Genomic DNA, 54,323 nt, shown 5'->3' with positions numbered 1-54,323 from the left:
CGGGTTCATTGTTGAAGGCCAGACCGTTGAAGTCATCGGGCTGTGCTCGGGTTGCCAGGGGGCTTGATGAGCAACGCGCTGATCCGTCTGGAGCAGGTTACCGTCACGTTTGCCGGGCAAAACGTGCTAGATAACATTGAGCTCAGCGTTGAACCGGGGCAGATCGTGACGTTGATCGGCCCTAACGGTGCCGGTAAAACCACGCTGGTGCGGGCAGTGCTTGGCCTTTTGAAGCCCGACAGCGGCAGCGTTTGGCGCAAGCCCAAACTGCGCGTGGGTTACATGCCGCAAAAACTCCATGTTGATCCGACGCTGCCGCTTTCGGTGCTGCGTTTTTTGCGCCTGGTGCCCGGTGTGGATCGCGCTCGCGCGCTGGCAGCGCTCAAGGAAGTCGGTGCCGAACAGGTGATCGACAGCCCAGTGCAGAGTGTTTCCGGTGGCGAAATGCAGCGCGTGCTGCTGGCCCGGGCGCTGCTGCGCGAGCCGCAATTGCTGGTGCTCGATGAGCCAGTGCAAGGCGTCGATGTCGCCGGGCAAGCCGAGCTCTACAGTTTGATCACCCGATTACGCGACCGTCACGGCTGCGGCGTTTTGATGGTGTCTCACGATTTACACCTGGTAATGAGCACCACCGACCAAGTGGTTTGCCTCAACCGCCACGTCTGCTGCTCCGGGCATCCCGAGCAGGTCAGCGGCGATCCGGCTTTCGTCGAGCTGTTCGGCAAGAACGCACAAAGCCTGGCGATTTATCACCACCATCACGACCACGCCCATGATTTGCATGGCTCGGTGGTCAGCGCGGCTTCGCCCGCCCAACCTCACGTTCACGGAGATAGCTGCAAGCATGGCTGATTTTCTGCTTTACGCCCTGCTGGCAGGCCTGGCTCTGGCGCTGGTCGCGGGCCCATTGGGTTCGTTCGTGGTGTGGCGGCGCATGGCTTACTTCGGTGACACGTTGTCTCACGCAGCCCTGCTCGGCGTGGCGTTGGGCTTCTTGCTCGATGTCAGCCCCACGGTGGCCGTCACCGTTGGCTGCTTGCTGTTGGCGGTGCTGCTGGTGACCTTGCAGCAGCGTCAACCGCTGGCGTCTGACACGTTGTTGGGGATTCTCGCGCCCAGCACGCTCTCGCTTGGCTTAGTGGTACTAAGCTTCATGCATGAAGTGCGGATCGACCTGATGGCGTATCTGTTCGGCGATTTGCTGGCGATCAGTCCGACCGATCTGGTGTGGATCCTGGGTGGTAGCGCAGCGGTCCTGGCGTTGCTGATCGCTTTGTGGCGGCCCTTGCTGGCAATCACCGTGCATGAAGAGCTGGCGACGGTCGAAGGTCTTCCGGTAGCGGCATTGCGCCTGACCTTGATGTTGTTGATTGCCGTAGTCATTGCGGTGGCCATGAAAATCGTCGGTGTGTTGTTGATCACATCGTTACTGATTATTCCGGCAGCTGCGGCACAGCGTCACGCCCGGTCACCCGAGCAAATGGCACTGGGTGCGAGCCTGCTGGGCATGATTGCGGTGTGTGGCGGGCTGGCCTTGTCTTGGTACAAGGACACCCCGGCGGGCCCGTCGATTGTCGTCACGGCGGCCGCGCTGTTTCTGCTGAGTTTTGTCCTGCCCCGTCGAGGGGTGTAGACTTGCTCGTTTTTTGCGCAAATAGAGAGTCGCAGGAATGAAGCTGTTAGCCTCCCGTTATCTGCTCCTTGCCGCGTTTTCGCTGCTGCTGGGCGCATGCCAAAGCACGCCACCGGCGGCCACCGAGCCCGCTGATGCACGCGCCGTGGCCATCGCGCAGCTGGAACAAAACCTGGCCAGCAGCGAGCTGGCCACGGCTGAAGACCAGCTCGCAGCCTTGCAGGCCGAGTCACCTAACGATCAGTCACTTGAGCAATATCAGCGACAACTGGCCGAGGCCTACTTGCGCCGCAGTCAAATCGTGCTGCAAAAAGGTGATGTAAATGCCGCCGCCACTGCTCTCAGCCGTGCCCGGGCCTTGATGCCCAAAGCACCGGCGCTGACGGGCGGGGTGAATAACGCCATCGTCAATGCCCGTAAGGCAGAGCTGGATAGAGCTGAAGCTGCGCTTATGGCCGCCGAAGCCCGGCCGAAGGCAAGGGTCATCGACCCCACGGCTGAAAGCACGACCGTTGCGTTGAATCTCAACGATATGGGCAAATTACGCCATCAGTTGGACGCCATCGCCGCCGATGTCGTGAATTACCAATGTGACGTCAGTATTCAGGCACCGCGTACTCAGGATTACCCTTGGCTCGCTACATTGCTGACCAAGCGTGTGAAGAAACTGGACGCGGATTTCGACCTGAACATCGAGAAGCAAATCCTGCGCAATATACCCGCGCAAATAGTCTTGAGCCCGCGCAAACCTTAAAGGCTTCGCGGTCAAACCTCGCTCCTACAGGACTTGAGTTGTTCACATACCAGCGACCAACATAAAGTCCGTAGGAGCGAGGCTTGCCCGCGAAGGCGTCCTTCCTAGCAATACGTTTCCAACTAAGCCGGAATCGCCTTGGCCTTCGGTTCGCGATCCCAAACCCGATGTTGCCCAATCGCGGCAAAGAAGGGTTTGATCAGCTTCGCATCAGCACCGACGATTAATCCCGCATCAACTTCCAGCTTCAACACGTCCAGCAATTGCTTGGCTTCGCCATGCAGGGCAATCGCCTTCAGGTGCTTATACGCTTCCAACACGTAGTGAAGCGCCACACCATCACCGCTCAACGCCTTGATCGACGCCGCGCCGCCGGGCACAAATACCGCGTCGAATGCCACCGAAGGCAAGCCTTCCATCGATGCATCGACCGGCAACGACTTGCCATCGGCCGTGGTGACCGGTGCCGAGGTTGGCCCCAGCAATTTGGCGTGTGCACCTTCGGCCATCAGTGCTTTTTTCATCGCATCGATCGCTGTGCCGTCCACGCCGTTGGCCGCCAGAATAGCCACTTTGCGGGTTTTGATATCCGCGGGTAGCAAGTTCGCCTGGCTGAGTGCGGGCGAGCGCTCTGGAGAGGTTTTGGGCACCTTGACGGTTCCGGTTTTTGGCGCCGGCAAGCCCAGGTTCTGGGCCACACGCTTGGCCAGTTCCAGGTCGATGTTGGCCAAAATCTCATTCACCTGGCGTGCACGAATGAACTCACGCTCAACCTTGCCCAGCTCGAAGCTGTACGCCGCGATGATGTGCTCCTGTTCGTGCTTGCTCATGCTGTGGAAGAACAGCCGCGCTTGCGAGAAGTGATCGCCGAAAGACTCGCTGCGTTGGCGAATCTTGTTGGCGTCGATGCGCTCTGGGTACGTCTCGAAGCCGCCATCGTGTGCCGCCGGTGGGGTTTCTTTCGGCCAGCCGCTGTCAATCGAGTTCGGCTCGTAAGAAGCACGGCCCTTGTCGATAGTGGTTCGGTGCATGGCATCGCGCTGTCCATTGTGGAACGGCGCCACCGGACGGTTGATCGGAATCTCGTGAAAGTTCGGACCACCGAGTCGGCTGATCTGCGTATCGGTGTAGGAAAACAGCCGTCCTTGCAGCAACGGATCATTGGAGAAGTCGATCCCCGGCACAATATGTCCAGGGCAGAAAGCAACCTGCTCGGTTTCGGCGAAATAGTTGTCCGGGTTACGGTTGAGCACCATTTTGCCCAGCGGCGTGATCGGTACCAATTCTTCGGGAATGAGCTTGGTGGGGTCGAGAATGTCGAAGTCGAACGAGTGCTCGTTCTCTTCTTCAATAATCTGTACGCCTAATTCCCATTCCGGATAGTCACCCATCTCGATCGATTCCCACAGATCGCGACGGTGGAAATCGGTGTCCTTACCCGCAAGCTTTTGTGCTTCATCCCACACCAGCGAACAGGTGCCGGCGGTAGGGCGCCAGTGGAATTTGACGAAACGTGATTTACCCTCGGCGTTGACCAACCGGAACGTATGCACACCAAAACCTTGCATGCTGCGCAAGCTTTTCGGGATCGCCCGGTCAGACATGGTCCAAATCACCATGTGCGCCGATTCCGGCACCAGTGAAACGAAATCCCAGAACGTATCGTGGGCGGAGCCGCCGGTAGGAATTTCGTTGTGCGGCTCGGGTTTTACCGCGTGTACGAAGTCAGGAAACTTGATGGCGTCCTGAATGAAGAAAACCGGCATGTTGTTGCCCACCAGGTCGAAGTTGCCCTCGTCGGTGAAGAACTTGACTGCGAAACCCCTGACATCACGCACGGTATCGCCGGAGCCGCGAGGCCCTTGCACCGTGGAAAACCGCGTGAAAACCGGCGTTTTTTTGCCCGGGTCTTGCAGAAAACCAGCCTTGGTCAGGTCGCTATGGTTTTCGTACGCCTGGAAGTAACCATGGGCCCCGGTGCCGCGTGCATGCACGATGCGCTCGGGAATTCTCTCATGGTCAAAATGCGTGATTTTTTCACGCATGATGAAGTCTTCAAGCAGCGAAGGCCCGCGAGCACCGACCTTCAACGTGTTCTGATTGTCCGAGACTTTCACGCCCTGATTGGTGCGCAGCGCCTGTTCGGTGGCGTCGGAGCGATATTTCTCTAGGCTGTCGAGCTTGGCATTGGTGTTGCCGCGGTCCAGGGTATCGGTCCCGGCCAAAGCGCTTTTTGGCGCGGCAGGTTTCTTGGTACTCATCGGTCTAAACTCCTCGTTGCGATTCCCGCCGTAGCCAGGATTCTTATGCATTCCCCAGGCACGGCACCGGGGGCGGTTTCGAGTTGCCTTATTAGTGACTGATGAGCTTTTGAGCCGTTCCTTTTTTATGACCTTTGATCGCGTTATTGCCAAATCGAAGGATGAATCCCGAATAAATGCTAATAACCTCTATACGGACAGGCTAAAATGCGCGCCCGGCTTACCGCTGATCCCTTTCTAACGCGCCCCACAAGGTTCGCTACGTGATCGAGTTCCAAAACGTCCATAAAACCTACCGCGTTGCCGGTAAGGATATTCCCGCACTGCACCCGACCAGTCTGACGATTGAGAACGGTCAGGTCTTCGGCCTGATCGGCCATTCCGGTGCGGGAAAAAGTACCCTTCTGCGTCTGATCAATCGCCTGGAAGAGTCCAGTGGCGGCAAGATCTTCGTCGATGGCGAAGAAGTTACCGCGCTCGACGCGAATAGCCTGCGACGTTTCCGGCAGCAGGTCGGGATGATTTTCCAGCACTTCAACCTGCTGGCGTCCAAAACCGTTGCGGATAATGTCGCGTTGCCGCTGACGCTCGCCGGTGAGATGTCGCGCAGTGAAATCGATAAGCGCGTGGCTGAACTGCTGGATCGGGTTGGGCTGTCTGACCATGCCAAAAAATACCCGGCGCAGTTGTCGGGCGGCCAGAAGCAGCGCGTTGGTATCGCTCGAGCGCTGGCGACCAAGCCTAAAATCCTGCTGTGCGATGAGGCCACCAGCGCCCTCGACCCGCAAACCACGGCGTCGGTCCTGCAATTGCTGGCAGAGATCAATCGCGAGTTGAAGCTGACCATCGTGCTGATCACCCACGAGATGGATGTGATTCGTCGGGTCTGTGACCAGGTTGCCGTGATGGACGCCGGCGTTATCGTCGAACAGGGTTCGGTGGCCGATGTGTTCCTGCACCCCAAGCACCCGACCACCAAGCGCTTCGTCCAGGAAGATGAGCAGATTGACGAGAGTGAACAACGCGATGACTTCGCTCACGTACCGGGGCGCATTGTGCGTCTGACGTTCCAGGGCGAAGCGACCTACGCGCCACTGCTGGGGACCGTCGCTCGCGAAACGGGTGTGGACTACAGCATCCTGGCCGGGCGCATCGACCGCATCAAAGACACGCCTTACGGGCAACTGACCCTGGCCGTTACCGGCGGCGACATGGAAGCGGCGTTTGCCCGCTTCACGGCTGCTGATGTCCATATGGAGGTGCTGCGCTGATGGAAATCCTGGCAAGTTTCTTCGCCAACATCGACTGGTTTGAAATCTGGCTGGCAACCGGTGACACGCTACTGATGCTGGGCGGTTCGCTGTTGTTCACCGTGTTGCTGGGCCTGCCGCTGGGGGTGTTGCTGTTTCTCTGCAGCCCGCGTCAGTTGCTCGAAGCTAAAGGCATTTACGCGATGCTGTCGCTGCTGGTGAACGTTTTGCGTTCGCTGCCGTTCATTATCCTGCTGATTTTGCTGATCCCGTTCACCGTGCTGATCACCGGAACGTCGCTTGGGGTTGCCGGCGCTATCCCGCCGTTGGTGATCGGTGCCACGCCGTTTTTCGCGCGACTGGTGGAAACGGCGTTGCGTGAAGTGGATCGCGGCATCATCGAGGCGACCCAATCCATGGGCGCAACCACACGGCAGATCATCACCAATGCGTTGCTGCCTGAAGCCCGTCCGGGCATTTTTGCGGCGATTACGGTGACGGCTATTACACTGGTTTCCTACACGGCGATGGCTGGTGTGGTAGGCGCAGGAGGTCTTGGTGACCTGGCCATTCGTTTTGGTTATCAGCGTTTCCAGACCGATGTGATGGTCGTCACCGTAGTGTTGTTGCTGGTGCTGGTTCAAATTCTGCAAACCGTCGGCGACAAGCTGGTGGTGCACTTCTCTCGTAAATAAGATTTGTCATTAAATGCATGAGACGCCACTCGCTGGCAGGCGCCAACTACTGTCGCCGCACGTGGGTACCCACATGGAGTTAGCTGAATGAAAAAACTACTCGTCGCGTTCGCAGCCGTTGCTGCGTTCTCTGCTCAGGCTGCTGAAACCCTGACCGTTGCCGCCACCCCGGTGCCGCACGCAGAAATCCTCGAATTCGTAAAACCGGCCTTGGCCAAGGAAGGCGTGGACCTGAAGGTCAAAGTGTTCACCGACTACATTCAGCCAAACGTGCAAGTGGCCGAGAAACGTCTGGATGCAAACTTCTTCCAGCATCAGCCGTACCTTGATGAGTTCAACAAGGCCAAGGGCACCGATCTGGTTGCCGTAACCGGCGTGCACCTGGAGCCGCTGGGCGCTTACTCCAGCAAATACAAAGCAATCGCCGATCTGCCGGGCGGTGCCAATGTGGTCATCCCTAACGATGCTACCAACGGTGGCCGTGCACTGTTGCTGCTGCAGAAGGCTGGCCTGATCAAGTTGAAAGAGCCAAACAACATTCTGTCGACCGTCAAGGACATCACCGAGAACACCAAGGATTTGAAGATTCGTGAGCTGGAAGCCGCGACCATTCCGCGCGTGCTGACCCAGGTTGACCTGGCGCTGATCAACACCAACTACGCGCTGGAAGCCAAGCTTGATCCGTCCAAGGATGCGCTGGTGATCGAAGGCAACGATTCGCCTTACGTGAACATCCTCGTTGCCCGTCCCGACAACAAGGACAGCGACGCGATGCAGAAACTGGCTGCTGCACTGCACAGCCCGGAAGTAAAAGCCTTCATCCTCGAGAAGTACAAAGGCGCGGTACTGCCGGCGTTCTGATCTGACCGTCGTAAAAAAAACGGGGACGCATTGATGGCGTCCCCGTTTTTTTATGCTTGGAATAAAGACCCTGTGGGAGCGAGCCTGCTCGCGATTCGGCCTTACATTCAACATCAATGTTGACTGATCTGACCCCATCGCGAGCAGGCTCGCTCCCACATTGGTTTGTGTCGGCCCGATTATTTGCGCTTCAGCATCACCGGCAACTGCGCCACTAATTTCGCGTTGTTCAACGGCGCCCGAATGAACCCGCGCTGTGTTCCGTCCGGCCCGATCACGGCCAGGTTCCCACTGTGGTCAACCGTGTAGTTCGGCTTGCTGGTGTCTGCCGGGATAAAAGGAATGCTCACCGCGTTGGCAAGCTTCTGAATGTCTTCCACCGAAGAAGCGGTCAGGCCGATGAACTGCGGATCGAAGTAGCCCAGATACTGCTTCAACTGCTTGGGCGTATCACGATTTGGGTCGACGCTGATGAGGATGATCTGCAACTTGGCCACCGCCTCGGGTGGCAGTTCACTTTTGATCTGGCGCAACTGGGCGAGGGTGGTCGGGCAGATGTCCGGGCAGAAGGTGTAGCCAAAGAACAGCAGGCTCCACTTGTCTTTCAGCTCATTGACCGTCACCGGTTTGCCATCCTGATCGGTCATGGTCACGTCTGGCAGGTTGCGGCTTTGCGGCAGCAGGATGATCCCTGCATCGATCAGTGCCGTCGGGTCGCCCTGGCCTTTGCCGGACAGCACTTTGTTGATGGTCAGGCCCAGAACCAGCGCGATCAGGGCAACGAGGATGAAGACGGTTTTCTGAGTTCGAGTCATAGGTTCAACAGTAAGTAGTGGTCTACGAGCAGGGCGATAAACAGCAGGAACAAGTACCAGATAGAGTACTTGAACGTATTGATCGCCGCGTGCGGCCGAGTGCCACGGTACAGCACCACGGCCCATTGCAGAAACCTCGCGCCCAGCCCCAGTGCGCAAATCAGGTAGAGCATGCCGCTCATATGGATCACATACGGCATCAGGCTGACGGCCAGTAGCGCGAAGGTATAAAGCAGGATGTGCACCTTGGTGTAATGCTCGCCGTGGGTCACGGGCAGCATCGGGATGTCAGCCTTGGCATATTCCTCCTTGCGGTGAATGGCCAGCGCCCAGAAATGCGGTGGCGTCCAGGCGAAGATGATCAACACCAGCAGCAACGGCTCTGCGCCGATATGCCCGGTGGCGGCGGTCCAGCCGAGTAATGGCGGGGCAGCACCGGCGAGGCCGCCGATCACGATATTTTGCGGCGTCGCGCGTTTCAGGAAACCGGTGTAGACCACGGCATAACCGAGCAACGAGGCGAGGGTCAGCCACGCTGTCAGCGGGTTGGTGAAGGCCAACAGCAACGCTTGGCCGAGCACTGCCAATACCAACGCAAACGTCAGCGCCGCTGCCGGTGAAACCCGGCCTTCTGCCAACGGACGTTTGTGGGTGCGGGCCATGACCGCATCGATACGCCGGTCGACCACATGATTGACGGCCGCAGCGCCGCCAGCGCACAACGCGATGCCAAGGTTGCCAAACACCAGCACCGTCCACGGTACGCCGGCGCGGGTGGCGAGGAACATGCCGACCAGCGAGGTGATGAGCATCAGCACCACCACTTTCGGCTTGGTCAGCTCCAGGTAGTCACGCCAGATCGCCTGGCTGTGACGTTCGCCGATCAGAGTCGCCATGGCATCTCTCCTTTTATTGTTATGGGCCCGGCGGAGTGTTTCCGCGGGCTGAACCGCCAGCGCACAGGGGATTGCTGTTTGACCCGAACCAGGCTGGTTCGCGCGTGATAATTGACCAGCACCATTGTCAGCAACAGTGCTGCGCCGCCGGCGTTGTGGGCGACAGCCACGGGCAGCGGCAGATGAAACAGGACGTTGCTGATGCCCAGGGTGATTTGTGCCGCCAGAGCGATCAGGACCATGCCGGCCAGACGCGTCATGCCGACGACTTTCAGTTGCCAGGCCAGGCCCAGCAGCACCAGCGTAACCAGCAACGCGCCGATACGGTGAGTCAGATGAATGGCGGTGCGGGCATCGCTGTCCAGTTGCCCGCCGAGGTAATTGGGGCCGATGTGTTGCGTCAGGTGAAAGCCGTTGGCGAAATCAGCGGGCGGCAACCATTGCCCGTGACACGTGGGGAAATCGATGCAGGCCACGGCGGCGTAGTTGGAACTGACCCATCCGCCGAGGGCGATTTGCAGGATCACCAACAGCAACCCGGCGGTCGCCCAGTACTGCAAACGGCGGGGCACGGTCAGTGCCGGCAACACGCCGGACAGGCGCAACGTCAGCAGAAACAGCAGGCTCAGGGTCGCGAAACCGCCGAGCAAATGGCCTGTAACCACTTGCGGCCAGAGCTTGAGTGTCACCGTCCACATACCGAACGCGGCTTGAGCAATCACTACTGCCAGCAGGAACAACGGCAATTTCACCGGTTGCCCTGGCGTGCGCCGATGCACCCAGGCGCGCCCGGCCAGCACCGAGATCAACAGGCCGAGCGTGCCAGCGAAGTAGCGGTGAATCATTTCGTTCCAGCCCTTGTGGGCCACCACCGGGGTATCAGGAAAGTGCAGTTCGGCATGTGCCAACTGAGCTTCGCTTTTCGGCACGCTGATAAAACCGTAGCAGCCAGGCCAGTCCGGGCAGCCGAGGCCGGCGTGAGTCAGGCGTGTGTAAGCGCCGAGCAACACCACAATCAGTGCCAGCAATGTGGCAAACAGCGCGAGGCGAAATCCAGGTTTGGCCATGACGATGCCCTTATCCGATGTTCGACAGTTTCAGCAGATGACGCAGGTCGTTCAGCAGGTCCTTACCCTTCACCGTCGGGTCGTAGCGCAGCACCAGATTGCCGTGGGGGTCGATGATCCACAGCTGCGGCACAGCCTTGTCACCCGTCGTCTTACTGAAAGTGGTCAGGTCCATGGGGTAGCGCTGCAGTTGCGGATACTCGCGGGTCAGCTTGGCCTCGTACTCGCTGCTCAACGGTTGCGCGGCAGCCAATGCATGACTGGCGCGTGAGGCATCGCGGCCAAGGCCAATCTGAATTTGTCGCGCCAGGTACACCAGTTGCTGGCAATCGACCGAGCAATCCCTGGGCGCAGTTACCAGCATCTGCCAGCGATCCTCTTGCGCTTGCACGCCGAGGTCGGCGCGGGTCTGGCCGTTGCCGATCAATTCACCGTGATAGCTGCGACCCTCCGGTACCCAGAAATTCAGTTTGTACATGCCGGTGGCGAGGATCATCGGACCGACGACCCCGAGCACAATCAGCAGTAGCTGCAAGCGACCTTTGCGTCGACTCGCCGGCGTTTTCGCTTCAGACATGCTGGGTGGATTCATGGCCGCTCCCATGGTGTTTCTCCTTTGCGTTGTGCCAGCCGAGGTAGATAAAGAGGCCAAGCAGGGCGATCGCCATGGCGAACCACTGCACGGCATAAGCGATGTGTTTTTCCGGGCCCATGGCCACCACCGGCCAATCGGCCTGATAGGAGGCAGGACCGCTTTCTTCACGTAATTCGTAGGCAAATCCTTCGCGATCAAGCGAAGCCCAGAGCTTCGCCGGTTCGACCGCTGTCACCAGTTTTGGCCAGGTCGTGGTCGTCGGGTCGGCGTGTAACTGAAAGGTCGCGCCCGGAGGCACATACACCCAGGCATCAATGCTCAGGGTGTCGAGGGGCGTCTTGAATTGTGGCGGTGTGCGTCGCTCTGGCCACGGTAACCAGCCGCGATTGACCAGCAGCCACTGCCCGGTCGCCTGGTCGTGGAACGGTTGCAGCAGCTCGACGCCGACCTTGCCGTTACGCTGACGGTTGTCCAGCAGCACGCTGTGCTCGGCGTCGAACTGGCCGTGCAGGCGAACGCGGCGGAAGGCCGGGTCCTCGGTGTGTTGCAGCTCGGTGCTGGCCATGGGTTCGGCCGCGCGGCGTTCGGCATAGGTTTGCAGCAGTGCGGTTTTCTCGGCGCCCCGGCTCAATTGCCAGAACCCGAGCGACACCAGCAGCGGCAGCAATAGCGCGACCACCAATGTCGGCACAATGCCCGGGCGAAAGCGTTTCATGGCATCGCCAGAAAGTCGTACATCGCGATAGCTATACTCAAGTGCATCGCCTTTCCCCCGGAGCCTCACCATGCTCAAAGCAGCCATCGTCCTGATGCTGATTGCCACGGTTGTCAGCCTGTTCAGCGGCCTGTTTTTTCTGGTCAAGGACGACAGCAGTTCGAACCGCCTCGTCATTGCCTTGAGTGTTCGTGTGGCCTTGGCCGCCACCACCGTCGGCTTGATCGCCTGGGGCTTTTACAGCGGCCAGTTGGTTTCAACGGCGCCCTGGTAACCCTAGGCGCGAGCCCGAAGCGGCTCCTAGAGCACGTAGACGAAAACGAACAACCCGATCCACACCACGTCCACGAAGTGCCAGTACCAACTGGCGGCTTCGAAGCCAAACTGATGCTCGTTGTCGAAGTGCCCGCGCATGATCCGCATCAGCATCACAAACAGGATGATGGTGCCGATGGTCACGTGCGCACCGTGGAAACCGGTGAGCATGAAGAACGTCGCGCCATAGATGCCCGAACCCAGCGTCAGACCCAGTTCGTGGTAGGCGTGCATGTACTCTTCAGCCTGAAAGCCCAGGAACGCACAGCCGAGTAACACGGTGATCGCCAGCCAGATTTTCAGCGCGCCACGGTGACCTTTTTTCAAGGCGTGGTGGGCGATGGTCACGGTAACGCTGGAGGTCACCAGCAAAATGGTGTTGATCAGCGGCAGGCCCCAAGGGCTGATGACTTCCTTGGGGGGCGGGAACAGTTTCGGGTCTGGGGTGTGCAGCAGCGGCCAGGTGAACTGGAAATTTGGCCAGAGCATGTGGGCGATGCCTTTAGGACCTTCACCACCCAGCGCCGGGCCCGAGATATGTCGCACGTAAAACAGTGCGCCGAAGAAGGCGATGAAGAACATGACCTCCGAGAAAATGAACCAGCTCATGCCCCAGCGGAACGAGCGATCCATCTGTGCGCTGTAAAGACCCGCGCGGCCTTCCTTGATCACCGTGCCGAACCAGCCAAACAGCATGTAAGCCAATAACAGGCCGCCGACGAAAAAGATCAACGGGCCGTGGGATTCCGGCCGTGCTGCCTTCAGGTCGTTGAACCAGGTGGCCAAGCCGTACACCGTGACCAACATGCCGGCCGTGGCGATGATCGGCCATTTGCTTTGGGCGGGAACGTAATAGTGTTCATGAATTGCCATTTATTGTTCTCCTTATCGGGCACGCTTAACGCCTAGCCACCTGTGCTTGCAGCAACAGCCACGGGCGGATGACGTGCGGTGATATCGAACAGCGTGTAGGAAAGCGTCAGGTGCTTCACATCCTTGGGCATGTCACGGTCAACGATGAAACGTACCGGCATCTCGATCCGTTCACCGGGCTGCAGTACTTGCTGGGTAAAGCAGAAACATTCGGTCTTGTGGAAATACGCAGCCGCCTCGCTGGGCGCAATGCTGGGAACGGCCTGAGCGCTCATCGGGTGATCGGTGGGGTTGTAGGCCACGAAAATCATCTCGTTCACTGCCCCCGGATGAGTCGTCAGCTCGTTTCCCTTCGGGTAAAACTCCCAAACCATGTCAGCGTTGTTCATCGACAGAAATTGCACGCGTACTTGCCGCGAGGTATCGACGACTTGCGAGCCTTCGTACTGGCCGGCGGTTTTACCGTTGATGCCGAACGCCTTGCACATCACGTCGTAGATCGGCACCAGGGCAAACCCGAAGATGAACATGGCGACCACTACCAGCAGCAGCCGCGTGACCAGTTTTTTTAACGAAATCGAGTCAGCCACGGTGCAAGCCCTCCACATAAACCCCTGTGAGAGCGAGACATTGTGGCGAGGGAGCTTGCTCCCGCTGGGTCGCAAAGCGGCCCCAAAAGCTTTGCGCCTGCTTCGCAGCCGAGCGCGAGCAAGCACCCGCGCCACACAAGCCCGCTCCCACATGGGTTACAGCGTTCATTTCACTTCCGGTGGCGTGGTGAACGTGTGATACGGCGCCGGTGATGGCACGCTCCATTCCAGCCCTTCAGCCCCATCCCACGGTTTGGCCGGTGCTGGTGGGCCGCCGCGAATGGTCTTGATCACAATGAACAGGAAGAAGATCTGCGTGGCTCCGAACATGAACGCGCCAATCGAGGACACCATGTTGAAGTCGGCAAACTGCAGGTTGTAGTCCGGAATCCGCCGTGGCATGCCCGCCAGTCCGACAAAGTGCATCGGGAAGAAGGTCAGGTTCATGCCGACGAAAGACAGCCAGAAATGCAGCTTGCCGAGAGTTTCGTCGTACATGTGGCCGGTCCATTTCGGCAGCCAGTAGTAGGCCGACGCGAAAATCCCGAAGATCGCTCCCGGCACCAATACATAGTGGAAGTGAGCAACCACGAAGTAGGTGTCCTGGTACTGGAAGTCTGCTGGAGCAATCGCCAGCATCAGACCCGAGAACCCACCGATCGAGAACAGAATCACGAACGCGACCGCAAACAGCATCGGCGTTTCGAACGTCAGCGAGCCTTGCCACATGGTGCTCGCCCAGTTGAACACTTTCACCCCGGTGGGCACCGCGATCAGCAGCGTGGCGTACATGAAGAACAACTCGCCCACCAGCGGAATGCCGACCACGAACATGTGGTGCGCCCAGACGATAAACGACAGGAAAGCGATGCTCGCCGTTGCGTAAACCATCGAGGTGTAACCGAACAGCGGTTTGCGCGAGAACGTCGGAATGATCGAGCTGACGGCACCGAAGGCCGGCAAGATCATGATGTACACCTCGGGGTGACCGAAGAACCAGAACACATGCTGGAACAACACCGGATCACCACCACCGGCAGCGCTGAAGAAGCTCGTGCCGAAGTGGATGTCCATCAGCATCATCGTCACGCACCCGGCGAGTACCGGCATAACCGCAATCAACAGGAATGCCGTAATCAGCCAGGTCCAGACGAACAACGGCATTTTCATCAAGGTCATGCCGGGGGCGCGCAGGTTGAGGATGGTGGCGATCACGTTGATCGCGCCCATGATCGAACTGATCCCCATCAAGTGGATGGCAAAGATGAAGTACGTCACGCTTTCCGGTGCGTAGGTGGTGGAGAGCGGGGCGTAAAAGGTCCAGCCGAAGTTAGGTCCGCCACCAGCGGTGAACAGGGTTGAGATCAGCAGGATGAACGCCGCTGGCAGCAACCAGAAGCTGAAGTTGTTCATCCGTGGCAGGGCCATGTCCGGTGCGCCGATCATCAACGGGATCATCCAGTTGGCGAGGCCGACGAAGGCGGGCATCACCGCACCGAAGACCATCACCAGACCGTGCATCGTGGTCATCTGGTTGAAAAATGCCGGTTCGACGATTTGCAGTCCCGGCTGGAACAACTCGGCACGAATCACCATCGCGAACGAGCCGCCTACCAGGAACATGGTGAACGCGAACCATAAGTACAGCGTCCCGATGTCCTTGTGGTTGGTGGTCAACACCCAACGCATCAGGCCTTTGGCGGGGCCGTGAGGGTGGTCGGCGGCATGACCGTGGTCATCGATTACAGCGCTCATGGCCGTTCTCCTGAGAACGAATGGGCTTGGCAGGCCGGGGCGCATAGCCCCGACCGATTCCTGACGTTCGCAATAGACCGGGTCATTTGCTTTCCGCCTGTTTCAGCTCCAGCACTTCTTTAGGCGTGACCATGTCGCCTTTGTTGTTGCCCCAGGCGTTACGTTCGTAGGTCACGACCGCCGCGATATCGACTTCCGACAGTTGCTTGCCGAATGCCGCCATGGCGGTACCGGGTTTACCGAAGTACACGCGATGCAGGTGGTCTGCTTTCGGCCCCGTCGCAATTGGCGAGCCTTTGAGTGCCGGGAACATGGGCGGCAACCCTTGACCTTCGGCCTGGTGACAGGCGACGCAAGTGGTGTGATAGACCTTGTCGCCGCGCTCTTTGAGCTCGTCGAGCGTCCATTCCTTGGTTGTCAGTTCTTTGAGTTGGGCGGCTTCGGCCTTGCGATCGGCCAGCCATCTGTCGTAGTCGGCTTTTTCCTTGACCTCGACCACGATGGGCATGAAACCGTGATCCTTGCCGCACAATTCAGCGCATTGGCCACGGTAAATGCCGGGTTTGTCGACTCGGGTCCAGGCTTCGTTGACGAACCCCGGAATCGCATCGCGCTTGACCGCAAAAGCCGGCACCCACCAAGAGTGGATAACGTCTGCTGAGGTCACCAGAAAGCGCACCTTCGCGCCTACAGGCAGCACCAGCGGTTGGTCCACCTCAAGCAAGTAATGCTCGCCCTTGGCTTCCTTGTTGTGGATTTGATCCTGAGGGGTTGCAAGGTTGCTGAAGAACTCAACGTCCTGACCCAGGTATTTGTAGTGCCACTTCCACTGATACCCAGTGATCTGGATGTCGATATCCGGCTCACTGGTGTCATACATCTTGATCAGCGTAGCGGTCGCGGGCACGGCCATCGCCACCAGAATGATGAATGGCACGACGGTCCAGAGGATTTCAACAGTAGTGCTTTCGTGAAATTTGGCGGCCACCTGCCCGGTAGAGCGACGGTGGACAATCATCGACCAGAACATGGCCCCAAAGACGATGATGCCGATTACTACACAGATCCAGAAAATGGTCATGTGCAGGTCAAATACTGCGTGACTGATTTCAGTCGCTCCAGGCGCCATATTCACAGTCCAGGCAGCTTGCGCCTGACTGAAAATCGACCACAACAGGAGGCCCATCCAGACGTGTGGATGTCGCATCATTGCGGGTTCCCCTTATCGTTCTTGTTATCCCGCCGGCTTTCACCTGCGGCAAGGGAGCGGCTTTTTCAGACTACGAACTTGAATCGCCGGGTCTTGCTGCGTGTGCAGTCGGACGTCATCAGCTAACTCCATTCCATCCCGAGTATAGACAGCGACTGCCACCTCGCAATGCGACGGCGTAAATCAACTGAAACAGCTAGTGCTTGCGCTACAGGGCACGAATGGAGAAGGATGCAGACGAGTGGTGGCAAATCGATATAACGCAGCAGTCTCACGGATGAAGGATTTATGACAAATGCGTCTTAGGAGTTTTGTTTAGCCAGCTAAGTTATGTCTTCCCTATTTCATTGCCTTCGTTTCCTGGAGTTTTCATGAACACCGCCGCATTGCGCGAGCAGATCCAAAAAGCCCAACAACACGAGGCCGAGACCGGCCTGTTAACGCGTCAGTTGGAAACCCAACTGCCAAATCTCCATCGCTCGATTCAATTGCCGGAGACGGATGCCAAGGATGTTTTGACGCGATTTGTCGCGGCCTACATCGATGAGGTGCCTAATCTTCTGGACGCGGCAAACGGCGTAGCCAAGGAAGCGGGGATCGAGTTGCAGATCAAACCGGTGCTGAAAATTGCCGAGCAGTATTTTCTTCATCCACCGGCAGTCATGGCTGGGCATATCGGTCTCGACAGTCTGCTGGACGAGGCCTACCTGGCGCATCGGTTTGTCGAAGAGGTCAATGACCTGTACATCAAGCATTTGGGCCAGCCACTGATCCCATTGGACATGACTGTTGCCAACCTGATTGCTCACCAATTAATCGGTGAGGTATTCGCCAATCAACTGGATGAAGCGGTGCATCACGCGGTGGAAGAAATGCTCAACGACGAAAGCTTTGCGCTGGAGTCGGTGGAAGCGTACCGCGAGAAGCTCAGCAGCCCGAACACCGGCGCTGCGTGGAAACGTTGGCCGTGTATGTCGCGGCGTTTGGGTCTGGGATTGGACCTGGATCAGCCCGCGGCGTAGTTCCGTTGCACAAGCGAGCTTGCTCGCGATGGCATGTCAGCAACACCGTATCGACTGACAGTCCATCGCGCGCAAGCTGGCGCTTACAAGGTTTATATGGGTGGACCGACGCCTGTCGTTGTTCGCAACCGTCCCTCCAGTCTGCGCTTCAATCCCCGCGCTTCAATCAGCAGTTTCGAGCCCTTGGCCGCATTGGCCCGACCCCATTCCTCAAGTAATTCCAGGCATGAATGATCGATGTAGCTCAGGTTATTGAGTGGCACGTGTACAGTGGTGCCTGCCGGGATAGTGCCTAGCACCTGCGTCAGCGCGGGGACTTTGAGAAACGTTGCGGACCCGATCAGTCGCAACTCCATTTCGCCATCCGTTGGCAGGTCGATCAGGCTGATTTTCAACCTTGAAGCCTTCCATGCCAATTTGGCCAGCGTCAGGCCAAAGCCGATCAATACACCCGTCAGCAAGTCAGTGAAGACGATTGCCAGTGCGGTCGCCGCGTAAGTGAACATCGGCATTCGTCCATACCGGCCCAGCCCGCGAAAAGCCTTCAGGTCTACCAGTTTGAACCCGGTATACACCAGCACTCCGGCCAGACTCGCCACTGGAATGCTTTGCAGCACACTCGACAGCAACAAGACGAAGGCCAACAACCAAAGGCCATGGAAAATCGTCGACATCCGGGTGGTTGCGCCGGCTTGAACGTTGGCTGAGCTGCGCACGATGACACCGGTCATCGGCAGTGCACCGAGTAAACCGCAGAGCATGTTGCCCACGCCCTGAGCCGACAGTTCGCGGTCGAAGTCAGAACGCTCGCCGTTGTGCATTCGGTCGACTGCGGCAGCGGAAAGCAGGGTTTCGGCGCTGGCGATGAATGCAACGGCGAAGGCTGCGATCAGCAACGCGGGATCAGCCAGGTTGAGCAAGTCTGCAGGTTTGAGCCAGTCGATCGCTTCCGCCAGATTGGCCGGTACTTCCACCCGTTTTACTTGCAGGGCAAGCGCCAGGCTGGCAATCGTCGCCAAACCGACGCCGAGCAAAGCACCGGGAATGAACCGCAGAGAATGTGGGCGTAGTTTTTCCCACGACCACATGATCGCTATTGTCGCCAACCCCAGTAAACCCGCTTGCCAGCCAAGCGAGGGAAGTGCCTGTGCCAGCGTGGCGGGAAAGGCTGCCAAGTTATCCAGCCCCGAAGGTTTGGGCACCGCATCAAACATCACATGCACCTGTGAAAGCACGATCAGCACACCAATACCCGCGAGCATGCCGTAGACCACGGCGGGCGCCGTGACACGGAACCAGCAGCCCAGCTTCAGGCGGCCGGCCACTAATTGCAGAAAGCCTGCGAGTAGCAAGATGGGCCCGAGCATGGTGATGCCGTGCTGCCGCACCAATTCGAATACCAGAACAGCCAGGCCTGCCGCCGGGCCGCTGACTTGCAGAGGCGAGCCCGCAATCCAGCCCACTACCAGGCCTCCGATGATGCCTGTGATTAAACCTTTGGCTGGCGGCAGACCCGAGGCGATGGCGATGCCCATGCACAAGGGCAGGGCAACCAGAAACACAACCACTGAAGCGAGCAGCTCCCGTGGCAGGACAGCTTTGAGGTGCGCAGCACGCATGATAATTCTCCCGACATTTTTTTCAGGCATGGCAAAGCCGGGCTGCTTGATCAGCAGCCACGGTCAAACCACACGGTGATTTAGGAGGTTTTAAAAGCGCGCTTTAGGCGTCGCCACCGGTATTGGATGGCTACCGTCGAGCGGAAGGAAACATCCTTGATCCGCGTCGTAAGCTTTGATTTCGCTGGTTTCGATGTTGTAAACCCAGCCATGGATAAACAACTGGCCGTTGGCCATGCGCGAGGCAACCGAGGGATGGGTGCGTAAATGCTGGAGTTGGGCAATCACATTCTCTTCAGTGAGGATGTGCATGCTTTCGCTTTCATTGGCGCAATTGCAGTTGTCCTGGACCATGGTCTTGGCCACTTCGGCGTGTTGCAGCCACGCTTTGACTGTGGGCATTTTTTCCAGGCTTTGCGGGTTGAGCACGGCGCGCATGGCGCCACAGTCGGAGTGCCCGCAAATGATGATGTGCTGTACGCCGAGCGCCAGTACGGCGTACTCGATGGCGGTGGAAACGCCGCCGTTCATTTGCCCATAAGGCGGCACGACATTGCCGACGTTGCGCGTTACAAACAGATCGCCTGGAGAGCTTTGGGTGATGAGTTCGGGAACGATGCGCGAATCGGCACAGGCGATAAACATCGCTCTGGGACTCTGCGCTGTGGCGAGTTTTTTGAAGAGTTCTTCCTGTTGCGGAAAAATCTCATGATGAAAGTGTAAAAAGCCATCCACGATATGTTTCAGCGCTGCATCGGCTGTTTCTGGCACGGGCTGGTCAGAAGCCGACGCAGCTAACGGCTGTTTATCCTTGTCACTCATAATTAATCCTCTTAGGCGGAGTCACGGAATTTTCCCGCTTTGTGCAATGCGAAGCCAGTGGCTGTTAAAAAAACAACCGGATCGGAATCCGACCCGTCAGTCACTCGATGAGCACGGTAGCTATCCAAACTTAACTCAAACTGAATCAACCGCTCTAAACCAATGGTTGCAGGCCGTTTAAAACGTGACTGGTCGAATTTTCCTAAATAAATACTGAGCCTTTTTTGCATCAAATCAATGACATCTGGCGGCCCGGTGGACAGAACGCTTCACAGTTCAGATTAAACCCTTCGCGGCGATTGAGTCCCAGGCGTTTAATGGTTTTGGCGAAGCGTTGCGCCAGCAAATCGGCAAATGGCCCTTCACCGCGCATTCGGGAACCAAACCGACTGTCGTAAAGTTCTCCGCCCCGGCTCTGTCGAATAAGGCTCAGCACATGAGCTGCCCGCTGAGGATAGTGTGCCGCCAGCCATTCTTCGAATAGCGGCGCAACTTCGAGCGGCAAGCGCAGCATCATGTAAGCCGCACTCTGTGCGCCTGCGGCATGGGCCTCGGTCAGCAGGCTTTCGAGTTCGCTGTCATTGATCATCGGGATCATTGGCGAACACAGCACACCCACTGGAATCCCGGCTTCGCGCATTACCCTGATGGCTCGCAACCTGGCCTTCGGCGCAGCCGCACGTGGTTCCAGGATGCGTTTGAGTTCATCGTCCAGCGTGGTGAGGCTGATCATCACTGCAACCAACCTTTGCTCAGCGAGTTCAGCCAGCAAGTCGAGGTCGCGAAGAATCAGTGAACCTTTGGTGATTATTGTCACCGGATGCCGGTAACGCAGCAGCACTTCTAGCGTCTGACGGGTAATTTTGTGCTCGCGCTCAATGGGCTGATAAGGGTCGGTATTCGAGCCCAGGTTGATGGGCGCGCATTGGTAACCGCGTTTGGACAATTGTTCTTCCAGCACGTCGGCAGCATTGGTCTTGGCGATCAATTTGGTTTCGAAGTCCAGGCCCGGCGACAGGTCCCAGTAAGCATGGCTGGGCCGTGCATAACAATAAATGCAGCCGTGCTCGCAGCCGCGATAGGGATTGATCGAGCGATCAAAGGGCAAGTCGGGCGAGTTGTTGCGGGTAATAATGGTTTTTGCCGTTTCAATGCGCACTTGCGTGCCTTGGGTGACGGGGGATTCCTGGTACCAACCATCATCCTCGGCCACCGAGCGGTTTGGTGCGAAGCGGTTATGCGGATTGGTCGCGGTACCGCGGCCGCGGGGTGGCAATGGCATGGACATTGGGAATTCCCCTGATGACTGTATGTTCATACAGTATCGTGATCGCGCAGAATTGCCCAGTGCCGTTCGGCAGGATTTAAAAGACTAGTGACTCGGCTTAGTTAATAAAATGCGTTGGGCTATTAAAATATTAGAGGCAACTATCCGATACACGTCAGCAGTAGCTTCGGCTGTAAAAATATCGGTAGTATTGCCTTGGCTTAACGAATAAAGCCTAACTAATTAAAAGGATTTAATAATGTCGTTTTTTAATAGTCGTGGTATTTTTTTGCAACTTCTCGGGCCTACGAAAACTGACCCGAATGAAGTGCTGGTCTCGATGCAGTTTGCTTTGAAGGAATCGCGTTGGGATCCTGTAAACCGCGAAGCGTCAGACGTGCTGCTTGATTCAACGATCATAACTGCCTCCTCTTACGATGCGGGCCGGACCTTCAAGCTTCGCAACACCAAGGACGTCGACCGCGACGGGGATGTCGATGCAGACGACCAGAACAAACTATTGGCTTTGGCCAAGGCTTATACAAGCATCATTAATCCCTAAACCGTATTTAATCAAAAACCTGCGTGAATGAATCCACGCAGGTCTTTCTTAAGCACTAGTTATGTTTAGTGATTTGCCCCATATCATCCGTTGACGTTGTTTGCATATCGTTTGTACGCAATTTTTTTACTTCGTCGGCTTTGACCTGTGTCCCTTTGTTGCCCCAGCTTGTGCGAATAAAACTCACCACATCGGCAACTTCCTGATCGGACAAGCGCCACGCGTATGCAGGCATTGTGAACGTCGACGGTGCCGTCTGAGTAGCCGGTAACGTGCCGCCCTTCAGCACGATGTGAATCAACGAAGTTGCGTCATTCGATTGCAATACTGGATTGCCAGCCAATGCCGGGAAGACCCGGGTGTAACCATGGCCATCGGTGCGGTGACAGGCCGCGCAATTATCGATGTACACCGAAGCACCCGGTTTACTGTCGTCTCCTTTCCAAAGCGCCTGGGCCACTTGTTTGTCGTACTGGTGCGGCTGGTCGTCGGGATCGTTTGCCGGCAAGGACTTGAGGTATCGGGCGATTGCGCTCAGGTCATCGTTGGTCATGTATTGCATGCTGTGGGTTACCACATCGCTCATGCCACCAAACACTGCGCTGCGGTCACTACGGCCAGTCTTTAGAAATTGCACCAGTTGCTCCTCGCTCCAACTGCCCAGCCCGTCCTTGTGATCGCCGCGCAGACTCTTCGCAATCCAGCCCTCGAGCGGTGCACTGCCGGACAGAAAAGCACTGCCTTCACCGGCATTCAGGGCTTTTTCCTGCATGGTCAGCGCGCGCGGTGTATGGCATGCGCCGCAGTGGCCCAGACCTTCCACCAGATACGCCCCGCGACTGATCACGGCATCGGTGCCGGGCGCCGCTTTGTAGTCTTCAACGGGCGGTGCAAATACCCATCGCCAACCGGCTAGCGGCCAACGCATGCTCAAAGGCCAGGGAATGTCACTGTCCTTGTTCGCCTGCGAGACCGGCGCCACGCCCTTCATGAAATAGGCGTACAGCGCTTGCATGTCGGTTTCGGTAACGCGCGCGTAAGACGGATACGGCATGGCCGGGTACAGCGTACTGCCGTTTTTGGCGACGCCGTGGCGCACGGCTTTGTCGAAGTCCTCGAAACTGTAGTCACCGATTCCGCTTTTATCCGGGGTGATGTTCGTGGAGTAGATCGTGCCGATCGGTGTTTCCATGGGCAGACCGCCGGCAAACGGCTTGCCGTCTTTTGCGCTGTGGCACGCCACGCAATCACCCGCGCGAGCGAGGTATTCCCCTTGCTTGATCAAATTTTGATCAGCGTCTGCGGCCTGGATCGAACCGCTGCCCAGCAGTGCCAATGTCGCGATAACAAATGCTTTCATGGTCATCGCTCCTTACGCCTGAACCAGTGGGCCGGGGTTTTTCAAGTACTGCTCGCGAATCGCCCGTGCAGACCAATACGTCAACGCCGCTACCAGGCCGGTAGGGTTGTAACCCAGGCCTTGGGGGAATGCCGAGGCGCCGGGCACGAAAACGTTGTGCACGTCCCAGCTCTGCAAGTAACGATTAATGGCGCTGGTTTTCGGATCGGTGCCCATGATCGCGCCACCGTTGAGGTGGGTGGTCTGGTAGGACGCCGTGTTGAAGTGATCCCCGACCTGTTTGCCGATCACTGCGATGGCTTTTGGGCCCATGGCCTCGGCGATCTTGCCCATTTTCTCGACCATGAAACGGTTCATCTTGATGTCGTTTTCCTGCCAGTCGAAGGTCATCCGCAGCAGTGGCAAGCCGTGGGCATCTCGGTAAACCGGGTCCAGATCCAGGTAGTTGCCGCGATACGACTGATGGGCCCCGTGAGCGTCCATCGACACCTGGTGCGTGTAGTAATCGGCTGTGGCGCGTTTCCAGTCACTGCCCCATGCCGGTGTTCCTGGAGGATTGGATGTTCCGGCAATAGGCCGGCTACCGGCCTGATTGACCCACATCGGCGAGCCACCGACAAAGCCGTGTGGCCCGTGATCGAAGTTGTCCGCGTTGAAGTCGTCCAGCGCCACGCCGTTGCCGCCGGCGCCGATAAAATTGTTCGTGTGCGTATCTTTGTCGAAGAAGGCCTTGATGGTGGCCATGTTCTGGTAGGCGAAATTCTTGCCGACCACGCCTTCGCCGCTGATCGGGTCGTACGGTTTACCGATGCCGGACAGCAACATCAGCCGCACATTGTGGAACTGGAATGCCCCGAGGATAACCAGATCGGCAGGCTGCTCGATTTCCCGGCCCTGGCCGTCGATGTAGGTTACCCCGGTGGCTTTGCTTTTAGTGCTGTCCAGATTGACCCGCAGCACATGGGAATTGGCGCGCAGTTCGAAATTCGGCAAAGGCCTTAGCGCCGGCAGAATGTTCACGTTCGGCGATGCCTTGGAATACATGTAGCAAACGTAACCGCTGCAAAAACCGCAGAAATTGCACGGGCCCATTTGTGCGCCGTAAGGGTTGGTGTACGGCCCAGAGGTGTTGGCGGAGGGCAGGTTGTAAGGTTTGTAACCGACGGCGGTAGCCGCTTTCTGAAACAGCTGTGCAGAGACGGTATTCTTCTGCGATTCCAAGGGGAAAGGGTTTGAGCGGTCAGGTGCGTAAGGGTTGCCGCCCTTGCCTTCACCGACCAACTGGCCTTTCACCGTCCAGGCTTGGCCCGAGGTGCCGAACACTTTCTCGGCGTAATCGAAAAACGGTTCCAGTTCTTCATAGGTGACCCCGAAGTCCTGAATGGTCATGTCCTTGGGAATGAAGCTTTTGCCATAACGTTCTTCGTAATGACTGCGCATGCGCAGTTCAATCGGGTCGACCCGAAAGTGCACGCCAGACCAGTGCAGCCCTGCGCCACCCACGCCATTACCGGGCAGGAAGGCCCCGAGTTGGCGGTTTGGCAGCGCAATGTCATTCACGCTATGACGAATGGTGACGGTCTCTTTGGAGATGTCCTGGAACAGTTTTTTGCGCACGCTGTAGGTAAGTTCGTCGATCACCTGCGGGTAGTTGCCGTCGGGATAGGTGTCCTGCATCGGCCCGCGTTCCAGAGCCAGCACGTTCAACCCCGCCTCTGTCAGCTCTTTAGCCATGATCGCGCCTGTCCAGCCAAACCCGACGATCACTGCGTCGACCTTTTTCATTACGGTTGCCATGCTCACGCCCTCTCGCCGCGAATCGAAACTGCCGGGAAGGGGTATTGCTCGTTGCGTTCCACCCAATCCATGAAGTCGGCGCGAGCGCCGGGGAATCCGATCATCGTCCAGCCGACCAGACCTTTATTACCGCCGTGGATCGGGTCGCAGAAGAATCCTTCCTTGGTGTTTTGCAGCAATAAATTGAAGAAGATTTTCGCCGGAACGCTGTCGAACTGCGGTTTACCGGCTTCAAGCTGCTTGAGCAAATCGTCTCGGGTAGCGCTGTCTTGCTCAGCAAAGACTTTGCCATTGAACGCCTTCGACCAAGCATCCGTCGCAGCGATGCCCAAGCGATAAATCTCCTTGGGCACCAGTTTGCTCTGCCAGCCCATTTCCGGAGCCGCGTCGGCGTTGAACGGTCCTTGCATGAACCACAGTGCGCCGGCGGCGTATGGCGTGTTCATTTGCCGATCAATGTATTCAGGCACGCCGGCCTCCAGTGCTCCAGGGCCTTGGGCATCGTTCGGGATCAATTGGGCGACAGCAGCGTTGATGAAGGCCCATTCTTCGGCAGTGAAGTAAGCGGGTTCATAGCGTGCAGTGCTGAGGGGTGTTTTATCGGCAGAGGTCGCAGCCGCATCCGGGGTGGCCATCAGCACAGCGCTGCCCAGACCGGTACTGGCAACGGTAACTACCGGGATCAAAGTCAGGGATTTACGTAAAAAATCACGCCGCGGGTTATCTCGATCTTGATCGGACATGTGGGGTACACCTCATCAGGCATTGATGGTTTTGGTCGTTTCATCGAACGACTTTTCGTATTGGCAGCAGGTGTCTTTCGTTTAGCGACGCGACGAACGACATGCCTGCAAACTTTGGTAACAAATGGTAGCAGCCTACGTATCGAGATGAACCGTTTCAGCCAAAAAACTCGGTTTTTTGCGACGAAAGTCGGGGCAAGTTGCTCGATTCACGATTCTTTGACAGTTGCCTCACAGGACTTTGACCGATTAACCCCGAAGCTGAGTGTCATCACCCATTCTTCCCACACGGTCGTCCGAGCATGTCTTTACTGCGCCTTTTACCTGCGACGTTATTGTTGTCATTGGCCGCATTTTTCAATTTGACGCTGGCCCACGCGGACGACGCCAAGTTGCCGCGTCCCCCCGAGTGGGCACAGTCGGTCGAGGTGCAGTACAACCTGTTCCAGATGTCGCCGACTCTTTACCGCAGCGCATTGCCGGATCGTGGCGCTGTACCGTTGCTGCAAAAGCTCAAGGTCGCGACGGTGATCACATTCTTGCCCGAGTCCGATGCAGGCTGGTTATCCGAGCCCAGTATCAACCAGGTCCAATTGCCTTATCGCACCAACCACGTCGACGACGCCGATGTGCTCAAAGCACTGCGCGCCATCCAGACCGCTGAAGCCAAAGGCCCGGTGCTGATGCACTGCAAGCATGGTTCTGACCGCACCGGATTGATGGCGGCGATGTACCGCGTCGTGGTTCAAGGCTGGAGCAAGGAAGACGCCCTGAACGAAATGACCCAGGGCGGTTTTGGTGACAGCACGCATTTCAAGGATGGCGTGCGTTACATGATGCAGGCTGATATTGAGAAACTGCGCAGTGCATTGGCTAGCGGTGATTGCAGTACCAGCCCGTTCGCCACGTGTTCGATGCAGAGCTGGTTCAAATCGGTTTCCGTTGAATAACTACCCATTGACCGGCGGGACGACAGTTGACGCCGCGAACAGGTCCTCCCGTACCGGCTCGCCAAGAAACGCTTCCAGGGAGGCGAGCAACGAGCGCGAATCGCCCGGCGAGAAAATAGCTTCACGCAAGTCTCGGCCCGTTTGCGGGTTGAAAACCCACTCCTGTTTGAATCGTTTGAACGCCAAAGTCGCGAGCACACCCGACCATTTGTACGCGTACACCGAGGCTGCATAGCCCGTCACCATGTAATCAAAACTATTGGCAAACCTGCAGTAAGAGGGCAGTCGCAACTGAGGCATTTTGCTCTGCACGTCCGCTATAACTTGCTCAGCGCTGCGGCCATCGCGTTGGTTGAGATGCAGCTGAAAATCGACCATGGCGCTCATCAGTACAATCGCGGATTGCCGACTGGTTTGCATTTGAGTGGCCGTCAGTGCCACGTCGATTCGCGCCTCGGTCAACCTTTCGCCCGTTTGATGGTGTGCCGCCAGCCACAGTACAAACTCGCGTGACTGGAGCCAAAGCTCAAATAGCTGCCCGGTAAACTCCGCGCTGTCACGCCCCAGTTGATTAACGCCTGACAACGTGAAATGAGGCGAACGCGAGAGCACGTGCTGCAGGCAATGCCCGAATTCATGGAACAAAACGCGCAACCCCCGATGCCCCAGCAGGCATGGGTGCAGATCGGTGCCACCGGTGAAATTGCTATGGAGTTGCACAATGGGCAGCATCACCTGTCCCTCGGCATTGACACGCCGGTTTCGACGGGCGGCCGTAAAGGCGAAATCCGCTGTTTCTTCGCGGTGGAACGGATCAAGGTAGATATAGCCGACGACCTGCCCGTGCTCGCTGATTTCAAATAAACGTACGGTGTCGTGCCAGCGCTCGAATGTACTTTGCTCGACGATCTGAATGCCGAACATTCGCTCGCTGAACAGGCAGAGGCGCTGCAAGGTTGCGTCCAATGGAAAGTACGCTTGCACTTTTTCAAGCGCGCTACCGAGGTGCTTCTTTCGCAACTGATCGATCAGGAAGTCTTGATCCCACGCCTGCACATCGGTATTGCCACGCTCAAGTGCAAAGGCTGCGAGCACGCGTGCATCTTCCTCCAGCGCCGGCCTGGCAAGCGCTACCTGGCGGTTCAGGAAGTCGCTGACTTGGGCAGTGGACTCCGCCATTTCAGTCGCCAGGCTGAGCTGCGCGAAATTCTCGTAGCCCAGTAGTTGGGCTTTTTGCTGGCGCATGGCCAACAGCACTTGCAACACCGGGCCATTATCGAACTGCCCTGCATGAGGGCCCTGATCGGAGGCTCGGGTGGCGTAGGCGATAAAACATTCTTCGCGCAGCGAGCGGTTTTCAGCGTAGGTCATCACCCGGCGATACGTGTCCTGGTCCAGGCGAATCAGCCAGCCGTTCAATCCTTCCCGTTGCGCAGTGAGCGCCAGTCGATCCTTTGTCGACTCAGACAAGCCGTTGAGCAGCGCGGGGTCTTCGGTGTGTTTGCTCCAGGCCGCATGCGCACTTTCAAGGTTGCTCAAGAACAAGCCAGCGAGCAGATCGATGTCCAGGTTCAATTTAGACAGCTTCTGCTGTTGCTCGAGAGGCAGCTCGATTCCGGACAAACGAAATCGCAGCAGGAGCTTGGCCAGCACAGCTTTGCGTGCGTCATCAAAGCTGCCGGCAGCAGGACTTTGCGCCAAACCTTGATAGGCCTGGAACAGCTCACGATTATTCATCTTCCAGGCTGTGTACTGCGCCAAGGCGGCGTTGCAGACAATGCTCGCCGTGTTCCACGCCGGGTCTTTATGTTTGACCATGGACAGGGTTTCGACAATGCCCATGGCTTCGTCGAGTCTCGCGTCGGTTTCAACGACTGCCAGCACCAGGTCATCCCACGTAGGCTGTGAAGATTGAGTGGTAATAATCCCCTCAATCAGCAGACGGTTGTCAGTGATGATGGCGTTGATTGCCGGCACCAAATGCTCGGCACGCACGGCTTCATAAGGTGGCAGAACCCAGGTTTGTAACAGCGGATTGGTATGAGGCATGACGTCTTCCTTTATGGATGGCTGATGTAGATCAGCCTAAGAAGGAAGCGCGAGGGGAAGGTGGTAGATAGTTACCACCTTGCACGTCGTTCAGGCGCGCAAGGTGGTGTCGACTCAGTGGTGCTCGTCAGGTTTTTTCTTGAGTTTAGGGTTCGGGAAAAACTGCACCGCCTGAACCTTGGCGTCCGGCACCTTGAGTGCCGAAGTATTGACCCGGGTACCCAATTCCTTGGGCACCGACAAACCCTGTTCATTCAGCGTGTCGGAATAACCACAGGCCACGCACTCGCGATGCGGCACCTCGTCTTCGTTCCACATCATCAACTTGTCCGGTTCGCTGCATGCCGGGCAAACCGCCCCGGCGATAAAGCGTCTTTTGGTAATCACAGGCCCCTCGCTCATGCTGCCGCGTCCTCACTCAGGCCGCTGTGGCGCAAGAGTGCGTCAATCGACGGTGCACGGCCACGGAAGTCGACGAACAGCACCATCGGCTCTTGAGAACCTCCGCGCGCAAGAATCGCTTCACGGAACGCGCGGCCGGTTTCGGCATTCAGCACGCCATCTTCTTCAAACTTCGAAAAGGCATCGGCCGACAGTACTTCAGCCCATTTATAGCTGTAGTAACCCGCGGCATAACCGCCAGCAAAAATGTGTGCAAAGCTGTTCGGGAACCGGTTATACGCCGGCGGACGCATGACCGACACTTCGTCGCGAACGCCCTCAAGCACTTGCAACACACTGCGACCGTCGCCATGGGTTGCGTGCAGTTCGAAGTCGAACAACGAGAACTCGATTTGGCGAACCATCATCAGCCCGGACTGGAAGTTTTTCGCGGCCAGCATTTTACCCAGCAAGTCTTGAGGCAATGGCTCGCCGGTTTCGTAATGACCGGAAATCAACGCCAGGCCTTCCGGCTCCCAGCACCAGTTTTCCATGAACTGACTGGGCAACTCGACCGCGTCCCACGCCACGCCGTTGATGCCGGAAACACCCGCATGCTCAACGCGAGTCAGCAGGTGATGCAAGCCGTGACCAAATTCGTGGAACAGCGTGGTGACTTCGTCGTGGGTCAGCAGCGCTGGTTTGCCACTGTCGGCCGGCGCGAAGTTGCACACCAGATTGGCCACCGGACTTTGCAACACACCTTGCGCTGTGCGGCGACGGTCACGGGCGCCGTCCATCCAGGCACCACCGCGCTTGTTGGCGCGGGCGTAGAGGTCGAAGAAGAAGCGGCCGACGTGCTGACCGTTTTCCTTGATTTCGAACAGGCGAACATCCGGGTGCCACGTGTCGAAGCCTTTTTGCTCGGCAATCTCGATGCCATACAAACGCTGGACGATGGCAAATAAGCCGCCCAACACTTTGTCGATCGGAAAGTACGCACGAAGCGCTTCTTGCGCGACGCTGTAACGTTGCTCGCGGAGTTTTTCGCCGTAGAAACCGCTGTCCCAACTCTGCAGATCCGGGCAGCCCTGTTCGGCGGCATAGGCTTTGAGCTGTTGCAGGTCTTGGGCCGCGAACGGTTTGCTGCGCTTGGCCAGATCACGCAGGAAGTTGAGCACCTGATCGCTCGACTCAGCCATTTTGGTGGCCAGGCTCAGTTCGGAGAAACTGGCGAAGCCCAACAGTTTTGCCAGCTCCTGGCGCAGGTCGAGGATTTCTTCCATCACCGGGCCGTTGTCGTTCTGACCGGCATTCGGGCCTTGATCCGAGGCGCGGGTGCAGTAGGCGGCGTAGACTTCTTCGCGCAGCGCACGATCGTGGGCGTAGGTCATCACCGCGTAATAGCTCGGGAATTCCAGGGTGATCAGCCAGCCATCAAGTTCCTTGGCCTGCGCTGCAGCCGCCATTTGTGCCTTGGCCGAATCGGTCAGGCCGACGAGGATTGCTTCGTCGGTGACGTGCTTGGCCCAGGCTTGGGTGGCATCGAGCAACTGGTTCGAGAAACGGCTGCCCAGCTCGGACAGTTTGCTTTGCACGTCGGCGTAACGCTTTTGCTCGGCTGGCGGCAGGTCAATACCCGACAGACGGAAGTCACGCAGGGCGTGTTCCAGGATCGTTTTCTGCGCCACGTCGAAATGGGCCGCTTCAGGGCTGTTGGCCAAGGCTTCGAAAGCCTGGAACAGCTCACGGTTTTGGCCCATCTCGGTGGAATAGGCGCTGAGCGCTGGCAGGCAGGATTCGTATGCCTCGCGTAATTCGGCGCTGTTGCACACGGCGTTCAGATGGCTGACCGGGCTCCAGGCTGCGCCCAGGCGATCGTTGAGTTCATCCATCGCCAACACCAGGCCGGCCCAGGTGGGCTGTTTGCCTTGGGTTTTCAGGATCTCGATAATGGCCGCGCGGTTGTCAGCCAGGATCTGTTCAATGGCCGGTTGCACATGTTCGGCACGGATCGCCGAGAACGGCGGCAGGTCGTAGGACTGCAAAAGAGGGTTGTTCACGCTCACGGTTGGCACCTTGGCTGGAAGAAACATTGCACCATCTTAATTACAATCGACGTTCACCGCAGCTATCAGCAAAAGAGAGAGAGCCTATCGTGACCCTTCGCAAGTATCAGAACCACACGCCACTGCTCGGCAAAGACGCTTTTGTCGACCGTTCGGCGGTCGTGATCGGCGACGTAGAAATAGGCGATGACAGCTCGGTTTGGCCGCTGACGGTGATCCGTGGCGATATGCACCGCATCCGGATAGGCGCGCGCACCAGCGTGCAGGACGGCTGTGTGTTGCATATCACCCACGCCGGGCCGTTCAACCCCGATGGTTTTCCGTTGCTGATCGGCGACGACGTGACCATTGCGCATAAAGTGATGCTGCACGGCTGCAGCGTCGGCAACCGTGTTCTGATCGGCATGGGCAGCATCGTGATGGACGGTGCGGCGGTAGAGGACGATGTGATTATCGGCGCCGGCAGTCTGGTGCCCCCGGGCAAGCGTCTGGAAAGTGGCTTCCTGTACGTTGGCAGCCCGGTCAAGCAGGTCCGCCCGCTGACGGACAAGGAAAAAGCTTTTTTCACCTACAGCGCGGCAAACTACGTGAAGCTCAAGAATCTGCATCTGGCCGAAGGCTACGACCAGATCTGAAACCTTTTTTGCAAAGCCACAGGCTCAGGATTTTTCATGCATTACCCAACTGTTTTGTTTGACCTCGATGGCACCCTCACTGACCCGCGTGAAGGCATCACCCGCTCTATCCAGTTCGCGTTGAGCAAGTTGGGAATTGATGAGCCTGACTTGAGCAAGCTCGAACACTTCATCGGTCCGCCGCTATTACAGGCGTTCATGCAGTTCTACGATTTCGATGAGGCGAAAGCCTGGGACGCGGTGAATTTCTACCGCGAGCGCTTCAAAGTGACAGGCCTCTATGAAAATCGGGTGTTTGAGGGCGTCACGCCGCTGCTCGAGATGTTGTCCGGGCAAGGACGGCAGCTGTATATCGCGACCTCAAAACCCTGGGTGTTCGCCCATGAAATCGCTCGTCACTTTGACTTCGCCAAGCACTTCAAAGTGATTTACGGCAGTGAGCTGGATGGCACGCGCACCAACAAAGTCGAGCTGATCGCTCACCTGATGGCGGAAGAAGGTCTGGACCCGGCGAATACCCTGATGATCGGCGACCGCAAACACGACCTGATCGGTGCACACCGCAACGGCCTGCATGCAGCGGCGGTGGGTTATGGTTTTGGCAGTCGCGAAGAACTTATCGCAGAAGCGCCGGCTTACCATTTCGAGACGCTGGATGAGATGCATCAGGCGTTTTTACGGGGCTAGGTAACTGGCCTTTCGCAAGCAAACCAGGTTGGAGAGGGGTGGTGTCAACGCCAAACCTGCCGGAAACCGGCTGACGCATGATGGCGATTTCGATGTCGCCATCGCTCACAAGCCAGGTTCCCGATCCTTGGCGTTCCTCGCTCAACTGGCGGAAATTTTTGCCTGCGCCAACGCTTTCAACGCAGCCTTGCGATCGCCAACCGGCAACGAACCCAGTTGCTCAACGGCTGCAAAAAACCGTGGCCAATCCCGGCCGGCCTGTTGAAACAATGCTGCAAACGCCGGCACCCACTGATCGTACAAACCAAATGGGAGCAATTTGGCGTTATTCATTGGCGCATTGATCCAGGCGTCATAGCGCTTGTCTCCAGCCCACTGGGCGTCGCGCATATGTCGATACTCACTGCGCAATCGCTCGAACTCGTCTGCTTTGCGCCGACGCATCTGCTCGGGCGGTAGCGGCTGGGTGTAAAGCTGTTCGAGACGGGACCGGGTATTCAGCACCAGTACGATGAACTGATCACGGTGTTGCGCCTGCGCGTCGTTTTCCGGTGGCAAGTTGCGTTCGGCACGCCATTGCCGGGTGCCTTCCTGCTCAACGAACGTGGCGAAGGATTCATTGAACTCGGTGTCATCTTTCACATAGAAGCGTTGATGTGCCAGCTCATGAAAAATAAGCGTGGCCAAGCGTTCATCGCCCCAATTCATCATCGAACTGAGTATCGGGTCGCTGAACCAACCCAGCGTCGAATAGGCTTCGACACCGCCAATCGACACGTCCATGCCCTGCAGTCGCTGTAAAGCCGCCTCACCACGGGCCGCGCCCTGGCTGTAATAACCGCGATACGCCACGCATCCGGCAATCGGGAAACAATGATTTTGCGGCGTCAGGGAAAATTCCGGTGTCGCAAAGACGTTCCATACCACGTAGGGCCGACCGATATCGGCGTACAGGCGATAGCTCTTATTATCCGGCAGGTGCAGTGTTTGGCTGGCGAAGGTTCGGGCCTTTTGCGACTGGACCAGGTGCGTGCGCAAATTTTGATCGCGTTGCGGATCGGCGATCACATCCGATACCGGTTCCCGCGCGCGCAAAAGCTGCAGCTGACCGCTGGCCAGTTGGCTGTAGTAGCTGACGCTGGCGCAACCGTTCAGCAACAAAAACAACACACCTGGAAACAAAACGCGCAAAACGCGATCAAGTAACCCAAGGCTTGGAAAAGGCCTGATCAAAATAAAATCGTCCCTGGAGAGTCTGCTCGCAAGACTATCCCGCCTGACTGGAGCTCCGCTATGCGCAAGTTGATGTTGACGGGAGGCTTGGTAATGCTCACTGGCTGTGCCGGGTTTGGCTTACCTGCGCCGGACCCCGCACAAGCGTGGATCGACCTGAATTCGAAACAGCAAGACACTGCGCTGCAAGCGGTCGAGGTCGACAACAAGGCCGCTGTCGACAAGCGCTACTTCGAGGTTCAGCCGGGGAGCCATGAGCTGACCGTTCGCTACCAGTTTGCGGTGCAGCCCACCAATATCGGGCCTGATGCCGAGCCGCTGTGGCGCGATTGCCAGTTGAGCGTGAAATTCAAAGACTTCAATGCTGGCGAGCGCTATCAACTGCAGGCCGGCAACATTGGCTTCAGGCCGTGGGCCAAGCTCTACGATCAGCAGCGAAAAGTGATCGGGCAAGGCACACCGGCAGGCTGCCAACATACGTGATCGGCGCTATGCTTAAGGTCAGGTTTCCCGAGATCCGATCATGCGCTTTTTTCTGTTGTTGCTCGCTGCCGGCACGCTTTCTGGCTGTTTAAGTCCGCTGCCTGCTGTTGACCCGCAGATGGCCTGGATCGATTTGGCCATGCCATCGCCAGGCGGCAAGGTATTGATGGCCGAACGCCTGGATAACCAGCGTTTAAATGATGGCCGCTTCTTTCAGGTATCGCCTGGAAGTCATGAGCTCAAAGTACGCTTCGATTTTGAGGTGTTTGGCGGCGGCGCCGGCATGTTCAGCGATCCGCAGGAACGCCTGTGTTACATGACCCTGAAGTACGATCATTTCGAGGCCGGCCAGCATTACGTGCTGCAAGCGAGTTCGCTCGCGTTCACCCCGAGTGCACGGCTTTACAACGCCAGGCGCGAGCTGGTGGCCGAGGAGCGAATCATCAATTGCGTTCCGTAGGTCGGTTTAGCTGTCGTTTTTCTGGTAAATGATGGCTTTGGTGCCGTAATCGCAGGTTCCGACCACCATCGCCACGTCGTGCTTGTCGGCTTCTTCCTTGGAAACAATTTCCAGGGTGTAGGAAGGAACGGCATTCGCCTGAATCTTTACTTCGATCTCAGTCTTGAGTTCTTCGCAATCTTTAGGCGCAGCGATGGCTGACGTTGCCAATACACCGCAGATAACCGCCAAGATAAAACGTTTCATGGTTGAAGCTCCCTAAGGCAGCGCGCACAGTCGTGCGCTAAAGCTGCTGTCATTTATTCGACCACAATTTCAACCGCCAGGTTTTGTTTCAGCGCAAAAAAATCGCAGCCTGTTGAGGCTGCGATCCTGCATCGACAACGCCAAACGGGTATCAGCTGACCAATGTCGCTTCCAGGCTGATTTTGGCGTTAAGCACTTTGGAAACCGGGCAGCCTTCTTTGGCCTTTTTGCTCAGCTCATCGAATTGAGCCTGAGTGGCGCCAGGGATTTTTGCCTTGAGGATCAATTTCACGGCTGTGATTGCAAAACCGCCCTCTACCTGGTCCAGCGTGACTTCCGCATGAGTATCGATGCTGTCAGCCTTGAGCCCGGCATCGCCGAGAATCATCGAAAAAGCCATCGAAAAACAGCCCGCATGAGCTGCGCCGATCAGTTCTTCCGGGTTGGTGCCTTTGCCGCCTTCGAAACGTGCCTTGAAGCCGTACGGCGCTTCTCTGAGCACACCGGTTTCGGTGGAAATCGAGCCGATGCCGGTTTTCAGGTCACCTTCCCAATGAGCCGATGCTTTCTTTGTGATAGCCATGTCTGCCTCCTCAAGATCCGGCGCGAAGTGTCGCGCCTTCGTGGTTTTCGGTTGCTAGGGTTCTGAGGATAGACCGAGGTGCAAAGTTCACCTCATCTGATTCAAGCGCTAAATGGACGGGAATTTTGCGCCAGCTATTGAAACTCGGGTATATGCCCTCATTGCATGAAACACGCTTTTAGATTTGGCAGGTTTTCGTTTTCAAGAAAAAACCTGCGACCCCCATTGGAGAAGCAGGCTTATGAAACGACTGTCCGATATCAAGTTCTCGACCCTCGACCTGGTGCCCGTCCGTGAAAACGGTAGCGCAGCGCAATCGCTGCGCAACTCCCTGGACCTGGCGCAGCATGTCGAAAAGTTCGGTTACAACCGATTCTGGGTGGCCGAGCACCACAACATGGACGGTATCGCCAGTTCGGCGACCTCGGTTCTGCTGGGTTATCTGGCCGGTGGCACGTCGACGATTCGTGTGGGTTCAGGTGGCGTGATGTTGCCTAACCACGCGCCGCTGGTGATCGCCGAACAATTTGGCACGCTGGAAAGCCTGTACCCGGGACGCATCGACCTCGGTTTGGGCCGCGCACCCGGTTCCGATCAGGCGACCGCACGCGCGTTACGCCGTGAGCGCTCCGGCAGCTCTGATGATTTCCCGGAAGATGTAGCCGAACTGGTGCGCTACCTCGGCCCGCGGACACCCGATCAACGGATCATCGCCATGCCTGGTACGGGTACCCAAGTGCCTGTGTGGTTGCTGGGTTCGAGCTTGTTCAGTGCGCAACTGGCGGGGGAGCGCGGTTTGCCTTACGCCTTCGCCTCCCATTTCGCACCGCGCTTCATGCATGAGGCGATTCGGGTCTACCGCAATCACTTCAAGCCTTCAGCCGTTCTGGATAAACCCTACGTGATGCTCGGCGTCCCGCTGGTCGCGGCCGACACTGATGAGCAGGCCGATTACTTGGCCACGTCGGTTTACCAGCGAATCCTCGCGTTGATGCGTGGCCAAAGCCTGGTGCAGCGTCCTCCGGTGAAAACCATGGAAGGCTTGTGGCTGCCGCATGAAAGAGAAGCGGTAGGCGATTTCCTCGGCCTGGCCATGGTCGGTAGCCCGCAGAAAATCCGCGCCAAGCTTGAAGTGCTGATTGAGCAGACTCAGGCAGACGAACTGATTTTTACCTGCGACCTCTACGAACATGCCGATCGAGTGCATTCCTACGAGCTACTGGCGCAGGTGATGAAGGGCTGAAGCCCGAACAGCGCTCATAAAAAAGCCGACGCATTTGCGTCGGCTTTTCATTTTTAGCGGAATCAGCCTATCGCTTGTAGACGATTTCCTTGGTACCACCTTCACAGGTGCCGACAACTTTCCCGTCAGCAGCAGCGCCTTTATCGGCGATTTCAAGTGAATAACCCGAAACGCCTTTGGCATCCAGCTTCGCTGCAATGTCAGCTTTCAGCTCTTCGCATGGCTTGCCGGCAGCAAACGCTGTACCCGCAAGGCTCAACAAACCTACTGCCAAAATAATCTTCTTCATCGGTCGCATTCCCTGGTCGGATCAAAAGGAGCACCCAGTCAGCCCTCGGCCGGATGCACTTATGTAGCGCTTTGCCATTCCATATGGCACTCGGCCAGCGCGCAAGTTCAGAAGACTAGCTCAAACTCAGCTGCTGGCAATCCGGAATCCTACCTTTAAAGTCACTTGAAAATGAGCGGCTTTTCCATCCTTGATGTGTCCGCGAGTTTCGGTCACTTCAAACCATTCGAGGTGCTTGATGCTTTTGTTGGCCTCGGCAATCGCATTGTTGATGGCGTCTTCAATGCTGGTGGCGGACGAGCCAACCAGCTCGACTTTCTTGTAGGTGTGGTGATCAGTCATGGCTTTCTCCTTGGGTATGAAATACAGCCTAGCAGTGATTTTTCGTATTACTTCTGTCGGCAATTCGCAGGCAGAAGTTCAGATTTACTGCACTTTCTTAAACGGCTGAAGTCCCAAAGAACACACGCAACTCAACCAATGAAGGAGAGCCACCATGGCCAATACCTCTTTACGTAAAGCCTCATTGCAAAGCATGGAAGCCGAGATCGAGAGTTTGTTGAAATCGTTGGAAAGCTTGAAGGACGACGCCTCGGACGAGTCGCGCAAGACCCTCAAAGTGTTGAAAAGCAATGCTGAGAATGCGCTGAAGCATTCACGTCATTTGCTCAGCGACGCGTATGAAGAAGTCAAAGTCAAAACCCGCGAAACCGGGATTGCCACTCGGGACTACGCTCAGGAACACCCTTGGACGACAGCGGGTGTGGCAGTCGGTGCGCTGGGCCTGCTGGCGGCGTATCTGTTGTGCAAACGCGACTAAGCCGCTGGGTGCAGCTCATTTTTGAGCCATTGCGCCAGCTGTCGAGCGCGCCCGTCCGCGGCGCGCTTGGGTAGCCATAACGCGAGTTGCGCCGGGGTTTCTCGAAACCCCCAAGGCGCAACCAGCCTGCCCGCCTTCAAGTCTTCTGCCACCAGTGGCTCCGGCGCAATTGCCACGCCCAGCCCGGCCACCGCCGCCTCCAGCAGATAATACAAGTGTTCAAAACCCTGCCCGTACTTCAACGCCTTGGCGTCGAGGCCGGTTTGTTGTGCCCAGCTCGGCCACGCCTGCGGACGCGAAGTGGTGTGCAGCAGCGGCTCCGTCAGCAAGGCGCTGGCCGGTGCCTGCGCCAGTTTTTGGAAACCTGCAAATCGGGGGCTCATCACGGGGCCAATGCGTTCGCTGGCCAGTTCATAAACTTGCATATCCGACGGCCACGGTGGCTCGGCAAATACCAGTAGCGCGTCCAAGCCCGGTCGTCTGGGGTCAAGATCACCTTCGCCCGCAGACAAATGCAGGCGCAGATCTGGCAGCTCCGCGTTCAGCCGACCCAAGCGCGGAATAAACCAGCGCGCCAGCAGGCTACCTGAACAACCGAGCACGAAGGGAGCGTCGGCAGTGCTCTGAGTCAACTCGGCGCAAACGGTGCGCAAGCGTTCAAACGCCTCGGCACTGACATCGCGTAATCGAGTGCCTGCATCTGTGAGTTTAAGGCCTCGGCCATCCTTGATGAACAAACTCACGCCGAGGTGTTCTTCGAGCACCTTCAGTTGTCGGCTGACTGCACCGTGGGTAACGTGCAGCTGCTCCGCTGCCTGGCTGACACTGTTCAGGCGGGCGGTTGCTTCGAAGGCGCGAAGGGCATTCAGCGGTGGAAGATCATGGCTCATGATATCTGTGAGTTTTCCTGACAGGTTGCGGCGATCTTATCGGTTTTCAGCGCGTGGCGTCAGGGGTAAAGTTAGCCTCATTGTCATCCCAAGCATTCAACTGGAGCGACCCATGACCCAGACCCAGACTAATTTGCGTACCGGCCCCGATGCCAACGGCTTGTTTGGCTCCTTCGGCGGCCGCTACGTAGCTGAAACCCTGATGCCACTGGTGCTCGACCTGGCGCGTGAGTACGAACTGGCCAAGGAAGACCCCGCATTCAAAGAAGAACTGGCTTACTTCCAGCGCGACTATGTCGGCCGTCCAAGCCCTCTTTATTACGCTGAGCGTCTGACCGAGTACTGCGGTGGCGCCAAGATTTACCTCAAGCGTGAAGAGCTGAACCACACGGGCGCGCACAAGATCAATAACTGTATCGGCCAGATTCTGTTGGCGCGGCGCATGGGCAAGAAACGCATCATCGCCGAGACCGGCGCTGGCATGCACGGCGTGGCGACGGCGACCGTGGCGGCACGTTTTGGTCTTGATTGCGTGATCTACATGGGCACCACCGACATCGAGCGTCAGCAAGCCAACGTGTTTCGCATGAAGTTGTTGGGGGCTGAAGTGATTCCGGTCGTGGCCGGTACCGGCACCTTGAAAGACGCAATGAACGAAGCGTTGCGCGACTGGGTGACCAACGTCGACAGCACCTTCTATCTGATCGGCACCGTTGCCGGTCCACATCCGTATCCGGCCATGGTTCGTGACTTCCAGGCCGTGATCGGCAAGGAAACCCGCGACCAGATGCAAGCGCAGGAAGGGCGTCTTCCTGACAGCCTGGTGGCGTGCATCGGTGGCGGCTCCAACGCCATGGGCTTGTTCCACCCGTTCCTGGATGACAAAAGCGTCGAGATCATCGGCGTTGAAGCAGCCGGCTACGGCATCGAAACCGGTAAACACGCGGCCAGCCTGAACGGCGGTGTGCCGGGTGTGCTGCACGGTAACCGCACCTTTTTGCTGCAGGACGACGATGGCCAGATCATCGACGCACATTCGATTTCCGCCGGCCTCGACTATCCAGGTATCGGCCCGGAGCACGCCTGGTTGCATGACATCGGCCGCGTTCAATACACCTCGGTGACGGACGACGAAGCCCTTGAGGCGTTCCACAAATGCTGCCGCCTCGAAGGGATTATCCCTGCGCTGGAAACCGCCCATGCCTTGGCCGAAGTGTTCAAGCGTGCACCGAGCCTGCCGAAAGATCACCTGATGGTGGTGAACCTGTCTGGCCGTGGCGACAAAGACATGCAAACCGTGATGCACCATATGGAACAGTCCCAGCAGGAGAAACACTGATGAGCCGCCTGCAAACTCGCTTTGCCGAACTCAAGGAACAAAATCGCGCCGCTCTGGTGACCTTCGTCACTGCGGGTGATCCAAGCTATGACACCTCATTGGCGATCCTGAAAGGCTTGCCCGGTGCAGGCGCCGATGTGATCGAGTTGGGTATGCCTTTTACCGATCCGATGGCTGATGGGCCGGCCATTCAGTTGGCTAACATCCGTGCATTGGGCGCCAAGCAGAACCTGACGAAAACCCTGCAGATGGTTCGCGAGTTTCGCCAAGGTAACAGCGATACGCCGTTGGTGCTGATGGGTTACTTCAACCCGATTCACATGTACGGCGTGCCACGTTTCATCGCCGATGCCAAAGACGCTGGCGTTGACGGTTTGATCGTGGTCGACATGCCTCCGGAGCACAACGGCGAGTTGTGCGATCCGGCACAAGCGGCGGGGCTGGACTTTATTCGCCTGACCACTCCGACCACTGATGACGTACGCCTCCCGACCGTGCTGAACGGCAGCTCCGGTTTTGTCTATTACGTATCGGTTGCGGGTGTGACCGGTGCTGGCGCGGCAACTCTGGAGCACGTCGAGGAAGCCGTCGCCCGTCTGCGCCGTCATACCGACCTGCCGATCAGCATTGGTTTTGGCATTCGCACGCCCGAGCAAGCTGCTGCTATCGCGCGGCTGGCGGACGGCGTGGTAGTGGGCTCGGCATTGATCGATCACATCGCCAATGCATCGACGCCGGATCAAGCCATTGATGGTGTTCTTAGCCTTTGTGCGGCGTTGGCAGATGGCGTGCGTAAAGCGCGAGTCAGCTGAAGGTAAAGTTCCTGATACAGAGGAATTAGCGCCTCGCGGCACACACTAAATAGCAAGACCCGGGGCTTCAGGACTGCGTTCTGAAGCCCTTTTTGCTGTAAGTGCAGTGAGGAAAGATTTGATGAAAATGCCGAAACGTCTGATAGCCAGCCTGGGTGTACTGATGCTCAGTGCCACGCCGTTGCTGCACGCCAGCGCCGATCAGCGCGACGATCACGACCACGGCGGCCCGCAACAAGGGCAGTACGATAATCACGGCAACGGTAACCAAGGAAACGACCATCGTGGTCCGCAGGATAATCATCGTGGTGGGCCGCCGCCGCATGATTTTGGCCCGGTCCGCCAGAACATTCATGACAACCATGGTTACTTTGTACGCGGTGCTCCACCGCCTCCAGGCATTCATCTGGAGCGTGGCCGGCCGTTGCCTCACGGCTATTACGGCGAGCGCCTGGATAACCGCGCGCTGTCACACCTTCCGTATTACCAAGGTTATGAATGGCGCCGTGCGGGTGGCGACATAGTGCTGATCGCCGTGGGAACAGGGATCGTTTATGAAATTCTTGATGGTGTACTGAATTAAAAACGCTGGATAAAGGCTTCGCGACCGGGTCGCGAAGCCTTTTTTATGGGAGTTCCAGTCCGCCCGCCGCTTTGTGCAACTTGCGCAAATGTTCACCCACCTGCTTCAGGTTCGCTTCGTTGGCCGCCATCTCGGCGGCACGGCTTGGTTCCAGCAATGCGCGAACTTCCTTGTCCAGATTGCCGGTCAGTGCCTGTAGCTGTTTCTGCCTCAGGCTGCTTTGCGACTCCAGATGCTGCCACTCGTTGGGCTGCGGCAATCCATAACCGCCGGTATCGAGCAACTCGGCTGGACGACTGAGGAAACCGCTGTTGGCCAGAATCTGCTGCAAAGTCGCATTGGCTTTGTCCATGCCGCCGTTCTTCAATTCACGGGCACCCAGATAACGTTGTTTTACCTCGTCCTGGGCCAGCAGCAACTGTTGACGGAAGGCTGCCTGCTCGAGCAGCAACAAGGCCGCGCTGGTACGCAGGTCTGCCTGGTCGAACCATTGCCGCCGCTCTTCGGCTTTCAGTGATAGCCATTCTTCGACCGTTTTCTGCTTGATCGGCAAATGCTTTTTCAGCACCTCGAACATGGCTTGATAGCGATCGCGGAAAGAGTCGAAGCGATAACCCAGGCGCAGCGCTTCGCGGGGGTCATCGAGTACGCTGGTATCGGCAAGTCCCCGTCCCTTGAGCACTTCCAGCAAACCGTTGGGCATGATGCTGTCCAGGCCAACCAGTTGCGCATTGTTGGTGCCGCTACGAAGCAATTTCAGGCCTTCGACCGCGCAATTGTTGGACAGGAAAAAGTAACTGCCGTCGTAGCTCCAGTGCATTTCGGCCGCGTGTTCCACGACGTCTTCGATCTCGGTGCGGGACAGGTTCAACGGCACGGAGGCGAGGCTGCGCAGCTCGGTTTTGGTGTACTCGTCGATGACTTGGGACAACGGCAGTACAAACAGGCGCGACGGGTATTTGCCCACCAGTCCGTCCCAGCTGGAAAGCTGTACATCGCCAACAAACGCGCGATACGACAACACCAGATGTTGGTCGAGATCCAGTCGGCAGTCCGGCCCGCGTGGCCGACCGGGTGCACAGATCACCAGGCGCAACATGCTGTGGCCCCAACGGCTGACCCAGTTCTGGTTAGCCTCGGCGAGCAAATAATCGACAGCGTAAACGCGTTCTGGATCGACCTGCCCCAGAGGTTGCTTGGCGAAGTCGTTGCCGGCATTGAGGAAGGCGAAGGTTTTGGCGCACGTGTATTTTGCTGGCGGCGCCCAGCCAAAGTGCTCTTTGTAATAGCGATACAGCGCTGGACGTCGGCAGGCGTAGCTTGGGTCGAGGAGGAAGTACTCCATGTTGACCGCGACAAACTCTTTGGGACTGCTGGTTTCGTAAATATCTGGGCTGCGGGCTATCTGGCGGTTGTGCTGCTCACGCTCTCCGCGGCGGCCGACGTATTGCTGCCATCCGGCAAGATCCAGCAAGCGTGGGTCGTCGCTGAGGGTAAAACGTCGATCATTCTGACCGCGACATTGATCGGGAATGCCTACCAGTCCCGAGCTGCTGTTGCGCTGGGTGCAACGTTGAATCAGTTTGCGCTCGGCGTCGGGCCACAAGCGCGAGCGATCATAAATATGGGTGAGTTCGTGCAGGACCGTGGCGAGCATTTCCTGGCGAACGGTGCCGTGCGGGCGATTGGTCTTTTTAGTTGCGGCGCTGCCATCGGTAAGGCTGTCGAGCAGGTTGCGATTCAGGTCGAGTTCGGACACCAGCGACGCTTGGCCATAAGCGTTGCTGGGCATTTTATCGGTCCAGCCGACGTCGATGCGCCGGTCGAGCTTCTCGATGAAGCGTGGCGGCAACGATTGCATGGCTTCATCGAGCAGTGCCTGGCTGGCCTGCTGTTGCGCAGGGCTCAAACCGTCGGTAATGAGCCGTAATTGCAGGCTGGCGTGAGCCGTGTTGCCCAACAGCAAAACGGCCCCGGCCAACAGCCAGGCACTGAGCGACCTCACAGTGCGAGGATAGCTTCAGCGAGCACCTGATCACTGGCGTCGCGAGCTTCCGGCACCCGCGTGCGCAAGGTGTCGAAGGCTGCTTCCAGGTGGGCACCACGAATATCACCATCGCTGGCGACGAAGCTGGCCGCATCGTCATGGGCTTCACGGACGATTTTCGAGTCACGAATGGAGGTTGTGGTATCGGAAGTAAAATCGATGGTGCGCTGGGAGGCGCGAACGATGATGTTACTGGTGGCTACCAGGGTGTGTGCCTGGGCCACGTCGGCCAATAACAACAGGCCAAGGGCGGCAGCAATCAGCGGGCTACGCATGGAACGACTCCGGAGGAACAAGGGGATAACTATTGGACGAGAATTGCCTGTGCCAGTTCAAGATCGCTGGCATGAAGTTTTGGCTGGGTCCGGCGCAGATAAATCAGGGCCGATTCCAGTTGCGCTCCTCGCAGTTGGCCGTCACTGGCGATGAACGCCGCGGCATCATCCTGAGCGGCGATGAGCAGTTTATTGTCGAAGGGCGCAGAGGTCACCATGCTTGTCGCGTAACCGCTCATCACAACGCCTTGCGTGGACAGGTTGAACGCGTCGAAAGCCTGCGCAGCGCTCGACCAACAGGTGGCTATCAACAACGGTGTGAACAATAGTTTTGAAAGAAAACGCATGAGACTCATTAGGTGAAAACGAGTCCCAAGGCTAGCGCAACGCTTGTCCCAGAGCCAGTCGTGAAACATTGGGACACGACAGGCGTGCCCCCGTTTCGTCACTGCTTGTGCTGTTTAGAGCGTCAGAATGGCTTGTGCCAGTTGTGCATCGGTTGCGTTCAATTGCGGCGCTTGATGGCGGATATGGTCCAGCGCGCTTTCCAGTTTTACGCCACGGATCGTGCCTTCGCTGGCCACGAAACTGGCCGCGTCATCTCGGGCAGCCAGTACGATCTTGTCATCGCGAAAGGAGGAGGTCACGTTGGAGGTGGCGTCGGAGGTCGCTTTCAGGGCGCCGACGACTGCATCGGTGGTCACAATGAAACTGGTGGCGTGGGAATTTGCAGCCACGGCGAGCAGGGCTGCAGCGCTGAGCAGACGAAGGCGGGACATGGTGTACTCCTATTGAATGAGAGGTGGCGCAGTGTCTGTTGGATCAGACGCCTGTGGTTCATGGCTCGCCACTTTCTGATTCGATATTAGGCTTGCACGCATCGATTCGAACAGTCCCGTCTGTTACCGATGCCCTTCAGCGCCAAAAGGGTTTATCCATTTCATTTAGGCGATCCGAGTGGCTAAGGCCAAGGTCTGATAACTGCTGATCGTTGAGTTGGCCCAACAAACGCCGGGTCCTGGATCGCTCCAGGCTGGCGAAAATCCCTCTGATCAATCTCACAGGCAAGCGCGAACGGGTTTTTTCGGGGGCGCTTGTATTGAGAACATCCAGTAAGTGTTTCATGGCGCGGTCCTTTTGCGGGCAGGTTGTTCATCAATACTGATCCCCCCGTACTGCCCACGACAGACACACCAGTGCTTAATTGTACTGGTTCAGTTAGCCAATAAATAAAACTGTACCTGTGTTTCGCTGGCCCTACTGTATATGTGCTTTCGGTGGTCTCATAACGACAAAACCCGCCGTGGTTTCCCACGACGGGTTTTGTTTGTTCAATTCGGGTTGCTGGCGGTGGACCCTACAGGTCAGAGCCAGCGACGCTACTTAGCGCCAGAACGGCTTGCTCAGCTCTTCGTAGCGTTGTGCTTCGCTAATCCCGGCATCTGCCAGCAAACGCGAATCCAGACGAGCCAATTGATGGCGGCTGGAGATGCGGCGCTGCCACAACATCAGGTTGGCGATAACGCGAAGAGGCATCGAAGCCTGGGTTTTTGCAGCGGTATCTTCGAAGAACAGTTCGGAACTGAGTGTACGTTCCATGGTTGACATCCTTCCGCTTGTGGCGGGATTAGGTAGTGGTTTAACTGATGCCAATGATCCTCTCGTTTGGCCAGTCTCTCTAGATACAGTTCACTTGTATTGTGAGGGACCAGTTAACTGTTAATAGAGGGTGTACTGGTCTAAATTGAGGCAACTGTACCTGTCTGCACCAATATAGAGCAATTATAGGTTTTGAGAGGGGAAGTTGAGGTGTTTAGGCTGAAAAAACACCAGTACAGCAGTACAGTTTTTGCAAGGTTAGGGCGTTGCAATAGCCGGCTGACGAAACTGTGTTTGCGTCAGCCGCTATCTGTACCTTTTACACCGCCAGCATGCGCCCGGTTTCTTCCAGGTTCATGTGCCAGCTCAGGGCCTCGCGCAGGATATGCGGGGTATGGCCGCCCAGTGCACTGGCCGCGGTAAAGTAGTCATTCAGCGCTTGGCGATAATCCGGATGCACACAGTTGTCGATGATCACTCGGGCCCGCTCGCGGGGTGCCAGGCCGCGTAAATCCGCGAGGCCGACTTCGGTAACGAGGATGTCGACGTCATGTTCGGTATGGTCAACGTGACTGACCATCGGCACCACGCTGGAGATTGCGCCGCCCTTGGCGATCGACTTGGTCACAAAAATCGCCAGGTGCGCGTTGCGCGCGAAATCCCCGGAGCCGCCAATGCCGTTCATCATCCGCGTACCGCAGACATGGGTGGAGTTGACGTTGCCGTACAAGTCGAACTCCAGGGCGGTGTTGATACCAATGATACCCAGGCGCCGAACCACTTCCGGGTGGTTGGAGATTTCCTGGGGACGCAGCACCAGTTTGTCTTTATAGCGTTCGAGATTGCCGAAGACATCGGCATTGCGCCGGCTCGACAAGGTGATCGAGCTGCCCGAGGCAAAGCTCAGTTTGCCGGCGTCGATCAGATCGAACGTCGAGTCCTGCAGGACTTCGGAATACATGGTCAGGTCTTCAAACGGCGAATCGATCAGGCCGCACATTACCGAATTGGCGATAGTGCCAATACCGGCCTGCAACGGACCGAGCTTGTTGGTCATACGGCCAGCGGCGACTTCTTCTTTGAAAAAATCAATCAGATGATCAGCGATGGCTTGGGTATCGACGTCTGGTGGCAGTACGGTGGATGCAGAGTCCGGCTGATTGGTGATGACAATCGCCACGATTTTTTCCGGTGGAATCGGGATGGCAGTGCTGCCAATACGATCGTCGACTTTTACCAGAGGGATCGGCGTGCGCGTCGGACGGTACGTCGGTATATAGATGTCATGCAAACCCTCCAGATTCGGGTTGTGCGCAAGGTTGATCTCGACGATCACATGTTTGGCAAAAATGGCGAAGCTTGCCGAGTTGCCGACGGAGGTCGTCGGCACGATATGGCCTTGTTCGGTGATGGCCACGGCTTCAATCACCGCGATGTCAGGCAGTTTGAGCTGCTGGTTGCGCAGTTGCTCCACGGTTTCCGACAAGTGCTGGTCGATGAACATCACTTCGCCGGCGTTGATTGCCTTGCGCAACGTGCTATCGACCTGGAATGGCATGCGCCGAGACAATACGCCGGCTTCGGTCAGCTGTTTATCGAGGTCGTTGCCCAGGCTCGCGCCGGTCATCAAAGTGATTTTCAGAGGTGTGATTTTGGCGCGCTCGGCCAGTGCGTGGGGCACGGCTTTGGCTTCGCCGGCGCGGGTGAAGCCGCTCATGCCGACGGTCATGCCGTCCTCAATCAGAGCAGCAGCGTCAGCGGCGCTCATCACCTTATCCAACAACGAAGGCAAACGAATACGATCACGGTACATGGATTGTTATCTCGGGCAACGGAAGCAAGGTGTGCAGTCTAGTGATTTCAAGAAAATTCCTCCCGCTACCATGGTCGAATGCAGACGACTGATTTAGAGCCTTTGGTCGGGTTTCATGAGGAATAAAAAAACCCCAGCCTACTAAAGGCTGAGGTTTTGGGTATTGCGTTGGAGCAGGTTTTACTCGACGGCTTTAACCATATCTTCGATGACCTTTTTAGCGTCGCCGAACACCATCATGGTTTTATCGAGGTAGAACAGTTCGTTGTCCAGACCGGCATAGCCGCTGGCCATCGAGCGCTTGTTGACGATGATGGTCTTGGCTTTGAACGCCTCAAGAATCGGCATGCCGGCAATTGGCGACTTCGGATCGTTCTTCGCCGCCGGGTTGACCACGTCGTTCGCGCCGAGCACCAACACCACATCGGCCTGGCCGAATTCGGAGTTGATGTCTTCCATCTCGAACACCTGGTCGTAAGGCACTTCGGCCTCGGCCAGCAACACGTTCATGTGGCCCGGCATCCGGCCGGCAACCGGGTGAATCGCGTACTTCACGGTGACGCCGCGATGGGTCAGTTTCTCGGTCAGTTCTTTCAATGCGTGCTGCGCCCGCGCTACCGCCAAGCCGTAGCCTGGCACGATGATCACGGTGTCGGCGTTGGTCAGCAGGAAGGTTGCGTCATCAGCCGAACCGGATTTGACCGGGCGTGCTTCCTTGGCGCCGGCAGGACCCGCGTCGGCCGTATTGCCGAAACCGCCCAGCAGTACATTAAAGAAGGAGCGGTTCATCGCCTTGCACATGATGTACGAGAGGATCGCGCCGCTCGAACCCACCAGCGAACCGGCAATGATCAGCATCGAGTTGTTCAACGAGAAGCCGATACCGGCCGCCGCCCATCCCGAATAGCTGTTGAGCATCGACACCACTACCGGCATGTCGGCGCCGCCAATCGGGATGATGATCAGCACACCCAGCACGAAGGCCAAGGCCAACATCAGCGCGAAGGCACTGAGGTTGCCAGTGAGCATGAAAGCAATGCCGAGTGCCAATGTCGCCAGGCCCAGCACCAGATTCAGTTTGTGCTGGCCGCCGAACTGTACCGGTGCGCCTTGAAACAGGCGGAACTTGTACTTGCCAGACAACTTGCCGAACGCAATCACCGAACCCGAGAAGGTGATCGCACCGATGGCGGCGCCCAGGAACAGCTCCAAACGGTTGCCGGCAGGAATCGAATCACCCAGTTGCTTGACGATGCCCAGCGACTGCGGCTCGACGACGGCGGCGATAGCAATGAACACCGCGGCCAGACCAATCATGCTGTGCATGAAGGCAACCAGTTCCGGCATCTTGGTCATTTCAACGCGTTTGGCCATGATCGAGCCGGCAGTGCCGCCAACCAACAGGCCGACGATGACGTAGCCGATGCCCGCCGTCGCCAGCTCAGCGCCCAGCTTATAGATGAGGCCAACGGTGGTGAGAATGGCCAGACCCATGCCGAGCATGCCGAACAGGTTGCCGCGTCGGGAAGTCGTCGGGTGTGACAGGCCTTTAAGCGCCTGGATAAAGCAGATCGACGCGATCAGGTAGAGCGTCGTGACAAGGTTCATGCTCATTACTTGGGCGCCTCTTCTTTTACTTTCGGGGCTTTTTTCTTGAACATCTCAAGCATCCTGCGGGTGACCAGGAAGCCACCGAATACGTTGACCGCCGCCAGGGCTACGGCCAGGGTGCCCATGGTTTTGCCCAGCGGCGTTACGGTCAACGCCGCTGCCAGCATGGCGCCGACGATCACGATCGCCGAGATGGCGTTGGTGACAGCCATCAATGGTGTGTGCAGTGCAGGTGTAACGTTCCAGACCACGTGGTAACCGACATAAATCGCCAGCACGAAGATGATCAGGTTGTAGATACCGGGGGAGATAAGCTCTTCCATCGTCTGAATCCCTGCTTAGGCGTTTTTGCGGATGACTTGGCCGTCGCGGCACATCAGGCACGCGGCGACGATGTCGTCTTCGAGGTTGATCTCGAACTGGCCTTCCTTGTTGAAGACCAGTTTCAGGAAGTCCAGCAGGTTGCGTGCATACAACGCCGAAGCGTCTGCCGCGACTGCGCCCGCCAGGTTGGTTGGGCCGCAAATGGTTACGCCATTTTCGACAACCACCTGATCGGCCACGGTCAGCGGACAGTTGCCGCCCTGAGCCGCGGCCAGGTCGATGACCACCGAGCCGGGCTTCATCTGGGCCACGGTTTCGGCGCTCAACAGCGTCGGCGCCTTGCGGCCGGGAATCAGTGCGGTGGTGATGACGATGTCGGCCAGTTTGGCGCGCTCGTGCACGGCCACCGCCTGACGCTGCATCCAGCTCGCCGGCATTGGGCGTGCGTAGCCGCCGACACCGACGGCGCATTCACGCTCCTCGTCAGTCTCGTAGGGCACGTCGACGAACTTGGCGCCGAGCGATTCGATTTGCTCTTTTACCGCGGGGCGTACATCAGACGCTTCGATCACCGCACCCAGACGTTTCGCCGTAGCAATTGCCTGCAAACCGGCCACGCCAGCGCCGAGGATCAACACGCGCGCCGCTTTCACGGTGCCTGCAGCGGTCATCAGCATCGGCATGAAGCGTGGGTAGTGATGGGCGGCCAACAACACGGCTTTATAACCGGCGATGTTGGCTTGCGACGACAGCACATCCAGGCTCTGGGCGCGAGAAGTCCGCGGTGCGGCCTCCAGCGCGAACGCGGTAATGCCGCACTCGGCCATCTTGGCGATGGTTTCATTGCTGAACGGATTGAGCATTCCCACCACAACGGTGCCGCTCTTTATCAGCGCCAGTTCGTTGTCGCTGGGCGCGACCACCTTGAGAATCAGTTCTGCACCAAACGCATCGTTGGCGCTGCCAATCGTTGCGCCTGCCGCTTCATAAGCACTGTCGACAACACTGGCAGTAACGCCGGCGCCGGTTTGTACAGTGACTTTATGACCTTGGCCGATCAGCTTCTTGATGGTTTCCGGGGTTGCAGCAACCCGCGTTTCACCCGTCTGGGTTTCGAGAGGAACACCAATGTGCACGTCAAATCTCCTGCGTGATCTTATTGAGTAAACCCATGCACTACGGATGGTGCAGCTGGGGCGGCCGATCAGCACGATCCCGCCAAATCAGGGCGGGGCGCGGCATTTTGCAGGCGAACTTTGTGGCCTTCAAGGGATTATGATGCGTGACGGAAAATTAACTACAAGTCACCCCGTGACCGAATGTCGCAACCAAACAGTTAAATCCCTTATATAACGTGGCTTGTAAGCGGTTTATCCGAATTTAAAGAATTTATTCATCGGCTGGGTGAATGGCCGTCCATAGCGACGGAACTAGAGGCTCAACGCCACGCCATCCGGCGCTTGTGGGACGTTTGTACCGTCTATGAGTACAGTCTGTTTAAATGCGACAAATAGTTATATCTGTAGGGCTTTTGATTTTCTGACTACGAGGTCAGTAAACTCCGCGAGCCTTTATTCTTCAAGGCTGTAGCTGTGCGCTTGCCCCATCAGCCAATCGCGGAAAGCCTTCAAAGACGCCGATTCGACTTTTCGCTCGGGAATCATCAAGTAATAAGCCTTGATACTGGATAACGCCTGAGTGTTCGCAATCACCAGCCGCTTCTCGGCCAATTCACGTTGAATAAGGAATGGCGGAATCAGTGCGACACCCATGTCGTGCATCGCCGCTTGAGCAAGCATGGAGAATAGCTCGTACCTTGGACCTGTCATGTCGCGAGGGATATTCAAGCCCTGCGAGTTGAACCACTGTCGCCAGGCATAGGGTCGCGTGGTTTGCTGCAGCAGCGGCAATTCGGCAATTCTATCGGCGCTTAGTCGAGTCTCTCTTTGCAGTAGGTTGGGACTGCACACCGGCATCGGATTTTCGCCCATCAGCCTGTGGGATTCAGTACCGGACCAATCCGCGTCGCCGAAATAAATAGCCGCGTCGAAGTGGGTGTCGGCGAACAGAAAGGGCCGCGTGCGGTTGGTCAGGTTGACTGTCACTTCGGGATGCTTCTGCTGAAAGTCCTTCAGTCTGGGCAGCAGCCACTGAGTACCAAAAGTGGGGACCACAGCAAGTTCGATGACGTTGGCACCTTGCTGGCCCATGATCGACAAGGTGTCTCGTTCGACAGCATCCAGTTGCGTAGCGACTCGGCGGCTGTAAGACAGGCCGGCCTCCGTCAGTTTGACCCCGCGTCGTGAACGTCGAAACAACTCCACGCTGAGGAACTCTTCCAGGCTGGCAATCTGCCGGCAAATCGCCCCTTGAGTCAGCGAAAGCTCCTGCGCGGCTTTGGTAAAACTCTCATGACGTGCGGCCGCTTCAAAGCTGATCAGGGCGGTGGTGCTGGGTATCTTCCTGCGCATGTACTCCAACCTCACTAATACATCGTAAAAAGGTGGTTTTGCGACGTTTCGGAGTGAGAAATTATCACAACAGTATGCAAAATCCTCGTTTGCGGTGACGCATCACCCGGCCTAGGATCAGTCCACGTTATTTGACCCGATTCGAGAGGACTTATTCATGGCCGGTAAAGCTAGCTTCAACTGGATCGATCCGCTGCTGCTGGATCAACAGCTCACCGAAGAAGAGCGCATGATTCGCGACACTGCTGAGCAATTTGCTCAGCAGAAGCTGGCGCCGCGTGTGCTCGAAGCTTTCCGACATGAAAAGACTGACCCGGCAATCTTCCGCGAAATGGGAGAAGTAGGTCTGTTGGGCGCGACCATTCCCGAGCAGTACGGCGGTAGTGGTTTGAATTACGTCAGCTACGGTCTGATTGCTCGTGAGGTTGAGCGGGTCGACTCGGGCTATCGATCGATGATGAGTGTTCAGTCTTCGCTGGTAATGGTGCCCATCAACGAATTTGGTACTGAAGCCCAGAAGCAAAAATACCTGCCAAAACTGGCGACCGGCGAGTGGATCGGTTGCTTCGGCCTGACCGAGCCTAACCATGGTTCCGATCCGGGCGCGATGATCACTCGTGCACGTAAGGTCGAGGGCGGTTATAGCCTGACCGGCAGCAAGATGTGGATCACCAACAGTCCGATTGCCGATGTGTTTGTGGTTTGGGGCAAAGACGATGCGGGTGACATTCGCGGCTTCGTTCTGGAGAAGGGTTGGAAGGGCCTGAGCGCTCCTGCAATCCATGGCAAGGTTGGCCTGCGTGCATCCATCACCGGTGAAATCGTCATGGACAACGTGTTCGTTCCTGAAGAGAACATCTTCCCGGACGTCCGTGGTTTGAAAGGCCCTTTTACCTGCCTTAATTCTGCACGTTACGGCATTTCCTGGGGTGCGCTGGGTGCCGCCGAGTTCTGCTGGCACACCGCACGCCAGTACACGCTCGATCGCCAGCAGTTCGGTCGCCCATTGGCCGCCACTCAGTTGATCCAGAAAAAACTGGCCGACATGCAGACCGAAATCACCATGGCGCTGCAAGGGTGCCTGCGCCTGGGCCGTATGAAAGATGAAGGCACGGCGGCAGTCGAGATTACCTCGATGATGAAGCGCAACTCCTGTGGCAAGTCTCTGGACATCGCTCGTATGGCGCGTGACATGTTGGGTGGTAACGGTATTTCCGACGAGTTCGGCGTTGCCCGCCACTTGGTCAACCTTGAAGTGGTGAATACCTATGAAGGTACACATGACGTCCATGCGCTGATCCTTGGTCGCGCGCAGACCGGCATTCAAGCGTTCTATTAATAGGAGAACGGCCATGGGCGCGCTTTCGCATTTACGGGTACTGGATTTATCGCGGGTGCTCGCCGGGCCTTGGGCCGGGCAAATTCTCGCGGACCTTGGCGCTGAAGTGATCAAGGTAGAGCGCCCGGGCAATGGTGATGACACGCGCGCCTGGGGGCCTCCTTTTCTGAAAGACGCTTATGGCGAGAACACCAGCGAAGCGGCGTATTACTTGTCTGCTAATCGCAACAAGCAATCCGTCACCATCGATTTCACGCGCCCGGAAGGCCAGCAGCTGGTGCGTGAATTGGCTGCCAAGTCGGACATCTTGATCGAGAATTTCAAGGTGGGCGGCTTGGCCGCTTATGGGTTGGACTATGCGTCGTTGAAGGCACTCAATCCGAATCTGATCTATTGCTCAATCACCGGTTTCGGTCAGACCGGGCCGTACGCCAAGCGTGCGGGCTATGACTTCATGATTCAGGGGTTGGGCGGCTTGATGAGTCTGACTGGCCGCCCGGAGGGAGATGAGGGTGCCGGGCCGGTGAAAGTCGGCGTGGCGCTGACAGATATTCTGACGGGGCTTTATTCAACGGTAGCGATTCTAGCGGCGCTTGCGCACCGCAATAATGAAGGTGGCGGTCAGCATATAGATATGGCGCTGCTGGATGTGCAGGTGGCTTGCCTGGCCAATCAGGCGATGAACTACCTGACCACAGGCAATGCGCCTAAGCGCCTGGGGAATGCTCATCCGAACATCGTGCCTTATCAGGACTTTCCAACGGCGGATGGTGATTTCATCCTTACCGTGGGAAATGATGGGCAGTTCCGCAAATTTGCGGAGGTGGCTGGCCAGCCGCAGTGGGCAGATGACCCACGCTTTGCAACCAACAAGCTGCGCGTGGCGAACAGGGTGTTGCTGATTCCGCTGATCCGCCAGGCCACCGTGTTCAAGACCACAGCTGAGTGGGTTGTGCAGTTGGAACAGGCTGGCGTGCCTTGCGGGCCGATTAATGACCTGGCCCAAGTGTTTGCCGATCCTCAGGTCAAGTCGCGTGGGTTGGCGATCGAGTTGCCGCACGTATTGGCTGGAAGGGTGCCCCAGGTAGCGAGTCCAATACGGCTGTCGGAAACGCCGGTCGAATACCGCAATGCGCCTCCCTTGCTAGGTGAGCATACGTTGGAGGTTCTGCAGCGGGTGCTGGGTCTGGAGGCAAGCGCGGTGGCAGCGTTCAAGGATGCGGGAGTGCTCTGAGGGTTTCTTCTATATAGAGGGGCGAAACATAGAGGGGCGAAACGGGTTCGTTTCCGACGTTGCGCAAGTTATTGAAAGAAAAGCGTAATTAGGTGTTGACGGGAAATCCTGGACGTCTATAATTCGCCCCACTTCCGGCGCAGTCGAAACGGAAAACTCCTTGGTAAACAATGAGTTACGCAGTTTTCGGCAGTGAGTTGCTTCAGGTCATCGAAGCCGAAAGGGAGTTGAAAAAGAGGTGTTGACAGCAGCGAGTAACGCTGTAGAATTCGCCTCCCGCTGACGAGAGATCGAAAGCGCAAGTGGTTGAAGTTGTTGAAGAAACCTTCGAAAACTTCTGAAAATAACCACTTGACAGCAACAGAGGCTGCTGTAGAATGC

Annotated in this window: 59 protein-coding genes (1 of these 59 running past the window's edge); 22 read left to right on the top strand and 37 right to left on the bottom strand. The window is 57.3% G+C overall.

The genetic code is table 11. From position 1 onward, the window contains the following. The 4 genes in view from zur to ACQR3R_RS17180 are tightly spaced (at most 37 nt apart) and all read left to right on the top strand, a layout consistent with a single transcriptional unit that may run on beyond the window. Nucleotides 1–67: the final stretch of a zinc uptake transcriptional repressor Zur gene (zur, locus tag ACQR3R_RS17195; RefSeq protein WP_428273555.1), read on the top strand. 416 nt of this gene lie to the left of the window's left edge; the window shows 67 of its 483 coding nt (coding positions 417–483); the start codon falls outside the window, past its left edge; it ends in the stop codon at nt 65–67. Next, entirely contained in the window at nt 67–852 is a 786-nt protein-coding gene (znuC, locus tag ACQR3R_RS17190) for a zinc ABC transporter ATP-binding protein ZnuC (RefSeq protein WP_428273553.1), read from the top strand. The genes zur and znuC overlap by 1 nt, the downstream gene beginning before the upstream one ends. Continuing rightward, nucleotides 845–1,633, top strand: coding sequence for a zinc ABC transporter permease subunit ZnuB (gene znuB, locus ACQR3R_RS17185; protein ID WP_428273551.1), 789 nt, complete (start codon nt 845–847; stop codon nt 1,631–1,633). Before znuC ends, znuB begins: the two co-directional genes overlap by 8 nt. Nucleotides 1,634–1,670: 37 nt before the next feature. Continuing rightward, on the top strand, nt 1,671–2,387 hold the full coding sequence (locus ACQR3R_RS17180; RefSeq protein ID WP_428273549.1) for a PA5502 family lipoprotein: 717 nt from the start codon (nt 1,671–1,673) through the stop codon (nt 2,385–2,387). A 122-nt stretch (nt 2,388–2,509) separates the two neighbouring features. On the opposite strand, the gene katE is transcribed toward ACQR3R_RS17180, so the two are convergent. Next, nucleotides 2,510–4,699 carry a catalase HPII gene (gene katE / locus ACQR3R_RS17175; protein ID WP_428273547.1) on the bottom strand — a complete coding sequence of 730 codons (2,190 nt, stop codon included), beginning with the start codon at nt 4,697–4,699 and terminating at the stop codon, nt 2,510–2,512. A gap of 212 nt (nt 4,700–4,911) precedes the next feature. Here katE and ACQR3R_RS17170 point away from each other — a divergent pair, with 212 nt between their 5' ends. From ACQR3R_RS17170 to ACQR3R_RS17160, 3 genes are all read left to right on the top strand, one after another. After that, on the top strand, nt 4,912–5,919 hold the full coding sequence (locus ACQR3R_RS17170) for an ATP-binding cassette domain-containing protein (protein WP_428273545.1): 1,008 nt from the start codon (nt 4,912–4,914) through the stop codon (nt 5,917–5,919). Then, entirely contained in the window at nt 5,919–6,593 is a 675-nt protein-coding gene (locus ACQR3R_RS17165) for a methionine ABC transporter permease MetI (protein ID WP_428273542.1), read from the top strand. Before ACQR3R_RS17170 ends, ACQR3R_RS17165 begins: the two co-directional genes overlap by 1 nt. Nucleotides 6,594–6,680: 87 nt before the next feature. Beyond that, entirely contained in the window at nt 6,681–7,454 is a 774-nt protein-coding gene (locus ACQR3R_RS17160) for a MetQ/NlpA family ABC transporter substrate-binding protein (RefSeq protein WP_428273540.1), read from the top strand. A gap of 179 nt (nt 7,455–7,633) precedes the next feature. On the opposite strand, the gene ACQR3R_RS17155 is transcribed toward ACQR3R_RS17160, so the two are convergent. From ACQR3R_RS17155 to ACQR3R_RS17135, 5 genes are read right to left on the bottom strand one after another with little or no spacing between them, the layout of a single operon-like run. Next, nucleotides 7,634–8,269, bottom strand: a complete 636-nt coding sequence (locus ACQR3R_RS17155; protein ID WP_428273538.1) for an SCO family protein — start codon at nt 8,267–8,269, stop codon at nt 7,634–7,636. Continuing rightward, entirely contained in the window at nt 8,266–9,165 is a 900-nt protein-coding gene (cyoE, locus tag ACQR3R_RS17150; protein ID WP_428273536.1) for a heme o synthase, read from the bottom strand. Before cyoE ends, ACQR3R_RS17155 begins: the two co-directional genes overlap by 4 nt. Further along, nucleotides 9,153–10,232 (bottom strand): COX15/CtaA family protein, encoded by a 1,080-nt coding sequence (locus ACQR3R_RS17145; protein ID WP_428273534.1) that lies wholly within the window; start codon nt 10,230–10,232, stop codon nt 9,153–9,155. Before ACQR3R_RS17145 ends, cyoE begins: the two co-directional genes overlap by 13 nt. 10 nt (nt 10,233–10,242) lie before the next feature. Next, nucleotides 10,243–10,824: a hypothetical protein gene (locus tag ACQR3R_RS17140; RefSeq protein WP_428273532.1), complete on the bottom strand. Its 582-nt coding sequence runs from the start codon at nt 10,822–10,824 to the stop codon at nt 10,243–10,245. Further along, nucleotides 10,802–11,542 (bottom strand): SURF1 family cytochrome oxidase biogenesis protein, encoded by a 741-nt coding sequence (locus ACQR3R_RS17135; protein ID WP_428273530.1) that lies wholly within the window; start codon nt 11,540–11,542, stop codon nt 10,802–10,804. Before ACQR3R_RS17135 ends, ACQR3R_RS17140 begins: the two co-directional genes overlap by 23 nt. A 70-nt stretch (nt 11,543–11,612) precedes the next feature. Here ACQR3R_RS17135 and ACQR3R_RS17130 point away from each other — a divergent pair, with 70 nt between their 5' ends. After that, nucleotides 11,613–11,816, top strand: a complete 204-nt coding sequence (locus ACQR3R_RS17130; protein WP_027926133.1) for a twin transmembrane helix small protein — start codon at nt 11,613–11,615, stop codon at nt 11,814–11,816. Nucleotides 11,817–11,842: 26 nt separating this feature from the next. On the opposite strand, the gene ACQR3R_RS17125 is transcribed toward ACQR3R_RS17130, so the two are convergent. From ACQR3R_RS17125 to coxB, 4 genes are all read right to left on the bottom strand, one after another. After that, nucleotides 11,843–12,730 carry a cytochrome c oxidase subunit 3 gene (locus ACQR3R_RS17125; RefSeq protein WP_428273527.1) on the bottom strand — a complete coding sequence of 296 codons (888 nt, stop codon included), beginning with the start codon at nt 12,728–12,730 and terminating at the stop codon, nt 11,843–11,845. Nucleotides 12,731–12,762: 32 nt separating this feature from the next. Continuing rightward, nucleotides 12,763–13,320, bottom strand: coding sequence for a cytochrome c oxidase assembly protein (locus ACQR3R_RS17120; protein WP_428273525.1), 558 nt, complete (start codon nt 13,318–13,320; stop codon nt 12,763–12,765). Between the two features lie 165 nt (nt 13,321–13,485). Beyond that, on the bottom strand, nt 13,486–15,075 hold the full coding sequence (ctaD, locus tag ACQR3R_RS17115) for a cytochrome c oxidase subunit I (protein WP_428273523.1): 1,590 nt from the start codon (nt 15,073–15,075) through the stop codon (nt 13,486–13,488). Nucleotides 15,076–15,157: 82 nt separating this feature from the next. Next, nucleotides 15,158–16,285: a cytochrome c oxidase subunit II gene (coxB, locus tag ACQR3R_RS17110; protein WP_428273521.1), complete on the bottom strand. Its 1,128-nt coding sequence runs from the start codon at nt 16,283–16,285 to the stop codon at nt 15,158–15,160. A gap of 371 nt (nt 16,286–16,656) precedes the next feature. Between coxB and ACQR3R_RS17105 the strand changes: the two genes are divergently transcribed. After that, entirely contained in the window at nt 16,657–17,307 is a 651-nt protein-coding gene (locus ACQR3R_RS17105) for a hypothetical protein (protein WP_428273519.1), read from the top strand. 92 nt (nt 17,308–17,399) lie between these two features. Here the strand turns inward: ACQR3R_RS17105 and ACQR3R_RS17100 are convergent, their stop codons facing one another. From ACQR3R_RS17100 to ACQR3R_RS17090, 3 genes are all read right to left on the bottom strand, one after another. After that, nucleotides 17,400–18,926 (bottom strand): SulP family inorganic anion transporter, encoded by a 1,527-nt coding sequence (locus ACQR3R_RS17100; protein WP_428273517.1) that lies wholly within the window; start codon nt 18,924–18,926, stop codon nt 17,400–17,402. 90 nt (nt 18,927–19,016) lie between these two features. Then, complete coding sequence (locus tag ACQR3R_RS17095) at nt 19,017–19,748, bottom strand: carbonic anhydrase (RefSeq protein WP_428273515.1); 732 nt, start codon at nt 19,746–19,748, stop codon at nt 19,017–19,019. Nucleotides 19,749–19,977: 229 nt separating this feature from the next. Beyond that, nucleotides 19,978–21,036 carry a PA0069 family radical SAM protein gene (locus ACQR3R_RS17090; protein WP_428273513.1) on the bottom strand — a complete coding sequence of 353 codons (1,059 nt, stop codon included), beginning with the start codon at nt 21,034–21,036 and terminating at the stop codon, nt 19,978–19,980. A 238-nt stretch (nt 21,037–21,274) separates the two neighbouring features. Here ACQR3R_RS17090 and ACQR3R_RS17085 point away from each other — a divergent pair, with 238 nt between their 5' ends. After that, nucleotides 21,275–21,577 carry a hypothetical protein gene (locus ACQR3R_RS17085; RefSeq protein ID WP_428273511.1) on the top strand — a complete coding sequence of 101 codons (303 nt, stop codon included), beginning with the start codon at nt 21,275–21,277 and terminating at the stop codon, nt 21,575–21,577. A gap of 55 nt (nt 21,578–21,632) precedes the next feature. On the opposite strand, the gene ACQR3R_RS17080 is transcribed toward ACQR3R_RS17085, so the two are convergent. Genes ACQR3R_RS17080 through ACQR3R_RS17070 form a run of 3 tightly spaced genes read right to left on the bottom strand, consistent with a single transcriptional unit; the run spans nt 21,633 to nt 25,477 of the window. Further along, nucleotides 21,633–22,937: a c-type cytochrome gene (locus tag ACQR3R_RS17080; protein WP_428273509.1), complete on the bottom strand. Its 1,305-nt coding sequence runs from the start codon at nt 22,935–22,937 to the stop codon at nt 21,633–21,635. A 12-nt stretch (nt 22,938–22,949) separates the two neighbouring features. Beyond that, nucleotides 22,950–24,734 carry a GMC oxidoreductase gene (locus ACQR3R_RS17075; RefSeq protein WP_428273507.1) on the bottom strand — a complete coding sequence of 595 codons (1,785 nt, stop codon included), beginning with the start codon at nt 24,732–24,734 and terminating at the stop codon, nt 22,950–22,952. Between the two features lie 2 nt (nt 24,735–24,736). Beyond that, on the bottom strand, nt 24,737–25,477 hold the full coding sequence (locus ACQR3R_RS17070; RefSeq protein WP_428273505.1) for a gluconate 2-dehydrogenase subunit 3 family protein: 741 nt from the start codon (nt 25,475–25,477) through the stop codon (nt 24,737–24,739). A 302-nt stretch (nt 25,478–25,779) separates the two neighbouring features. Between ACQR3R_RS17070 and ACQR3R_RS17065 the strand changes: the two genes are divergently transcribed. Next, a complete protein-coding gene (locus ACQR3R_RS17065; protein ID WP_428273503.1) occupies nt 25,780–26,427 on the top strand; it encodes a phosphatase domain-containing protein in 648 nt (215 codons plus the stop codon). Here ACQR3R_RS17065 and ACQR3R_RS17060 read toward each other — a convergent pair whose 3' ends face one another. The 3 genes from ACQR3R_RS17060 to prlC form a co-directional block, all read right to left on the bottom strand. Further along, entirely contained in the window at nt 26,428–28,476 is a 2,049-nt protein-coding gene (locus ACQR3R_RS17060; protein WP_428273501.1) for a M3 family metallopeptidase, read from the bottom strand. Nucleotides 28,477–28,590: 114 nt separating this feature from the next. Continuing rightward, nucleotides 28,591–28,878, bottom strand: a complete 288-nt coding sequence (locus ACQR3R_RS17055) for a YheV family putative zinc ribbon protein (RefSeq protein WP_428273499.1) — start codon at nt 28,876–28,878, stop codon at nt 28,591–28,593. Beyond that, complete coding sequence (prlC, locus tag ACQR3R_RS17050; protein WP_428273497.1) at nt 28,875–30,920, bottom strand: oligopeptidase A; 2,046 nt, start codon at nt 30,918–30,920, stop codon at nt 28,875–28,877. The genes ACQR3R_RS17055 and prlC overlap by 4 nt, the downstream gene beginning before the upstream one ends. Nucleotides 30,921–31,015: 95 nt before the next feature. Between prlC and ACQR3R_RS17045 the strand changes: the two genes are divergently transcribed. Together ACQR3R_RS17045 and ACQR3R_RS17040 are read left to right on the top strand one after the other, a co-directional pair. Then, on the top strand, nt 31,016–31,561 hold the full coding sequence (locus ACQR3R_RS17045) for a gamma carbonic anhydrase family protein (RefSeq protein ID WP_428273495.1): 546 nt from the start codon (nt 31,016–31,018) through the stop codon (nt 31,559–31,561). 36 nt (nt 31,562–31,597) lie between these two features. After that, nucleotides 31,598–32,248, top strand: a complete 651-nt coding sequence (locus tag ACQR3R_RS17040) for an HAD hydrolase-like protein (protein WP_428273493.1) — start codon at nt 31,598–31,600, stop codon at nt 32,246–32,248. A gap of 141 nt (nt 32,249–32,389) precedes the next feature. Here the strand turns inward: ACQR3R_RS17040 and ACQR3R_RS17035 are convergent, their stop codons facing one another. Further along, nucleotides 32,390–33,439, bottom strand: coding sequence for an aminopeptidase (locus ACQR3R_RS17035; protein WP_428273491.1), 1,050 nt, complete (start codon nt 33,437–33,439; stop codon nt 32,390–32,392). A 102-nt stretch (nt 33,440–33,541) separates the two neighbouring features. Here ACQR3R_RS17035 and ACQR3R_RS17030 point away from each other — a divergent pair, with 102 nt between their 5' ends. Beyond that, nucleotides 33,542–33,964: a PA0061/PA0062 family lipoprotein gene (locus ACQR3R_RS17030; RefSeq protein WP_428273489.1), complete on the top strand. Its 423-nt coding sequence runs from the start codon at nt 33,542–33,544 to the stop codon at nt 33,962–33,964. A 40-nt stretch (nt 33,965–34,004) separates the two neighbouring features. Further along, nucleotides 34,005–34,424 (top strand): PA0061/PA0062 family lipoprotein, encoded by a 420-nt coding sequence (locus ACQR3R_RS17025; RefSeq protein ID WP_428273487.1) that lies wholly within the window; start codon nt 34,005–34,007, stop codon nt 34,422–34,424. 6 nt (nt 34,425–34,430) lie between these two features. Here the strand turns inward: ACQR3R_RS17025 and ACQR3R_RS17020 are convergent, their stop codons facing one another. Next, complete coding sequence (locus ACQR3R_RS17020) at nt 34,431–34,670, bottom strand: DUF1161 domain-containing protein (protein ID WP_428273485.1); 240 nt, start codon at nt 34,668–34,670, stop codon at nt 34,431–34,433. A 151-nt stretch (nt 34,671–34,821) separates the two neighbouring features. Further along, complete coding sequence (locus ACQR3R_RS17015; RefSeq protein WP_428273483.1) at nt 34,822–35,253, bottom strand: OsmC family peroxiredoxin; 432 nt, start codon at nt 35,251–35,253, stop codon at nt 34,822–34,824. A 241-nt stretch (nt 35,254–35,494) separates the two neighbouring features. Between ACQR3R_RS17015 and ACQR3R_RS17010 the strand changes: the two genes are divergently transcribed. Beyond that, nucleotides 35,495–36,496: an MsnO8 family LLM class oxidoreductase gene (locus ACQR3R_RS17010; protein WP_428273481.1), complete on the top strand. Its 1,002-nt coding sequence runs from the start codon at nt 35,495–35,497 to the stop codon at nt 36,494–36,496. 67 nt (nt 36,497–36,563) lie between these two features. Here ACQR3R_RS17010 and ACQR3R_RS17005 read toward each other — a convergent pair whose 3' ends face one another. Together ACQR3R_RS17005 and ACQR3R_RS17000 are read right to left on the bottom strand one after the other, a co-directional pair. After that, the gene (locus ACQR3R_RS17005) at nt 36,564–36,785 is read right to left on the bottom strand and encodes a DUF1161 domain-containing protein (RefSeq protein ID WP_428273479.1); all 222 of its coding nucleotides are present in this window, start codon (nt 36,783–36,785) and stop codon (nt 36,564–36,566) included. Between the two features lie 126 nt (nt 36,786–36,911). Continuing rightward, entirely contained in the window at nt 36,912–37,127 is a 216-nt protein-coding gene (locus ACQR3R_RS17000) for a dodecin (RefSeq protein ID WP_428273477.1), read from the bottom strand. A gap of 154 nt (nt 37,128–37,281) precedes the next feature. On the opposite strand from ACQR3R_RS17000, the gene ACQR3R_RS16995 reads away from it, so the two are divergent. Further along, nucleotides 37,282–37,605 carry a DUF883 family protein gene (locus ACQR3R_RS16995; RefSeq protein ID WP_428273475.1) on the top strand — a complete coding sequence of 108 codons (324 nt, stop codon included), beginning with the start codon at nt 37,282–37,284 and terminating at the stop codon, nt 37,603–37,605. Here the strand turns inward: ACQR3R_RS16995 and ACQR3R_RS16990 are convergent. After that, complete coding sequence (locus ACQR3R_RS16990; protein ID WP_428273473.1) at nt 37,602–38,495, bottom strand: LysR substrate-binding domain-containing protein; 894 nt, start codon at nt 38,493–38,495, stop codon at nt 37,602–37,604. The genes ACQR3R_RS16995 and ACQR3R_RS16990 overlap by 4 nt on opposite strands. A gap of 112 nt (nt 38,496–38,607) precedes the next feature. On the opposite strand from ACQR3R_RS16990, the gene trpB reads away from it, so the two are divergent. The 3 genes from trpB (at nt 38,608) to ACQR3R_RS16975 (ending at nt 41,229) form a co-directional block, all read left to right on the top strand. Continuing rightward, nucleotides 38,608–39,834 (top strand): tryptophan synthase subunit beta, encoded by a 1,227-nt coding sequence (gene trpB, locus ACQR3R_RS16985; RefSeq protein WP_428273471.1) that lies wholly within the window; start codon nt 38,608–38,610, stop codon nt 39,832–39,834. After that, the gene (trpA, locus tag ACQR3R_RS16980; RefSeq protein ID WP_428273469.1) at nt 39,834–40,646 is read left to right on the top strand and encodes a tryptophan synthase subunit alpha; all 813 of its coding nucleotides are present in this window, start codon (nt 39,834–39,836) and stop codon (nt 40,644–40,646) included. The genes trpB and trpA overlap by 1 nt, the downstream gene beginning before the upstream one ends. Nucleotides 40,647–40,767: 121 nt before the next feature. After that, complete coding sequence (locus ACQR3R_RS16975; RefSeq protein WP_428273467.1) at nt 40,768–41,229, top strand: anti-virulence regulator CigR family protein; 462 nt, start codon at nt 40,768–40,770, stop codon at nt 41,227–41,229. A 43-nt stretch (nt 41,230–41,272) separates the two neighbouring features. Here ACQR3R_RS16975 and ACQR3R_RS16970 read toward each other — a convergent pair whose 3' ends face one another. From ACQR3R_RS16970 to ACQR3R_RS16920, 11 genes are all read right to left on the bottom strand, one after another. Further along, nucleotides 41,273–43,234 (bottom strand): DUF7844 domain-containing protein, encoded by a 1,962-nt coding sequence (locus tag ACQR3R_RS16970; RefSeq protein WP_428273465.1) that lies wholly within the window; start codon nt 43,232–43,234, stop codon nt 41,273–41,275. Next, entirely contained in the window at nt 43,231–43,551 is a 321-nt protein-coding gene (locus ACQR3R_RS16965) for a DUF2388 domain-containing protein (protein WP_428273463.1), read from the bottom strand. Before ACQR3R_RS16965 ends, ACQR3R_RS16970 begins: the two co-directional genes overlap by 4 nt. 29 nt (nt 43,552–43,580) lie before the next feature. Further along, a complete protein-coding gene (locus tag ACQR3R_RS16960; protein ID WP_428273461.1) occupies nt 43,581–43,898 on the bottom strand; it encodes a DUF2388 domain-containing protein in 318 nt (105 codons plus the stop codon). A 114-nt stretch (nt 43,899–44,012) separates the two neighbouring features. Beyond that, nucleotides 44,013–44,330: a DUF2388 domain-containing protein gene (locus ACQR3R_RS16955; RefSeq protein ID WP_428273459.1), complete on the bottom strand. Its 318-nt coding sequence runs from the start codon at nt 44,328–44,330 to the stop codon at nt 44,013–44,015. Nucleotides 44,331–44,466: 136 nt separating this feature from the next. After that, nucleotides 44,467–44,676 carry a YjiS-like domain-containing protein gene (locus ACQR3R_RS16950; RefSeq protein ID WP_428273457.1) on the bottom strand — a complete coding sequence of 70 codons (210 nt, stop codon included), beginning with the start codon at nt 44,674–44,676 and terminating at the stop codon, nt 44,467–44,469. Between the two features lie 258 nt (nt 44,677–44,934). Further along, nucleotides 44,935–45,150 (bottom strand): DUF1127 domain-containing protein, encoded by a 216-nt coding sequence (locus ACQR3R_RS16945; protein WP_007902752.1) that lies wholly within the window; start codon nt 45,148–45,150, stop codon nt 44,935–44,937. Nucleotides 45,151–45,469: 319 nt separating this feature from the next. Beyond that, nucleotides 45,470–46,963, bottom strand: a complete 1,494-nt coding sequence (locus ACQR3R_RS16940) for a succinyl-CoA:acetate CoA-transferase ScpC (protein ID WP_428273455.1) — start codon at nt 46,961–46,963, stop codon at nt 45,470–45,472. A gap of 180 nt (nt 46,964–47,143) precedes the next feature. Beyond that, complete coding sequence (locus tag ACQR3R_RS16935; protein WP_428273453.1) at nt 47,144–48,577, bottom strand: NAD(P)(+) transhydrogenase (Re/Si-specific) subunit beta; 1,434 nt, start codon at nt 48,575–48,577, stop codon at nt 47,144–47,146. Next, nucleotides 48,577–48,897, bottom strand: a complete 321-nt coding sequence (locus tag ACQR3R_RS16930) for an NAD(P) transhydrogenase subunit alpha part 2 (protein ID WP_003187417.1) — start codon at nt 48,895–48,897, stop codon at nt 48,577–48,579. Before ACQR3R_RS16930 ends, ACQR3R_RS16935 begins: the two co-directional genes overlap by 1 nt. Before the next feature lie 15 nt (nt 48,898–48,912). Continuing rightward, nucleotides 48,913–50,034, bottom strand: coding sequence for a Re/Si-specific NAD(P)(+) transhydrogenase subunit alpha (locus ACQR3R_RS16925; RefSeq protein WP_428273450.1), 1,122 nt, complete (start codon nt 50,032–50,034; stop codon nt 48,913–48,915). A gap of 435 nt (nt 50,035–50,469) precedes the next feature. After that, nucleotides 50,470–51,369: a LysR substrate-binding domain-containing protein gene (locus ACQR3R_RS16920; protein WP_428273448.1), complete on the bottom strand. Its 900-nt coding sequence runs from the start codon at nt 51,367–51,369 to the stop codon at nt 50,470–50,472. A gap of 157 nt (nt 51,370–51,526) precedes the next feature. Here ACQR3R_RS16920 and ACQR3R_RS16915 point away from each other — a divergent pair, with 157 nt between their 5' ends. After that, nucleotides 51,527–52,708 (top strand): acyl-CoA dehydrogenase family protein, encoded by a 1,182-nt coding sequence (locus tag ACQR3R_RS16915; RefSeq protein WP_428273446.1) that lies wholly within the window; start codon nt 51,527–51,529, stop codon nt 52,706–52,708. Nucleotides 52,709–52,721: 13 nt separating this feature from the next. Further along, nucleotides 52,722–53,942 (top strand): CoA transferase, encoded by a 1,221-nt coding sequence (locus ACQR3R_RS16910; protein WP_428273444.1) that lies wholly within the window; start codon nt 52,722–52,724, stop codon nt 53,940–53,942. A gap of 116 nt (nt 53,943–54,058) precedes the next feature. Here the strand turns inward: ACQR3R_RS16910 and ACQR3R_RS16905 are convergent. Beyond that, nucleotides 54,059–54,323, bottom strand: a 265-nt coding sequence (locus ACQR3R_RS16905) for a hypothetical protein (RefSeq protein WP_428273442.1), incomplete at its 5' end; no start/stop codon positions are given.

The organism is Gordonia sp. IEGM753, assembly GCF_050321825.1.
In the GTDB taxonomy this organism is placed as follows: domain Bacteria; phylum Pseudomonadota; class Gammaproteobacteria; order Pseudomonadales; family Pseudomonadaceae; genus Aquipseudomonas.
Note: the sequence above shows the minus strand (reverse complement) of the source record. Positions and strands in the feature narration are given on the sequence as shown.

Coding starts and splice junctions, on each gene's coding strand:
- ACQR3R_RS17000 (WP_428273477.1), bottom strand. CDS start 37,127: ATGACTGATCACCACACCTACAAGAAAGTCGAGCTGGTTGGCTCGTCC.
- ACQR3R_RS17100 (WP_428273517.1), bottom strand. CDS start 18,926: ATGCGTGCTGCGCACCTCAAAGCTGTCCTGCCACGGGAGCTGCTCGCT.
- ACQR3R_RS16915 (WP_428273446.1), top strand. CDS start 51,527: ATGGCCGGTAAAGCTAGCTTCAACTGGATCGATCCGCTGCTGCTGGAT.
- ACQR3R_RS17180 (WP_428273549.1), top strand. CDS start 1,671: ATGAAGCTGTTAGCCTCCCGTTATCTGCTCCTTGCCGCGTTTTCGCTG.
- cyoE (WP_428273536.1), bottom strand. CDS start 9,165: ATGGCGACTCTGATCGGCGAACGTCACAGCCAGGCGATCTGGCGTGAC.
- ACQR3R_RS17105 (WP_428273519.1), top strand. CDS start 16,657: ATGAACACCGCCGCATTGCGCGAGCAGATCCAAAAAGCCCAACAACAC.
- ctaD (WP_428273523.1), bottom strand. CDS start 15,075: ATGAGCGCTGTAATCGATGACCACGGTCATGCCGCCGACCACCCTCAC.
- katE (WP_428273547.1), bottom strand. CDS start 4,699: ATGCATAAGAATCCTGGCTACGGCGGGAATCGCAACGAGGAGTTTAGA.
- ACQR3R_RS16920 (WP_428273448.1), bottom strand. CDS start 51,369: ATGCGCAGGAAGATACCCAGCACCACCGCCCTGATCAGCTTTGAAGCG.
- ACQR3R_RS17015 (WP_428273483.1), bottom strand. CDS start 35,253: ATGGCTATCACAAAGAAAGCATCGGCTCATTGGGAAGGTGACCTGAAA.
- ACQR3R_RS17160 (WP_428273540.1), top strand. CDS start 6,681: ATGAAAAAACTACTCGTCGCGTTCGCAGCCGTTGCTGCGTTCTCTGCT.
- ACQR3R_RS17055 (WP_428273499.1), bottom strand. CDS start 28,878: ATGAGCGAGGGGCCTGTGATTACCAAAAGACGCTTTATCGCCGGGGCG.
- ACQR3R_RS17005 (WP_428273479.1), bottom strand. CDS start 36,785: ATGAAGAAGATTATTTTGGCAGTAGGTTTGTTGAGCCTTGCGGGTACA.
- znuC (WP_428273553.1), top strand. CDS start 67: ATGAGCAACGCGCTGATCCGTCTGGAGCAGGTTACCGTCACGTTTGCC.
- ACQR3R_RS16975 (WP_428273467.1), top strand. CDS start 40,768: ATGAAAATGCCGAAACGTCTGATAGCCAGCCTGGGTGTACTGATGCTC.
- ACQR3R_RS17040 (WP_428273493.1), top strand. CDS start 31,598: ATGCATTACCCAACTGTTTTGTTTGACCTCGATGGCACCCTCACTGAC.
- ACQR3R_RS16945 (WP_007902752.1), bottom strand. CDS start 45,150: ATGGAACGTACACTCAGTTCCGAACTGTTCTTCGAAGATACCGCTGCA.
- ACQR3R_RS17020 (WP_428273485.1), bottom strand. CDS start 34,670: ATGAAACGTTTTATCTTGGCGGTTATCTGCGGTGTATTGGCAACGTCA.
- ACQR3R_RS16950 (WP_428273457.1), bottom strand. CDS start 44,676: ATGAAACACTTACTGGATGTTCTCAATACAAGCGCCCCCGAAAAAACC.
- trpB (WP_428273471.1), top strand. CDS start 38,608: ATGACCCAGACCCAGACTAATTTGCGTACCGGCCCCGATGCCAACGGC.
- ACQR3R_RS17080 (WP_428273509.1), bottom strand. CDS start 22,937: ATGAAAGCATTTGTTATCGCGACATTGGCACTGCTGGGCAGCGGTTCG.
- ACQR3R_RS16995 (WP_428273475.1), top strand. CDS start 37,282: ATGGCCAATACCTCTTTACGTAAAGCCTCATTGCAAAGCATGGAAGCC.
- ACQR3R_RS17030 (WP_428273489.1), top strand. CDS start 33,542: ATGCGCAAGTTGATGTTGACGGGAGGCTTGGTAATGCTCACTGGCTGT.
- ACQR3R_RS16940 (WP_428273455.1), bottom strand. CDS start 46,963: ATGTACCGTGATCGTATTCGTTTGCCTTCGTTGTTGGATAAGGTGATG.
- ACQR3R_RS17090 (WP_428273513.1), bottom strand. CDS start 21,036: ATGTCCATGCCATTGCCACCCCGCGGCCGCGGTACCGCGACCAATCCG.
- ACQR3R_RS17060 (WP_428273501.1), bottom strand. CDS start 28,476: ATGCCTCATACCAATCCGCTGTTACAAACCTGGGTTCTGCCACCTTAT.
- ACQR3R_RS16930 (WP_003187417.1), bottom strand. CDS start 48,897: ATGGAAGAGCTTATCTCCCCCGGTATCTACAACCTGATCATCTTCGTG.
- ACQR3R_RS17025 (WP_428273487.1), top strand. CDS start 34,005: ATGCGCTTTTTTCTGTTGTTGCTCGCTGCCGGCACGCTTTCTGGCTGT.
- ACQR3R_RS16990 (WP_428273473.1), bottom strand. CDS start 38,495: ATGAGCCATGATCTTCCACCGCTGAATGCCCTTCGCGCCTTCGAAGCA.
- ACQR3R_RS17070 (WP_428273505.1), bottom strand. CDS start 25,477: ATGTCCGATCAAGATCGAGATAACCCGCGGCGTGATTTTTTACGTAAA.
- ACQR3R_RS17155 (WP_428273538.1), bottom strand. CDS start 8,269: ATGACTCGAACTCAGAAAACCGTCTTCATCCTCGTTGCCCTGATCGCG.
- ACQR3R_RS17130 (WP_027926133.1), top strand. CDS start 11,613: ATGCTCAAAGCAGCCATCGTCCTGATGCTGATTGCCACGGTTGTCAGC.
- ACQR3R_RS16960 (WP_428273461.1), bottom strand. CDS start 43,898: ATGCGTTTTCTTTCAAAACTATTGTTCACACCGTTGTTGATAGCCACC.
- znuB (WP_428273551.1), top strand. CDS start 845: ATGGCTGATTTTCTGCTTTACGCCCTGCTGGCAGGCCTGGCTCTGGCG.
- ACQR3R_RS17145 (WP_428273534.1), bottom strand. CDS start 10,232: ATGGCCAAACCTGGATTTCGCCTCGCGCTGTTTGCCACATTGCTGGCA.
- ACQR3R_RS16965 (WP_428273463.1), bottom strand. CDS start 43,551: ATGCGTAGCCCGCTGATTGCTGCCGCCCTTGGCCTGTTGTTATTGGCC.
- ACQR3R_RS17140 (WP_428273532.1), bottom strand. CDS start 10,824: ATGAATCCACCCAGCATGTCTGAAGCGAAAACGCCGGCGAGTCGACGC.
- ACQR3R_RS17010 (WP_428273481.1), top strand. CDS start 35,495: ATGAAACGACTGTCCGATATCAAGTTCTCGACCCTCGACCTGGTGCCC.
- coxB (WP_428273521.1), bottom strand. CDS start 16,285: ATGATGCGACATCCACACGTCTGGATGGGCCTCCTGTTGTGGTCGATT.
- ACQR3R_RS17095 (WP_428273515.1), bottom strand. CDS start 19,748: ATGAGTGACAAGGATAAACAGCCGTTAGCTGCGTCGGCTTCTGACCAG.
- ACQR3R_RS16955 (WP_428273459.1), bottom strand. CDS start 44,330: ATGTCCCGCCTTCGTCTGCTCAGCGCTGCAGCCCTGCTCGCCGTGGCT.
- ACQR3R_RS17075 (WP_428273507.1), bottom strand. CDS start 24,734: ATGGCAACCGTAATGAAAAAGGTCGACGCAGTGATCGTCGGGTTTGGC.
- ACQR3R_RS16910 (WP_428273444.1), top strand. CDS start 52,722: ATGGGCGCGCTTTCGCATTTACGGGTACTGGATTTATCGCGGGTGCTC.
- ACQR3R_RS17085 (WP_428273511.1), top strand. CDS start 21,275: ATGTCGTTTTTTAATAGTCGTGGTATTTTTTTGCAACTTCTCGGGCCT.
- ACQR3R_RS16935 (WP_428273453.1), bottom strand. CDS start 48,577: ATGAGCATGAACCTTGTCACGACGCTCTACCTGATCGCGTCGATCTGC.
- ACQR3R_RS17165 (WP_428273542.1), top strand. CDS start 5,919: ATGGAAATCCTGGCAAGTTTCTTCGCCAACATCGACTGGTTTGAAATC.
- ACQR3R_RS17065 (WP_428273503.1), top strand. CDS start 25,780: ATGTCTTTACTGCGCCTTTTACCTGCGACGTTATTGTTGTCATTGGCC.
- ACQR3R_RS17125 (WP_428273527.1), bottom strand. CDS start 12,730: ATGGCAATTCATGAACACTATTACGTTCCCGCCCAAAGCAAATGGCCG.
- ACQR3R_RS17135 (WP_428273530.1), bottom strand. CDS start 11,542: ATGAAACGCTTTCGCCCGGGCATTGTGCCGACATTGGTGGTCGCGCTA.
- trpA (WP_428273469.1), top strand. CDS start 39,834: ATGAGCCGCCTGCAAACTCGCTTTGCCGAACTCAAGGAACAAAATCGC.